Source organism: Haemophilus parainfluenzae (assembly GCF_003252795.1).
In the GTDB taxonomy this organism is placed as follows: Bacteria; Pseudomonadota; Gammaproteobacteria; order Enterobacterales; family Pasteurellaceae; genus Haemophilus_D; species Haemophilus_D parainfluenzae_K.
On record NZ_QEPQ01000005.1, the window covers coordinates 1 to 57,671 of the forward strand.

A 57,671-nucleotide genomic window follows, 5' to 3' on the forward strand; every position below is an offset into this window, starting at 1 on the left:
CTTTATGTTACCGTTCGACTTGCATGTGTTAAGCCTGCCGCCAGCGTTCAATCTGAGCCATGATCAAACTCTTCAATTCAAGTTCAATCGCTCAATACTGCTGACATAAAATGTCACTACTTAAAAAGTATATGAATTTCTAGTTAGCACCTATTAAGACTTCAAAATTAAAAAAATATTTTTAAAACAAGTCAATCAACAAGTGCCCACACAGATTGTCTGATATATTGTTAAAGAGCAAAAAAATAAATTGGTCGGCGAGATAGGATTTGAACCTACGACCCACTGGTCCCAAACCAGTTGCGCTACCAAGCTGCGCTACTCGCCGTCAGATTTCTCAATAATGAGAAGATGGGGTGGCTAATGGGATTCGAACCCACGACAACTGGAATCACAATCCAGGGCTCTACCAACTGAGCTATAGCCACCATTGATTAGTTGTTCATCGCATTGACTTTCTGGCGCGCTCGACAAGATTCGAACTTGCGACCTTTGGCTCCGGAGGCCAACGCTCTATCCAACTGAGCTACGAACGCGTTACTGCGTCGTTGCAGGGGCGTATATTAATGATTTCCCAATACCTTGTCTAGCACTTTTTTGAAAAAAAATATCAAAAGATAGATTTTTGTTCAATTTGTATAGAATTTATTATTTATTCGTCTATTTTTAGTGCTAAATAGTAAAAAAGGATAGCAAATTGCTATCCTCTTTATTTAGTTTATTGTTTATTACGGCGCGCTCGACGTTTCATTCTTCGTACCCATCGAGTAATTTTCCATGCTTTTGTAATTGAATAAGCATAAAGGAAGAATAGCACGATAAACGCAATGAACATTGCCCATTCATTAATATAGAAAATCTCACCTAAGATCCCAATTGCAGCACAAATTGCCGCAAATAAGGTAATTAATAAAAAGGCTTGGCGAGACGTTAATCCTGCACGAACCATTAAGTGATGTACGTGTAAGCGATCTGGTCTGAATGGACTTTTTCCTTTACGTAAGCGACGATAAATAATTGCCACCATATCAATTAAAGGAACAGCAATAATCCAAAGTGCGGTCACTGGATTCATTGGATGTCCTTTTCCTTGCGTACTTAAAAGCAAAATCCAAATAATAGTAAAGCCGATTAAAGTACTTCCTGCATCGCCCATAAACACTTTATATTTAGGTCCTAACGGAATACCTAAGTTTAATAATAGATAAGGCAAAATCGCGACAATTAAGGCAAAACTCCAATATGCCATATCCATCTGTCCATCACGGAACATTAAAATACCAATAGCAGCAAAGGAAACAATTGATAATCCACCCAATAATCCATCAATACCATCAATCATATTAAAGGCATTAATAATTGCTATTGTCGCAAATACGGTAATAATCAACCCAATAGAGCCAAGTGTTAATTGGAATGGTCCGAGAATTTGACCTAAATGATCTAAATAAACATTACCTAAGTCGATCATTAAAATCGCAAGCACGGCTTGAATCCCTGCACGCAAGAAGGGACTAATATCGAAGCGGTCATCTAAGATACCAATTGCCAGTAGAACAAAAATACTGAATATATAAAGATAAGGTAAACGAAGTTGATCCCACTCCATTAAATAATAGCAAAGGTTTCCCATAAAAAGAGAAACACCGCCAATGAGCGGAATCGCACCTTGGTGACGTTTACGATAATTTGGCTTATCAACCAAGCCAATTTTATTGGCAATTGGTCGCATGACAATTAAGGTCAAAAATGCCCCTAAAAAAGTGACGAGAAGACTTAGCATAGTTTTTATCCTAAAATTTTTTTGCAAAGGATAACATAAAGAAAAATCAGCACACAAAGATTTTTCTCAAATTCAGTTTTTTAGTACAATATGACCACTTTTAATATAAGGATTCAAATCATGACAAAATCAACCGCACTTTTCTCTCGTGCACAAGAAGTTATTCCTGGTGGCGTAAACTCTCCTGTTCGTGCCTTTAAAGGCGTAGGTGGTACACCTGTATTCATTCAAAAAGCCAAAGGCGCTTATATTTACGATACTGAAGGCAAACAATATATCGATTATGTAGGTTCTTGGGGTCCTATGATTTTAGGTCACAACCACCCTGCTATTTTAGATGCTGTATTAAAAGCAGCAGAGAATGGTTTGAGCTTTGGTGCGCCAACACCGTCTGAAATTGATTTAGCAGAATTAGTCTGTGAAATTGTGCCATCTATTGAAATGGTTCGTATGGTGAGTTCAGGTACTGAAGCAACCATGACAGCAATCCGTCTTGCGCGTGGTTATACCAATAGAAGCAAAATCTTAAAATTTGAAGGTTGTTACCACGGTCATTCTGATTCACTTTTAGTAAAAGCAGGATCGGGAGCGTTAACACTTGGTCAACCTAGCTCACCAGGTGTACCTGAAGATTTTGCAAAACACACTTTAACTGCTGAATATAACAATCTTGATTCTGTTAAAAAGTTATTTGAAGAATTCCCTAACGATATCGCTTGTGTGATTATTGAACCTGTCGCAGGCAACATGAACTGTATTCCACCAAAAGAAGGATTCTTACAAGGCATTCGTGAAATTTGTGATCAATATGGTGCACTTTTCATTATTGACGAAGTCATGACTGGTTTCCGTGTTTCACTTGCAGGCGCACAAGCTTATTATGGTGTAACACCGGATCTCACCACATTAGGTAAAGTCATTGGTGGCGGTATGCCAGTGGGTGCAGTGGGTGGTAAAAAAGTAATTATGCAACACCTTGCACCGACCGGTCCGGTTTACCAAGCGGGTACCCTTTCAGGCAACCCGATTGCAATGGCTGCAGGTTTAGCCTGTTTAACTGAATTGAAAAAAGCAGGTAACGAACAACACCTTGCAGAATTAACTACAAAACTTTGTGATGGCTTAAAAGCATTAGCTAAAAAACACAATGTGCCATTCGTGATTAATCATGTAGGCGGAATGTTTGGTCTTTTCTTCACTGACCAAAAACAAGTTACCTCTTATGCAGAAGTCATGAAATGTGATACCGAAAAATTCAAAGTGTTCTTCCACAAAATGCTCGATCAAGGTGTTTACCTTGCGCCTTCTGCTTTTGAAGCGGGCTTTATGTCTTTAGCTCATACAAATGAAGACATTGAAAAAACGCTTGCTGCCGCAGATATTGCATTTGCAGCAGTTGCTTAAAACATAAAAAGTGCGGTTAAATTTAACCGCACTTTTTTATTTCATATTATAAACGTTCATAGAGCACGTTTTCTAATAATCCCCTTTCCTCTTCGGTTAATGCAATTCCTTTTTCATTTGTCAAAATGAAGAAGTCTTCGGCTTTTTCCCCTACTGTCGTAATTTTTGCATTACAAAGATTGAGTTTTAACTCAGTAAAAATCTGGCTGATTTGAGCCAATAAACCTGGTTTATCTAAAGCCACCACTTCTAATTCGGTATGCTCTTTTTTGGTTTCTTTCAAAAAACGTACATCTGTTTTAACGGTGAAATGTTGCAACTGTCGATTATTAGCAAAAGACATGGATGGCAATTTTTCACCTAATAAAACAGAGGTTAATACCGTCTCTAATTCTCGGCGGCGTTCTGATCGAACCAATTCACCATTTAATTCTGTGATGATAAAGCTGTCGAATACATATCCATCATCCGATGTTAAAATTTGCGCATCATGAATACTGAATTTTTTCGTACCAATGGTTGAAACCACTTTATTAAATAAGTTGGCTTGATCAGGGCAATAAACGAAGATCTCAGTCCCACCGCTAGAAAAACGGTTACTAATTTTAACCAGTACTTCACCATCAAATTCAGCTAATAACTCTGTATGCCACGCAATTTGTTTTGGGCTATTTCGTAAAAAATAATCATCTGGACAGCGTTGCCAGAGTGCTAAGATTTTTTCTTTCGATAATTCTGGTTGATATTCGGATAAAATTGCCAGCGCCAATTGGCGGTTTTCAAGGATCTTTTCTTTATTATCTAATAATAAATTCATCCCTTGTCGGAATTGTTGCGACGTATAATCATAGAGTGAGGCAAATAAAGAACGTTTCCAGCTATTCCACAAGGTACCATTCGTTGCACAAATATCCGCGACCGTCAAACAAGTGAGATAATCTAAACGCACATGATTTTGTACACTTTCCGCAAAGCTCATCACGACTTCCGGATCATGAATATCTCGACGCTGTGCGGTAATTGACATGAGCAAATGCTCTTTTACCAACCAGATCATTGTTTCAATTTCTCGACGATCAAAACCATGCAAACGAGCAAAGTCAGCGATATCTTCAGCCCCTAACTCCGCATGATCACCCCCTCGTCCTTTCGCTATATCATGGAAAAGTGCGGCAACATAAAGCAAAGTGCGGTCAGAAATTTGGCTAAATATTTGATGGCAAATGGGATGGGATTCTGCTTCGTCTTCAGCTAAGAAACTCTCCAATTTCAACATCACTCGTAAGGTGTGCTCATCCACGGTGTAAATGTGGAAAAGATCGAATTGCATCAAACCTTCAATCCCCTGCCATTGTGGCAAATAAGCCGTTAACACACCATATTGGTGCATTGGAAGGAATGCTCGCTGAATGGCTTTCGGTTGATTAAATAACCGAATAAATTTCTCTCTTGCTTCAGGAATATCACATAATTTCTGCGTCAAGCTTTCCAACACAATCTGTAACTGGCGTAATGTTGAAGAATGAATTTCGGCTTGTTCATGCTGCGTTAGATAGAAAAAAAGATCCAAAATACGATCGGGATAACGTAAAAACAGATCATCTTTACGTAAACACAAACTTTGATTTACTAGCTCAAAATTATCATCCAAGGGATGAATAGAAACCTCGCCATCCGTTGATAAAAAATGTTCTTTATAATGCTTAATCAGGATATCGGTTAAACGAGAAATCGTGCGTAAAGCTTGGAAAAAACGTTTCATCATTTTTTCGACACCACGGTTTCCTTCACCTTCAAAACCAAGCATCTCGCTCACTTTGATTTGACGATCAAACAACAAGCGGTTGTCATAACGTTTTAAAATCAAGTGTAAAGCGAACCGCACTTTAAATAAAAATTCTTGGCTTTCTAATAATTGTTGGTGTTCTGATGGATAAATAAAGCCACTTTTCAAAATGCCATCAAGGGTCATTTCCCCAGTGTGTCGTAATGCGATCCAATATAAAAGATGAAGATCCCGCAAACCACCTGGGCTGTATTTTAAATCAGGTTCTAGATTATAGCTGGTGTTGTGATAGCGCTGATAACGTTCAATTTGCTCTTGTACTTTAGCGTCAAAGAATGGTTTTATCGCCCAAAAATCTGGCTTTTTCAATATTTCCCCTAAAGCATTAAAAAGGGATAAGTCACCCGATAAATAACGGGACTCAAGCAAATTGGTGGCAATAGTAATGTCCTGTTTACCTTCCTTTTCACATTCTTCTAAAGAACGAACACTATGCCCTACGTCAAATCCACAATCCCACAAGAACTGCACAAATTGAGCAATTTTTTCTTCCGTTTCAGACTCTCTTTCTTCTTTTGAAAGAATAAGAACATCGAGGTCAGATAAAGGAAAGATTTCTTGTCTGCCATAACCGCCTACTGCAATTAAGGTGAGATTAACTTTATCTAATTTAAATTGCTGCCAAAGCTGTTTTAACAAATCATCACAAAACTGTGTACGGTTAGCAATCAGCTCAAAAACGGAATAATCAGTAAAGTGCTGACGTTCAAATTCCTTCAAATTTTCACGCTGAATTTTGACCGCACTTGGCGTGAGTGGAGAGTCGAAATAATAAGGAAAAAGCATAGGTATTCCACAAACAAAACAATTATAAAAAAAGCCCACTATCGTAGGCTTTTAGCTGAACTTAAAGGTTATTCATTATACGTTGAATTCGACCTTCCGCAATTTCTTCATCACGAATGGTCATCACTTCACAACCGGTTTCTGTCACGACAATTTGATGTTCATATTGTGCAGAATGGCTACGGTCTTTGGTTTTTACTGTCCAACCATCGCCCATAATGCGCACTTCTTTTTTACCCGCATTAATCATTGGCTCAATAGTGAATACCATACCTGGTTTTAAAATCACACCGCCGTCATCCGCATAATAGTGTAAGACTTGAGGTTCACAGTGGAACTCAGTTCCCACTCCGTGGCCACAGTACTCACGCACAACACTAAATCCTTGGCTTTCAGTATATTTTTGTACCGCTTTGCCAATTTCGTTTAAACGAATACCCGGCTTAACCGTACGTAATCCCACATAAAGCGCTTCTTGTGCTGCTTCAACCAATTTTTGGCTACGAATATTGGTTTCTCCCACGACATACATCTTCGAATTATCACCGAAATAACCGTCTTTAATCACAGTCACATCAATATTGACAATATCACCACGTTTTAATTTTTTATCGTCGCTTGGAATACCATGGCAAACTACTTCATTTATAGAAATACAGGTTGCTTTAGGAAAACCATGATAATTTAAGCACGCAGGAATTACTTTTTGTACATTCACCATATAATCGTGACAAATGTGATCCAATTCACCTGTGGTCACCCCTTCTTTGACATAAGGTTCGATCATGACCAAGACATCTGACGCTAATTTACACGCTTCACGTAACTTAACAATTTCTTCTTCAGTTCTTAATGGAATGCCCATTATTTCTCCTTATTTAATTCTGATTTATTCGCGTATAATAGCACTAATTCCGTGAAAAATCTTGAATGAATTAACAGGTTATTAGATAATACAAGGATTATTTTTAGGAAAGTGGGGATAGAGATATGTCAGATTTAGATATGGCCGTACCGCTAACTTTTACTGATGCGGCAGCCAATAAAGTAAAAAGTTTAATTAGCGAAGAAGAAAACAACGAATTAAAATTACGCGTTTATATTACCGGTGGCGGTTGCAGTGGTTTCCAATACGGTTTCACCTTTGACGATAAAGTCAATGAAGGTGACCTAACCATTGAAAAAGCCGGTGTGCAATTAGTGATTGACCCAATGAGTTTACAATACTTAATTGGCGGCACCGTGGATTACACTGAAGGCTTAGAAGGTTCTCGTTTTGTGGTGAACAATCCAAATGCAACCAGTACCTGTGGTTGCGGTTCTTCATTCAGCATCTAACATGGATTTTCAATTTACCCATTATCTAGGCAATGTACATGCTAAATGTTCGATGGAACACATTGCCCTAGCCAATTGGTTTAATTCAGAAGTGCGGTCAAATCCTCAAGCGTTTTTGACCGCACTTTCTGCCTGTGAGCAGATTAAAAATAATGATGAAGTCACGTTGATTGGTTCCGAATACATGCTTTTTATCAATACCGATGAAGTGATGATTCGAGCTAATAATCTTGCAATTGAAACAGATGAAATTTTAGAAGACGACTTCCATTATTATGATGAAGAAAGTATCGCCTTCTGTGGTACAACAGACTTCATCCACTTTCTTAATGCCTATTTTGAATTTATTGCTTAACCTCATTCTCTGAAGCTAACTATTATGTCGGAAACGGAAAACACCTCATCAGAACAACAAGAAACACAAGCGCCAGATAAGCGCCGTTCTTGTAAAATCTTTTTAGCTAAAGCAGCCTTTACTTTAGGGACGCTCGCCGTATTTTATGGTGGCTATTTAGACTGGCAAATTCGCTCAAAAATGGATGGCCAGATTTGGCGTTTACCGGCTGAAGTGTATAGTCGCTTAGAAAGCGTAAAACTGTCTGATAACCTTTCTTTTGACGAAGTGATTCAAATCTTATTGGATAACGAATACCGTCAAACTACTATGATTGCAGCACCGGGCGATTTTAAGCTCGAAGACGATACCATCGTGTTACTTCGTCGTGCGTTCCCTTATCCTGATAAGCCTGAACCACAACGCGTGTTGCGTTTACGTTTTACCGATAACAAACTTTCTCGTATTGAAGATTTAGTCAACGTCAAAGCGGTTGATGAATTCCGTCTTGCGCCTAAATTAATTGCCATGTTGGAATCGGATAATGAAGATCGTTTAGCGATTCCATTACAGCAATACCCTCGCTTACTCATTGATGCCTTATTACTGACAGAGGATCGCCGTTTTTATGATCATAACGGGATTAATCCAGTGGGGATTGTGCGGGCAATGATAGCCAATATTAGAGCGGGTCAAACGGTTCAAGGCGGCAGTACACTGACTCAGCAATTAGTGAAAAACTTGTTCTTATCCAGTGAACGTTCTATTACGCGTAAAGTTAATGAAGCGTTGATGTCATTAGTATTAGATTGGCGATATGATAAAAACCGTATTTTAGAAACCTATCTTAACGAAATTTACCTTGGTCAAAATGGCGATATCCAAATTCACGGTTTCGCATTGGCAAGCCAATTCTATTTTGGTCGTTCTATCCGTGAAATTAGTCTGGACCAAATCGCCCTTTTAGTCGGCATGGTGAAAGGCCCATCCCTTTATAATCCATGGCGAAATCCACAATATGCCCTCGATCGCCGAAATGTGGTATTAAAACTGATGCTTGATCACAAGATGATCGGAGATGAGTTATATGAGATGTTGAGTAAACGTCCATTAGGCGTGCAAGCTAAAGGACAAATTTCACGCAAATACCCTGCTTTCATTCAAACATTACAAGCGGACCTTCGTCGTCAATTAGGGGAAAATAAAACTTCTGCACTACTTGGTGCACGCATTTTCTCCACCATGGATTTAAAACAACAGGAACAAGCTGAAAATGCCGTGGTGAATACAGTCAATCAATTGCAAGTACAAACTAAAAATCCACATTTAGAAGGCGCAATGATTGTCGCGGATTATCACTTGGGTGAAATACGTGCTGTTGTGGGTGGATTACAAACAGAATATGCGGGCTTTAACCGTGCATTAATGTCAAAACGTCAAATTGGTTCTTTGGTAAAACCATCCATTTATTTGACTGCACTGATGAATCCGGAACAGTTCCGTTTAAATACGCCGATTCAAAACCAGCCAATCACGATTTATGTTAAAGGTAGCCAACCTTGGCAACCTCGTAACTACGATCGTAAATATAGCGGTTCGGTTATGTTGATGGATGCTCTTGCCCGCTCATTGAATATTCCAACGGTAAACATTGGGATGAAAGTTGGTTTAAGTAAAGTGATTGATACGCAAAAAGCCATGGGTTGGGACAATGTGACAATTCCAAAAGTGCCGGCAACCTTGCTTGGTTCTTACAGTATTTCACCTTATGATGTGACAAAACTCTATCAAACCATTGCCAATCAAGGCGGAAAAATAGAGTTAAGCACCATTCAAAGCATTACCGATCGCCAAGGCAATATTATTTACGAACACAATACCGTGCCGGATCAAGTTGTGCCGAGAGAAGCGGCTTATCAAACCTTATATGCGATGCAACAAACCGTCGAACGTGGTACCGCACGTAGCTTACAAAATGATTATGCGGATCTTCGTCTTGCGGGTAAAACAGGGACAACCAATGATGCTCGTGATACGTGGTTTGTCGGTATTGATGGTAAAAATGTCAGTACCATTTGGTTAGGTCGTGATGATAACGGCGAAACCAAATTAACCGGAGCCTCAGGTGCATTACAAATCTATAAAGATTACTTAAACCGTGTTGTCATTGAAAAACTGAAACTTGGTCAACCTTCTACCATTAAATGGGTTGGCATCAATGCTTACGGTAGTTGGAGTTGTGGTAGCAGCCGAACAATCCCAGTTTGGGCAAATAAAGATCAAAATTTCTGCGCTTCAGCACAAACGACGAGTACTGCGACTGCTACCGCGGCGCAAACCACGCAATCGCCACAACCTGAACAACCTGAATCACCAAAACAAGAAAGTGTATGGGATGTGTTAGATAATAAAGTGCCTGTTGAAGAAGCCTCGCCGGCTCAATAAACTCGCTTATTTTTGACCGCACTTTATATCTCCATAAAGCGCCTAGCAAGGCGCTTTATTCTTTTTAGCATCAAATAACCGTCTCTAGATTTCCAACTCGTGTGAATTTTTTGATCTCCATCACAAAAATTAGAATTATTTATTGTCATTTCACTGATATCAAAGGATAATTATAAATAGAAATTAATTTCATTTGAGGTAATGAGGTAAATAGCAATGCTATTCCGTTCTATTCGATTTTTCTTTTTAATTTTTTCACTCGCCTTTTCTTCTTCACTCTTTGCACAAGATAACTATCAACAATGGGTTGATGATATTACGGCTCGCTTAGGTAAAACGTCTCAACTTATTCAACAAGGTAATACAGATGACGCCCGAACTGAAGTGCAAATGGCTTATTTTGAAGTCTTTGAAAATCTAGAAGGCCCAATTCGTATCAATTTCTCAGCACAAAAAAGCTACCAAATGGAAGCGACTTTTGGCGAGATCCGTAAAATGATCGGTGAAGGCAGTTCAAAACAAGAGATTCAGGCTAAAATCGATCAACTCAAAAAAGAATTAAAAGAAGTGTTGCCATCTCTGGTTGAAGGCCATCAACTCAATGCCGATGGACAACATGGCGTTTATGATAATCAAGCGATTGCCCCTTATTGGCAACAAAGTTTTAAAACCATTGATGACTTGATCGCTCAAGGGATCGATGCTTATCAAAATGGTGATCTTGCTAACGCGAAAAAATTGTTCCAACAAGCACAATATGATGGCTATAAAAACTCAGAAATGGAAATGTCCATTCGCCAAAATCGCTCTGCAGAAATTTCAGCTGCGATTAACCAACAGTTTTACAACATCATTCGTTTAAGTGAACAAACCGATCAAATCACAGAGATTGGTTACCAAAGCACGCAATTATTGCAAGATATTGAAGAAAACTTGCCTAACTTGCCAACCACGAGAGAAGAACAAAACGTTCAATCCAATACGGCACAGCAAGCAACTGATAACCAACAAGAGCAAGATTGGAATAAGATTAAACAAGAGATTAATCAACGTATTCAACAAGCTATTGCTCTCTATCAACAAGGTGAAAGCAAAAAAGCGATTCTTTCCGTACAAGACACCTATTTCGATGTGTTTGAAAGTACAGGAATGGAAAACAAAGTGGGTTCTCGTGATAGTAACTTTAAAGCTGAACTTGAAGGCTACTTTACTCGCCTCGTCAGTTTAATGAAAGCTGAACAAGGTGATAAGTTACAAGCTCAAGCCGATGGTCTAGACCAGAATTTAACTAAAGCGGTTGAAATGTTACAGGGCGAAGAACAAAGCGATTGGTCTATGTTCTTATATAGCCTTTTAATCATTCTTCGTGAAGGTTTAGAAGCGTTATTGATTGTTGCAGCTATCGTGACTTACTTAATTAAAAATAACCACCAAGATAAATTACCGGTTATCCGTCAGTCGGTTTATGTAGCATTAATTGCCAGTGTGGTTACCGCATTTATCTTCCAACTTATCTTTGAAAACTCCGGTCAAAACCGCGAATTACTCGAAGGCTTTACGATGATTTTTGCCGTCGTCATGCTCTTTATGATGAGTTACTGGTTATTGTCGAAAGTCGAAGCTCAAAACTGGAAACGTTATTTAGAAGGTAAACTCTCTACTGCCCTTACCACAGGCTCACTCATTGGCCTATGGCTTACCAGCTTCTTAGCGGTATATCGTGAAGGGGCTGAAACGGTATTGTTCTATTATGCCCTTGTAGGTGATGCGAAAAATGCGGTCAGTTTCATCTACCTTTTCGCAGGTATCATTGTCGGCGCAATTATTCTCACCATTTGCTACTTCGTGATGCGTTATACCGTGGTGAAATTACCGCTTAAACCATTCTTTATGTTTACGGGTTCATTTATGTACTTAATGGCCTTTGTATTCGCCGGTAAATCTGTTTTAGAACTCATTGAAGGCAAACTTTTCGAGCCTACGCTGATTAGCGGTGCGCCTGAAATTTCGTGGTTAGGTATTTATCCTTATATGGAAACCTTGATTCCACAAGCAATCTTACTCGTCGCAGCCGTATTTGCTCTGTTTATTATGAAATATCAAAGCAAAAAAGCCGCGTAATACCCAACAATCCTTTAGGAGAAAAACAATGAAAAAAGCACTTTTAGCAACAGCATTATTTGCGGGTATTTTTACCGCGTCTACTGCTAACGCATTCCAAGAATATCCAATCGGCGAAGCAGTAACCATGAATGAAATGGAAATTGCAGCGGTTTATCTCAAACCAATCGATATGGAGCCACGTGGCATGGGTTTACCTGCAGCGAAATCAGATATCCACTTAGAAGCGGACATTCACGCAGTAAAAGGTAATAAAAATGGCTTTGGTGATGGTGAATGGATGCCTTACTTAACCATCAACTATACTTTAGTAAATACTGATACGGGTGAAAAACAAGAAGGTACCTTCATGCCGATGGTAGCAGGTGATGGTCCTCACTACGGTGCTAACGTGAAAATGATGGGCGTGGGTAACTATAAATTAACTTATCACATCGATCCACCATCAAAAGCAGGTATGCACCGTCATACTGACTCTGAAACAGGTGTAGGCCGTTGGTGGAAACCATTTGATGTTAGCTATGAATTCAAATTCACTGGCATCAAATAATCTAAGGTAAATCTCGATTTTACCAACTTGCCTTCCCTTGTTTGTCAGGGGAAGGCAGTAGCATTTAATTTAACCTTAAAATATCGTCTGTTTTATCCCATAAAATGATCAAACTATGAATTATTTTTTTACTTTTTTCCTTCAAGCACTTTTACCCTTTTCATTATTGCTCGGTGTTTATCACAGCAAACAATCCACTGTGAGTGCAAAAAAAATAATTTGGCTTAGCTTATTTGGCTTTATTGCCGGTATCGTACTACGTCTTAGTTTACCTACGGGACAAATGACCAATTTAGTGCTCAATGGCGTAATATTGGCACTATTGTTTATCTTTGCCTTATGTTTAATTTTCGGTAAAGGTCGCTTACCTGCTTTTTGGCAAATGGTATTAATGCTCATCGCAGGCAGTTTCTGGGCAAAAGATCCTAACATTACCGCACTTGTCTCTACAGATGTCATCAATACAGACTCTATCCTGCACATAAGTGCAGTCATTTTTGCCTTTGTTTTTTGTTTATGTTTACAAGGGTGGATCGATTTACTTTTAAAACAAGCGAGAAAAACACAACAAAAATCGACCGCACTTTTAAAAGGTGTGATGAGCCTTCTCTTAATTTGCTTACTTGTTCCACTTATTGGTGAACTCTTATTAATTTTAATGAAGCTTCAAGTGCTTGAACTCACCAAACTACGTTTAAGCTTTGTTGCGAAATCGGGCGAAATCACTCGCTGGTTAAATTATATCTGTGCAGCTTTACTCTTCGTTGTACTTGCCATCTTTTACGGCAAAATTCATTTATCCCGCAAGCAACAAGTTACTGCGACACAAGAACCCATTGAAAAACGCCAAAAATTAGCCGCATTGCGTACCTCCTCTCGCTTACTTGGTTGGGGCTATTTGGCATTAGCAATTATTTTTGCTACACAGCTTTATTGGGAGCAAATTGCTTCTCGTCCACCACAACTTTCAGAAGCGATTCCGTTGACCTTAGATGAAAAGCAACAAGTCCATATTCCAATTGAGCAAGTAAAAGATGGAAAATTACATCGTTTTGTTTGGATTGCTGATGACGGTAAAGCCGTGCGTTTCTTTGTCATTAATCGTCAACCGGATAAATTAAGTCTAGCCGCGGTATTTGATGCTTGCTTGCTTTGTGGTGACCAAGGCTATGTAATGGAAGGCAATCAGGTGGTTTGTGTGGGCTGCGGCGTTCATATGTTTATTCCATCTATTGGTAAACCGGGTGGCTGTAATCCTGTGCCGATTGAAGATTGGCAACAAAACGAAACTGAAATTCTCATTAATCGAACTAGCTTAGAAGAAGGGTTAAATTTATTTAGCACGATTGTTGAAATCGATGTAAAAGATCCGATTAGTGGCACCCAAATGAAAAACACTAAAACGGAGCACAAATATAATTACGAAGGTAAAACTTACTTCTTTGAAAGTGAGAAAAACCTTGATTTATTCCGTGATAACCCTGAAAAGTATTTAGGTAAGGGGGAATAATGCTAGCAAGAATGTTATTTCAATCTTGGCGTTTTAGCATTAAACGTAAACTGTTGGCCGTAATTACTATTTTCTTAGCGGCGGGCTTAGTCTCTGCACTCTTGGCGGTATCTATTGATATTGGCGATAAAATGGCAAAAGAGCTCAAGTCTTACGGAGCCAATATTTTAGTTGAACCTGCAAGTAATGCGGCCCTGCCTGATGAACTCAGCAATAACGCAGATTTAAGCAGCCAAGATTTTCTCGATGAAAAAGAACTGCCGAATATTAAAGATATTTTCTGGCGAAATAATATCGTAGGTTTTGCACCGTTATTAAGTGCAGATGTAAAAGCTGAAACGCTTTCCGAAAAAACTCACGATAAATCAACCGCACTTGGACAAATTAATGTGCTGGGTACGTTTTTCGATCATAACATCCCTGTACCAGATGAAGATGATTACCATACAGGACAAAAAATTATTAGTCCTTATTGGCATGTGCAAGGGGAATGGGTCAACGATCTTGAAACACCTGAGGGAGAATTTATCCCTGCATTGATTGGTGAGCAATTGGCTCAACGAACTGGCTTAAAACAAGGTGATAAAATCCAGCTTCGCTATCAAACTAATGAGCTAGATAATCAAAGTGCGGTTGAAATTACCGGTATTTTATCTACGGGTGGAGCTGAAGATAATCAATTAGTCATGCCCCTCAATGCTGTACAAAAATTACTGGGTTTAGAAGGGAAAATTCAATCAGTTAAAGTCTCTGCACTTACCGTACCAGAAAATGATCTTTCTCGTAAAGCGCGTGCTAATACCGATGCATTGGATGCGGAAGAGTACGATCGTTGGTATTGTACGGCTTATGTCTCTTCTATTTCCCACCAATTAGAAGAAGCTATCTCAGGCGCTATTGTTCGCCCAATTTGGCAGGTCGCAGCATCAGAAGGTGTCGTCATTGGTAAAATCCAATTATTACTTGCTGTCGTTACGCTTGCTGCCTTAATCGCAGCTGCCATGGGAATTGCCTCCTTAATGAGTACAGGGATCATTGAGCGTTCAAAAGAGATTGGTTTGATGAAAGCCTTAGGCGCCTATCAATGGCAAATCGCGTTATTATTTTATTGTGAAGCCATTATCAGTGCTTTAATTGGTGGCTCGCTTGGTTGTATTGCAGGTTGGGGCTTAGCAAGATTTATTGGTTCTGCACTATTTGGCGTGCCACTGAGTTTTGCTTGGATTGTAATCCCTTGCGTATTGATGCTGTCTATTTTAATTGCTGTAGTGGGTACTTGGTTCCCTGCTCATCGTATTGCCAAACTTTACCCTGTGGAGGTGCTCTATGGCCGCCAATAAAAGTATGTTTTGGCGTTTAATCTTCCAAGCATTACGCCTACGTTTACAACGGGTATTTATTATCTTCTCTGCGTTGACTGTTGGTGCGTCCATTGTGACGGCAATGGCAGCGGTCTATTTCGATATTAATACTAAAATGAGCCAAGAGCTCCGTACTTTCGGGGCAAACTTTTACATCGGCGCAGCCAATGGTGGATTGATGAAAGAACGCCAATTAAAGCAAATTCTGCACAATTCACCGGATAATTTTATCACCGCTGCCAGCCCTTATTTGTATGGTGTTGCGCGAAGTGATTTAGAAAAAATCGTGATTATGGGCGTGTGGTTTGAAGATATGCGAGTGCTTGCGCCTTATTGGCAAATTACCGGCTCAGCTATTAATGTGAATTTTGACGATCGCAATGCCATGATTGGGAAAACCTTAGCAGAACGCCTTAATTTAGGTGTTGGAAGTAAATTAACTCTGTCTAAAAATGCGGTCGAAAAACATGAATTCACGATAAAAGGTATTGTTGAGGCAGGTGATGCCACAGACAACATGCTAATCGTGAATTTAGAGTTTGCCCAAAATTGGTTGGATAAAGAGGGATTAGCTAATAATGCCTTGCTCAATGTCAAAAATGAACAAGGTAACGTTGCACAATTTGCCCAAGACATTATGCAACATCAACCCGATCTGACTGCTCGACCAATTCGAAAAGTCTCTGCTTCTGAAGGACAGATTTTAGATAAAATCAAAGGCTTAATGGGCTTAATCTCATTGGTCATTTTGATACTCGCCACCCTTTGTGTGAACACCACGTTGATTGCAATTGTTGGTGAGCGAGCAAAAGAATTTGCGCTACAAAAAGCCTTAGGTGCTAAACAAAGTGACATCATTAAACAGATTAGTACCGAGATTCTGATCATTGCACTTTGTGCAATTGTAGCAGGACTGATTCTCGGCTACATCTTGGCTCAATTACTTGGATTAACCGTATTTAAATCTTACATTGATATGCGTCTACCGGTTATTCCAATTACTATCGTCTTATCGTTATTGGTTGCCTTTATTGCGGTGATTGTACCAACCAAACGCGCTTTAAATATCCAAACCGCAAATGTGTTAAAAGGGGAATAAAATGAGTGAATTTGTAATTGAAACGCAACATTTATATAAACGATTCGGGCAAGTCACCGCTTTAGAAGATATTAATATTCAAATTCGCCAAGGTGAATTTATTGCGATAATGGGGGCATCAGGTTCCGGTAAAACAACGCTGATGAATATTCTGACTGGCTTAGATACAGCTAGTGAAGGTAAAGTCATTTTAGATGGTGTCGATGCGGCACAACTGGATGAAATCGGTCGTCAGCGTTTCCGTGCAGAAAAAATTGGTTTAGTCTTCCAACAATTCCATTTAATTCCTTATTTGACCGCACTTGAAAATGTAATGCTAGCTCAGCACTATCATAGTGTGATTGATGAAGCTGCGGCTAAAGCGGTACTCGAACAAGTGGGATTAGGTCATCGTATGGATCACCGTCCAAGCCAACTTTCTGGGGGCGAACAACAACGGGTATGTATTGCTCGCGCATTGGTGAACCAACCTCCAGTCATTTTTGCCGATGAACCAACAGGTAACCTCGACGAAAGAAATGAAGCCCTTGTACTGGATTTACTACAAGAATTAAATCGCCAAGGGAGAACTATTGTGATGGTGACACACAATCCAGAATTGGGTGAGTTAACCGATCGTGTTATTTATCTCCATCACGGAAAATTTGTAAAAGAGGAAATCCATGAAAAATAAATTTGTCAAACTACTTGCCATAAGTGCGGTCATTTTTGGCAGCGTTTCTTGTAAAGATGAAGTCGCTGCAATTGGTCAAAAAGCACCAGACATCGCTGCTTATGATTTACAAGGTAAAGAAGTGAAACTTGATGATTGGAAAGGCACTCGCTTACTGACATTCTGGTCTGAAACCTGTGGACGATGTGTCGCAGAATTAAAAGAGTTCGAAAAATTGGCCGAAGCTAATCCAGATAAAGTTCAGCTTATCGCCATTAATGTAGATGGAGATAAAGTGGATACTAGAGCTGTGGTCGCCAAACGTCAGCTTACGTTGCCCGTTATCAAAGACCAATTAAAAATTACTGCTGAACGCTATCAGCTTATCGGCACGCCAACAAGTTTTGTGATTACGCCTGAAGGTAATATTCAGGCTAAATATGAAGGCGCGATTCCCGCAGAGGATTTAGATAAATTATTTAAAGGCTAGCCAAAATGAAAAAACGAATTTACTTACTCTCTACACTTTTACCCGTTTTAGGCTTTTTATTTGCGATTCCAGCCCTTTCTGCCGAAGCTGACTTAGTGAAAGCAGAAAAGGTATATAAACGCTCTTGTGCAACTTGTCATGGGAAACAAGGCGAAAAACCAGCAATGGGTGAATCAAAAATTATTAATCAACTTAAACCGGAAGAAATTTCAACCGCACTTTCAGAACGAAAAGCAGGAAATATTCCTAGTGCAGGAAGCCCTGCAAAACAACGTTTAAGTGAACAAGATATTCATAATTTAAGTGAATATATTCAAACACTAAAATAGTTTTTGAATTTTTTTTAAACTAATTCTAAAATGTACGGTCTTAGAAGGGGCTTAGTTTTACAAGCTAAGAAATTTTTATTATATCAATAAAGGATTTTTTATGAACAAATTCACTAAAATCAGCGCAACTGCATTATTTGCATTATTCTTAACTGCTTGTGATAAACCAGCAGATAAACCGGCTCCAGCAAAACCTGAAACCACTCAGCCTGCACCGGAAGCTAAACAAGAAGCAGCTCAACCTGCTGAAGCAGCAAAACCAGCTGAAGCTACACCAGCGCAAGAACAAGCTGACTACAACAAATTACTTGAATGGAACGCAAGCCAAGCTCAAGCTCAAATGGCTGCTCAGCAAAAACTTCAATCTGATTTAACTGCTGCTGTTCAAGCAAAAGATGATAAAAAAATTGAAGAAGCTATCAAAACGTTCAACAAAACTGTTGAAGATACAATTGCAAGCTTAGATAAATTAGATATTACAGCACCTTCAGTGAAAAGCATTAAAGATCAAAATAAAGAAGTGCTTTCATTATCAAGCGAATTATTAGTTGATCAATTAAACTTAGCAACTAAAGCGCCAACTGAAGAACAAACTAAAGCTTACCAAGCTAAAGTTGAAAAACTACAAGCTGCAGTAGCTAAATTACAAAAAGACGGTGCTGATTTAGCACAAAAATTTGCACCTGCAGCACCAGCTGCTCCAGCCGCTCCAGCTGCAAAATAATTAATCGTTAAGATGAAAAAAACCTTACTGTAGAAAGTAAGGTTTTTTTATGCGCTTATTTTAGTATTTTGCTTTTTAACACATCCACAAATCGCTCTGTTGCTCCTTCCCAACGATCTAAATATAACGCAGGCTCAATCAATTCTAATTCATTCAATAGAAATTGATTGTTAATAATCGTTCCATCTACTCGTGCATAGACAGGCATTTCTGGCAATTTATGTAAAACATGACGAGCGGTTTCAATAATATGACGATCAACCTCAACAGGGATAATTTCAACTTTATATTGTGAATTCGCTCGCCATTCATTTTGAGGTGGCTGTCGGCGAATAGCATGACTAAATACACCGTTGAAAAAGATCAAACTGGTTTCACCATTTATTGCGGCCTCGGGAATAAACGGCTGCAACACAACTTGCTCACCATATGCAGAAAGATTGGGTAATACATCACCTTGTTTTAGTTTTGTCACCAAATTACCACTCTGCCCTACAGCAGGTTTAATAACAAATTCAGGCCAATCTTGGCGTTCAAGTGCGGTCAAAATTTCAGATGTTTTTGTTGAGCAAATAATAGTGGGAACGACATTGATACCCCAATTCTGTAAATCACATAAATAGCCTTTATGGCTATTCCATAGCATTAATTCTGCGGGATTAATGAGCGCATTCTTATGCAGTTTAATCCATTGAGTAAATTCATCATAGAAATTTGCATAATCCCACGCCGCTAAAGGCAGAATAAACTGACTCTGTAATGTTTCTTGCCAAGGCAAAAATTGAGTAGGGATACCCTGATTAGAAAGTTGTGTTTGAACAGGAATAAGATTTTGAGGAACTGAAGGATACGTTTTGCAAGTCGTGATTGTAAGCATAGTAAATGATAATGGATTTAAACATAAAGAAGATGCGCCAATCATCAAACTGGCGCATCGATTTCAGCGACTATTTTACTTGAGCAAAATATTTTTCAAGACGACCTTTGTTCGTCATTGATTTCTTCTCAAGATCTTTCACCACTTTCTCAGCTTGTTCTTTGTTAGGTAGATTATCACCCACTTGAATCACACCATTCATATTCATTGAACGATGTACAGGACAGGTATAAACATAAACCCCCTCTTTATCTAAAGTGATCGTGAGTTCCTGATCTTCTTCAGATTGGAATTTTTGTGCACCTTCAGGAATCGCTTTGCTGTGTACAAAGTGGCTTTTATTTTCTGCACGAAATGTCACGGTATCACCCGGTTGAACTTTTAAATAACCCGGTTCAAAAACCATTGAGCCTTCACTGTTTGAATTCAACATTTTGATGTCATAATGTGCGGCTTGAGCAGCAAAACTTAATCCTAATAATGCTGCAAGTGCGATTTTTTTCATTTTCATTTCCTTCTTAAGAATGTGCTGATTTACGCTGTGGACGAACCACCGGCAAACCTGCACTACATTGTAATAATTCAACGTTTACACGATATAAACGATCAATGGTTTCCACTTGTAAAACATGATGCGCATCGCCTACACCTTGCACTTTACCTTCGCCGAGTAAAATCAACTCATCTGAAAATTGAGCAGCAAGACTTAAATCATGTAATACCATTATAGTAATCAGATTTTTCTGTTTCGTATAGGTGTAAACTTCTTCTAAGAGATTAAGCTGATGATGCATATCTAACGCACTCACTGGCTCATCCAACATTAAAATCTGTGGCTCACGTAATAAAACCTGAGCAAACATCACCATTTGACGCTGTCCACCACTGAGATTCAGAATATCACGATGAGCTAAATGACCAATACCTAATTGTGTCATAATACTTGCCGCTTCAGTGAGAAGCTCATCGCTGACTCGCATCGTTAGACTATCCATTCGTCCTAAAAGGACGACTTCAAGTGCGGTCAAGCTTGCGTCTACTCGGCTATCTTGAGGCATATAGCCAATTGGTTTACGCCAATCTGCTAACTTCGTCCGTTCTAGCTGTTTACCTTGATAGGTAATCATTCCTTCATGTGGCAATTCACCAAAAATAGTTTTCAGCATGGAGGATTTCCCTGTGCCGTTTGGCCCAAGCACCGTGTAAACTTTACCTTCTTCAAAACGGACATTAATGTGATCCGCAACGGTGAGATCACCTCGTTTTACCGTAAGATTCTTTAATTCTAACATTATTGTCCCCTCTTGTTATTTAAAATAATCCAAAAGAAGAAAGGCACCCCAATAAACGAGGTAACAATCCCCACTGGGAACAATGCGCCAGGGATAATAACTTTAGACAATACAGAAGAAAGGGATAAGAATGCTGCACCGACTAACATTGCGCCTGGTAAGAAGAAACGTTGATCTTCACCAAGCAACATTCGAGCAACATGTGGCGCAACTAAGCCGATAAAGCCAATCACGCCCACGAAACTAATTGCTGTCGCCGTCATCATTGCGACAAGAACTAATACCTTGATACGTAATACTTGTAAATTGATACCAAGACTCGCTGCACGATCTTCGCCTAAACGAAGTGCGGTCAATTTCCAAAGCTCTTTTGAAAGTAATGCGACACAAATTGTGGTGACGACAATAATGATGATTAAGCTTTGCCACGTCGCTTTATTTAAACTACCAAATAGCCAGAACAGGATTTGTTGCGAGACTTCCGGCGCTGAAATAAATTGTACTAATGAAAGCAAAGATTGGAAAATAAAGAGTAATGCAATCCCCACCAACACGAGCATTTCGGAGCTAAAACGACGTTTAGACGCAAACAAGAAAAGAATCCCCGAGGCAAGCATAGTCATGACAAACGCGCCAATTGGCACGGCAACTTGTACCGGTAAACCAAAACTTCCGAAAGCAATCACAATAGAAGCACCAAAACCAGCCGCTGCAGCCAATCCTAAAGTATAAGGACTCGCCATCGGGTTATTTAATAAGGTTTGGATCTCTGCCCCGCCAACAGCCAATGTTGCCCCCACTACAAGCGCCATCAATGCTATGGGTAAACGTAAATTATACACAATATTGTCTGTCATTTTATCGACTTCACCGATACCGAATAACGCATTCACAACTTCCGATACCGATAGCATTGCAGGGCCTGTCATCACATCAAGGATAAGACTGACCACGCCAATAGCAAGAAAAGATAAAATAACAAACCAGCGTTTGCGTTCAAGCTTACGCTGGTTAGCCACAATATCTGCTACAACAGAATTGTTTTTCATTAATTAACGTTTCCCTTATTTAGTTTCAGGGAAAAGATAAATCGTACCTTCCGGGGTAACCGGTAAGTAGTTTTTATAGAAGTTTAAGTAAGTTTGTTGCGGATCTAAATCTTTAAATAGATCAGGATAAGCGGCTTTAGCCACAAACTGAACTGAAGCACTGTCAGATAACGTACGAGAGTTCGCATGATAGGCTGCGTAAACACGGTTGTTTTTCACTGCCGGTAATTCAGCCCAACCCGCACGATGTTTGAATGCGTTTAAACGACGTTCTGCTTCTGCTTTTTCAATACCAAAGCCCATTACCATACCGTCTTGATTTTTCTTCAATTCAGTTTCACGGCCTGTAATAATAATTGCATCCGGTTTCGCGGCTAACACCTTCTCTGCAGCCAACGTACCCCATTTGCCAATTTCTGCAGGCGCCACGTTTTCTGCACCAACAAGGCTAATCATAGAGCCCCACATGCTAGAGAAGAAAGTCATACCTTGTTCAGCTGGGCCACCACGACCAAACTCTACATACACTTTTGGTTGTTTTGCTAATTTTGCATTTTTAACCGTAGTCTGGATATGTTCAACAATGTCTTTGTATTCTTTCGCAATTTTTGCTGCGCGATCTTTCTGACCTGTTAATTCGCCAATAATTTCAGTAGATTTAATGTGCTTATCTAAGGTTTGAGCATTGTAATCTAATACCACAATTGGAATGCCCGCTTCATTAATGGCATCTAAATCAGAACCTAACATTTCGTACTGCCAATCAGCTAAGACTAAAAGATCAGGTTTTAATGAAAGCACTTTTTCCACAGAGAATGTGCCTTCTTCCACTTCACCCACATCATCTAATTGATTCAATTTTGGCACCGCTTTGCTGAATAACTCCCAGCTTGCTGGTGCCCAAGAAGACCATACTTTCTTAGAAAAACCGACAACGTTATCTAACGCTTTGTCACCACCAACTGCCATATAATCTTGATAATAGAAACCAAGTACCACGCGTTTTGCCGGTAAATCAACAGTGACTTCACGCTCAAGTATATCTTTTACTTTCACGGGGTCAGCATTGGCAAAACCTGCACTTAAACCAAGAATAGTAGCAATCGCTAAAGTTGAAAAACGTTTTTTCATAAGAAAAATCTCCTGAGTAAAATTAAGAAAGTAAATGATAATAATTATCGATGCGAATAATACCGAAAACGATTGCTAAATTCAACTCAGGCGATTAATTATTCTTCGTAAGCTTCGTCAGTTAATGTTTTTAAGAATGCTTCTAATGCGTTAATCTCTTCATCTGTAAACGGTTTTGCTTTTAAAACATCAGGATTGATGGTTTGAGCATATTCGGCTTTCTCCCACGCTTTTCCTGTTTCAGGATTGATTTTACGATTAGGATTATTAAAACTGTCTTTAAATAACAAAACAGTTTTTAAATCACGGAAAACGCCGTTATGCATATAAGGTGCAGTGACACTGATGTTACGCAAAGTTGGCACTTTAAATTTGCCTTTTTGCTTTTTATCGCCTTTCACCATCGGATTATCCAATAGCCCATTATCCACAAAATCGGCAGCTAATTTGTTGTGCTTAATTAATTCTTGGTTACTTGGCACACCGATGTTGAAATAGCGGTAATTCGTAAAGGTTTCTTTTGCTGAATTCGCTTCACTTGATTGATGGCAGTTACTACAATTTGTGCGTGTTTTATCGAAAAATAATGCCTTACCTTCTGCCTCAAGTGCGGTCAATTCTGCTTCACCTTTTAAAGCACGATCATATTTTGAAGAGAATGGCGCAAATAATTCCTGTTTTTCGAACTCGCCAATGGCTTTTTCCATGATGGCATAAATCTTGTCGGTATCCGCCCAAATGCCTTCGCCATAAAGATCCGTAATTGGTTTGTAATAGGTCGGATCTGCTTTTAATCTCTCAACAATGGCTTTCTTATCTGGCATGCCCATTTCTACTGGATTTACTGGTGGTCCACCTGCTTGCTCGGCTAAATCTTTCGCACGACCATCCCAGAACTGTCCGCCTACATAATCTTGAATTTTTTTATCAAAATGAAAATCCGGTGAGAACATCGCATAAAGCGCAGTATTAGCATTGCGATTACCATGAAGATGAGGATTATCCCCTTCTGAAACCATTTGATTTGCAGAGTTCTTACGTTGATCCACAAAGGCTGTATCCGGGTTGTGACAAGTTGAACAGCTTTGTGTTTTATTAAAAGAAATCGATTTATCAAAAAACAACACTTCACCGAGTGCTTTATAATCCAATTCTTTTTTCGTAACTTGATCAGCCAATGCATAGCTACTCTGCATCAAAGGTGCAAACAATAAAATAGAAAGCCATTTTTTTTGCATCGTGTTCTCCAAATATTCAAATTATAGATAAAAAATAATCCAACAAAGCTTTGTTGGATTATAAAAGGAAAATAATTTTCTACAAGCCGGTGGCCATCTTAATGCGATCAGCAAACATACCGATGCTCACGCCGAAGTAATTTGATTTGTTCCAATCTAAAATCGTGCGGTAGTTATTGGAAACCAAGAATGCGCGACCGACTTCTTTATCAGGGCGAACGAGCCAAAGATCAGCTTGAGAAAGCGCAGCAAGTTTATCTTGTTCTTGTTGGCTAAAGCTCGCTAAAGTGACGCCTTTAGACTGCCAGTCACTGAGTGAACGAGCTTTGTTCTTCTCAATACCTGAAAGCGATAAATCTAATGGTTGATTTAATGTGACTTCAACGCCCCAAGGCAATTTGTTATCCCAACCCACTGTATGGAGATAATTTGCAATTGAAGCAAACACATCAAATTGGTTTGTCCAAATATCCTTCACGCCATCATTATTACCATCTGCGGCATAATTTAAGAATGCGCTTGGCATAAATTGGGTTTGTCCCATTGCGCCCGCCCAAGAGCCTAACATTCTGTTGCGTTGAATATGATCACGTTCTAACATCTTCATCGCATTCACAAATTCTTTGCTAAATAAGGCTTCACGTCTGCCATCAAAAGCTAAGGTGGCTAAAGCTGAAAGCACATCATAGCTACCTTGATAATAGCCAAAGCTACTTTCCATACCCCATAAAGCAAGGATATATTCTTGTTGAACACCATAGCGTTGGCTTGCTTGTTGTAATGGCGCTTGGACTTCCCAATAACGCTCTTCGGCAATATCGACTTTGTTTTGGGTTAATACTTTATTCAGATAATTGGTTGTACCGTTTGGATTCGGTAACTGTGGTTGATCCGCATTACGCTGACTTCTACCCGCTTGAGCACGGTCCAAATCTACAGCCTTTTGCATATATTGAATATTATTTTGTGCATTCAATACTGACAACGATACCCCTTCAGCAGCCGCTTTGCCTTTTAAGAACTGTACATAATCATTAAAGTTATCTAAAGTTCTTGGTTTGCTATAAACAGCATTACTACTTACTGACGGAATACTTTTGGTGGATGACGTTGTCGTTGTTGTCGTATTACTTGAACAACCCGCCAATAAAAGTGCGGTCGATAATGCCGTCATTTTTAACGTTGAGATTAAATTCATTTCTTTTCCTTGTTTTATGATCAAAATATCGCATTATTTGCGTAAAAATTTGTTATAAACAGCTTTCAATAATGAGGTTGGTAATAAGCGAGAACCTGAACGCAAGGCAAAGGTGAATAGGCCTGAAAATAAGCCTTGAATACCTAAGCGATGTTTCAATTTAAATAAACGCCATTCTGCTTTCGCTTGGTTTAAACCACGACGACGCCCTACCATGCCATTACCCACGCGGGCATAAACTAAAATATCTGGCAAGTTTGCCACTTTTTGTCCTTGAGCCACAAGCTTAATCCACAGGTAATAATCTTCCTGTAAATCCTCATATCCACCACAATTAATGACCGCACTTTTTTGATATGCCACCGTCATGTGATTGAACGGACAACGTTTTTGGGTAAATTTAACGATATCTTGTGCTTCAGTCGGTACATTACGATATGCCACGATGTCTTGAATATTTTCGCCAAACTCAGCAATCTGCCCACCGAAAATAATCGTATCTGGATGTTGCTCAATAAACGCCACTTGTTTCGCAAAACGCTCAGGCACACAAATATCATCGGTATCCATACGGAAGACCCAATCGTGAGAACAATGTTTTAATCCTTCATTGAGCGCTTTACCTAAGCCTAAATTCTTTGGCAACTTCACTAAGTTTAAGGGTAATTTTGTTTCGAATTCAGCAACCACGGCTTCCAATTCTGGTGTGACTGCACCATCAAACACCAATACGATCTCATCTGCAGGATGGGTTTGAGCCACTAAACTATCAAAACATTCTCTTAAATATTGTGGATTTTCCTTTATATATAAGGACATTAAAACTGAAAATTTCATACTTCTCTATCTAATAAGTTATTTACATAAACCGTTTCAAATTAATTGCCAATTTAGGTGAAATTAGAACCACAAAGGCAATCACTAGCTGCTTAATACTTTTCGTTAATTTAAAAATCTCAAAATAGTAAAAAGCGGCTTTACGGGATAAATTCATAATATGTGGGTAAGCCAGCATATATTGTGCGTTGATGGCAAAATTCTTTTCTTGCTCTGCCGTTTTCACATAATTTTCACGGATATAATCAATCGCTTTTTGCGTATTAGTGGTATCTGTTGATACGCTAGAACGCTTGGTATGGAAGGTACAATAAGTTAATGGTTCTGCCACTTTGTACGCTTTAAACGTTGGATCTTGTACAAGCTTCAGCAAGAAATCATAGTCTTCTAAAGAACGAAGTGCGGTCGATAATCCGCCGATTTTTAAAAACAGATCTTTTTTCACCCCAATCATCGGCATACCACCGATTTTATTCGCCAGTAAAATTCGCTCTACGCTAATCTCTTGTGGCTCAATGGGGTTAGTCACATAGCTAAAACCTTCATTCACCATTTCACATTTAGCTGGATGGTAAACAAAGTTAACATCAGCATGTTCGGCAATCACATCGGCTAATTTCTGACATTTATCATTTGCAAAACGATCATCGTCATCAAGAAATAACAGCCATTCATTATCCGCATTTCTTGCCCCGATATTACGGCTTTCTGCCGCACCTTGGTTGGTTTCGTTACGAATAACGTTAACTGCAAATGGATACGATTGTGTCACTTCAACGGGTTCTTTCGAGCAATCATCCACAATCACCACATCAAAATTATAGGTGGTTTGCTTAGTTAAACTTTCCAATAAGGCAGGAATTTCTTCTTTCCGATTATAAGAAGGCACGATGATACTAAACATCTTTCGGCTCCTGTTGTTTAAATAAAATAAGTTGTTTACCGTGAGTGCCAAAAAGCGATAAGAACATCAGCATGACAAACATAATGCCCGGGAAAGCAAAGGTGTCTGCTTTGATATTACAGAACGCTAAAATCACAAAGGCAGAAAGGATAAATTTCCAGCTGCCATCAAACCAGTTTAAGGCAACTTTGCGTACAAAATAGAATGTCACGGCAAAACACACTAAAGCATAAGACACGCCGCCATAAAGAATTTGGCGTAAGAAACCAGAGTCCGTATGCCCATAATAACGGCCAACTTCTAACTCACCTGTCATATACATACCATCGCCATAAATGAACTGCTTGAGCGTTGGCATAAAGAGATGGTTTTTCATCAATGTATCGGTTGACGAACTGACAAATCCTGCACCATGTAATAAATTGATCACGGGCTCTAAAGCATGTGCCACATAAGGATTTTCAGGTAAGAAATAGGCCAGTAATAATACCAAAACAGCAAACGCAATGAGTGATGGAACATAACGCCATTTGAAATACACTAAAATGCTCACAACCGATAGCAGAAGGAATGTACGCCCTGAAATTAATCCGATACATAACATTAAAAATACCAGAATACTTGGAAGCGTATTATGTTTAGCATTGTAAGCCAGTAAGAAATGCAACAGCATCAAATAGAATAAACTCAGTTGGAAAAAGGCGGTTGCGGTGATGTTATATAAGCGATACTCCTGCTCTGAACCATAAAAACGTGCAGGCAACACCGCATTGGTTGAAAGCAAGAAATCAATCATAAATGATGCACCAAGTAAGCCAATCACGCCCACAACAAACTGCACCATCACACCAAGTTGTAAATCACGCACCACCTTCAGTTGACCATTTACATTGGCATAGAAGGCATTATAAAGTCCCACGCCGAAGATAAATAAAATCAGCTCTTTCACATACATGGTGATGACAGAAAAATCTCGCGTACCATTGACTAAAAGCGGAATCACGCTAAATGCAATCAGCCCAATGATGACGGCTAAACTATCCACTGGCACAGTAATACCTTGTGGTTTCTGCTTTTTAAGATACTGATAAACCAATACAACCAATGCCGCTAAACCTGCGACGAATGACATTCGTACAACATGAAACAGCCAAGGATCGTAAAGATAAAAAAGGTTAAAAAGTGCGGTCATTTTTACATTATTTTCCTAAATTCTTTTTCACTGCTAAGATTTTTTTGAGTGGATATTTAATTAATTTCTTCACTAAATTATTAGATTTTGAACCACGAATCGCTTCCAAATTACTTACTAATTGTGGATTTTCAATGGCCATAAGCGGACGAACCACATTGTTATTAATCTGGAATTGAGTTTCAAATAATAAGAAATCATCAGCAAGCCAAAACGGTTTTTCTTGTTCGAGTTGTTTCAAAAATGCACGTGCCGCTGATTTTTTGATTAAGTATGCCACCGTACCGGCAAAATAACTTTTATATGGATAAGCCACGGTGACATCACCAATAGTTTGGCGCAAGAATGAAAAAGTGGTTGGATAATTGATCTCTAATTCCACATCATTAAATTCAGCAATTTTTGACTGCCCGATTAATACAATATCCGCATCACATTTTTCGGTTAAGAGTGCGATTGTTTTTGGTGATAAATTTGAATTGAATAAAGCGTCATCTTCACACACCAATGCATAGTCATTTTCCGTCACATTTTGATCTTCTACGATCTGACGATACACTGCTAAATGACTTAATGTACAACCAATTTCGCCTTTTGTGACGTTGCGTCCATAATGCTGTTCAAATTTTGTTGGATTGAATACTTCTGCCAATTCATCCCATTCTTTTTTCATGGTATTAATGGCTGAAAATACAACGAAATCTGCCGTATCTGGTTGAGCAAAAAACAGCTCACGACGCTGAACATCTTTATCTAGTGAAATCAAATATTTATTCATAATTATCTCAAATTTGGTTTTGCAGTATTTTGATTACAACAAACGGAAATAGTTGCAAATTATACTAAAGAAATAGTCCAATGGCATGGCTTTTAGCACAACTTTAAAAAGCCTTAAAAAAATAACCGCACTTTAAATGCTTAAAGTGCGGTCTATTTTAAATGGATTAATGTGTTATTTCTTTCAATTAGAAAATTGCAGTTGCTAAACCGACTACAACACTTAAAGAAAGCACTACAGCTAACATTGCGTAACCAAAATCACTCATTTTAATTTCCCACTTGTTTAGTTAAAGATAACCCATTCTAACAATAAAGCACGTTTTTTCAAAAATTTTTTATAATTTACTTAACCTATTTGGTGACAGTCTTTATAATAGGAAAAATTCTCTAGAGGCAAAATTATGGCAACAATTAAAGATGTCGCAAAAATGGCTGGTGTTTCCACCACCACTGTTTCACACGTAATTAATAAAACCCGTTTTGTAGCAAAAGAAACCGAAGAGGCGGTGATGCAAGCCATTAAAAGCTTGAAATACTCACCAAGTGCTGTTGCTCGGAGTTTGAAAGTCAACACGACAAAATCCATAGGGATGATTGTTACCACCAGTGAATCCCCTTATTTTGCTGAAATCATTCATGCCGTTGAAGATCATTGTTATCGTCAAGGCTATTCACTTTTTTTGTGTAATACACAAAATGATCCTGAAAAAATTAAAAACCACGTCGAAATGCTTGCCAAAAAACGCGTAGATGGTTTATTGGTCATGTGTTCTGAATACACACAACATTCACTTGATGTGCTTTCTAGTTTCTCGTCTGTGCCGATGGTGGTAATGGATTGGGGGCCAAATACAGATACCGATATCATTGAAGATAACAGCTTTATGGGCGGTTACCTTGCTACTAAGCATTTAATTGATTGTGGTCATAAAGAAATTGGTCTTATTGCGGGTGAATTAGATAAAACGACTGCAAGAACCCGTTACGAGGGCTTTGTAAAAGCCATGAATGAAGCCAATCTACCAATCCATGAAAATTGGATTATGGAAGGTTTCTTCGAACCAGAAGACGGTTACGAGTGTATGAATAAAATTCTTGCACAAGACAGCCTACCTACTGCCGTATTCTGTTGTAATGATGTGATGGCATTAGGTGCAATTTCTGCGATTACGGAAAAAGGCTTGCGTGTGCCTGATGATATCTCGATTATTGGCTATGATAATATTCACTCATCGCGTTTCTATGCACCACCACTCACAACGATTCACCAATCGAAGTCTCGTTTAGGTGCACAAGCGGTTAATCTTTTATTTGAGCGTATTGCCAATAAAGATAACGATAATCACGAAAAACACCGCATTGCGATCCATCCTGAACTCGTCATTCGAAAATCAGTTCGCAACCTTAAATAAACATTAAACTTTTTGACCGCATTTTGAATTTTATCTAAAAAAGTGCGGTCATTTTTTTACTTATTTTAGCCTTTTTTGATTTAATGCAAGTTTTTGATGTATAGCATTTGATCCCGATACATATTTTTGATTATATCTCCCCTAGTTTTATTTTTTTCTTTATCGGAGTTCATATGACTGATGAGTATCGCACTCTCCGCCATAACATTAATATGTTAGGGCGTTTTCTTGGAGAAACCATTAATGATGCACAAGGCGAAGACATTCTCACCTTAATTGAAAATGTTCGCCAATTGTCCAAACAATCTCGAGCGGGCGATAGCCAAGCACGTAAAACATTGTTGGATACCCTTTCAACCATTTCAAATGAAAATATTATTCCTGTTGCACGAGCATTCAGCCATTTTCTTAATTTAACGAATATTGCTGAACAATACCAAACCGTCTCTCGCCAGCACAAAGATTTACAATCTTCTAATCGTTCATTAAGTGCTTTATTCCAACGCTTAAAAGCATTAAATGTTTCAAAAGAAGAAGTTTACAAAACCGTTGAAAACTTGCTCATTGAGCTAGTATTAACCGCACACCCGACCGAAACCACACGACGTTCGTTAATCCACAAACACGTTGAGATCAATAAATGCTTAAGCAAATTAGAGCACGATGATTTGACGCCTAAAGAACGCGGCATTATTGAACGCTTGCTACTTCGTTTAATTGCTGAAGCATGGCATACCAATGAAATCCGTACTGTTCGCCCTACGCCATTCGATGAAGCAAAATGGGGCTATGCCATGATTGAAAACAGCCTATGGCAAGGCGTGCCGGAATTCTTACGTCAATTAAATGAACATGCTCGTGAATTTTTGGGGTACGATTTACCAGTGGGCTTACGTCCTGTCCGAATTTCTTCTTGGATGGGTGGTGACCGTGATGGCAACCCATTTGTTACTTCAAAAATTACTCAACAAGTACTCTATTTTGCTCGTTGGAAAGCGGCAGATTTATTCTTAAATGACATTAAATCCCTTGCCGATGAATTATCTATGGTGAAATGCACACCAGAATTTACCGAAAAATATGGTGAACATTTAGAGCCTTATCGTTTTGTAGTCAAAGCACTTCGTGCAAAACTTATCGCCACTCTTGATTACTTTGATGATTGCCTGGCAAATCGTCCGCCACGCGTAAGCCAAGCTGATATCATCATGGAAGATAATCAACTTTGGGAACCACTCTATGACTGCTATCAATCGTTGATGGCATGCGGTATGCGGATTATCGCTAATGGTTCCTTACTGGATATTTTGCACCGCATTCGCTGTTTTGGGGTTACCCTTTCACAAATGGATATCCGTCAAGAAAGTACCCGTCATACCGATGCTATTGCTGAAATCACCCGTTATCTTGGCATTGGCGATTATGCACAATGGAGCGAAGCAGAAAAACAATCTTTCTTAGTACGCGAGTTAAATTCTCGTCGCCCATTAATTCCAACCCATTGGGAGCCATCTGCTGAAACCCAAGAAATTTTAGAGACGTGCAAAGTCATTGCACAACAAAAACAAGGCGTAATTGCTTGCTATATTATTTCTATGGCGAGAAGTGCCTCTGATGTGCTTGCTGTGCATTTATTATTAAAAGAAGCAGGCGTGCCTTATCACATTCCTGTCGTGCCACTCTTTGAAACCTTAGATGACTTAGATGCTTCTGAAGGGGTCATGCGTCAATTGTTTAATATTGGTTGGTATCGTGGCGTAATTAACAATCATCAAATGGTGATGATTGGTTATTCTGACTCTGCTAAAGATGCAGGTATGATGGCGGCTTCGTGGGCACAATATCGTGCACAAGAAGCGTTAGTCAATTTAACCGAAGAACTGGGTATTGAACTCACCTTATTCCATGGACGTGGTGGTACGATTGGTCGAGGTGGTGCACCCGCACATGCGGCATTACTTTCTCAACCTCCACGCTCACTCAAAAATGGTTTACGTGTGACAGAACAAGGGGAAATGATCCGCTTTAAACTTGGTTTACCCGAAGTTGCGGTTGAAACCTTTGATCTTTATGCCAGTGCAATTTTAGAAGCAAACTTACTTCCACCGCCAGAACCTAAAGCAGAATGGCGTACCGTCATGGATGAGCTTTCCGCTACTTCATGTGACATTTACCGTAGTGTTGTTCGTGGTGATAAAGACTTCGTGCCTTATTTCCGCAGCGCCACACCGGAACAAGAACTGTCTAAACTACCACTCGGCTCTCGCCCTGCAAAACGTAATCCAAATGGTGGTGTGGAAAGCTTGCGTGCTATTCCATGGATTTTTGCTTGGATGCAAAACCGCTTAATGCTACCAGCATGGCTTGGTGCGGGTGCGGCAATTCAAAAAATTGTAGATGAAGGCAAAGGCCATATTATTGAAGAAATGTGTAAAGCTTGGCCATTCTTCTCTACTCGAGTGGGGATGTTAGAAATGGTGTTCAGTAAAACCGATACTTGGCTTTCTGAGCAATATGACCATAACTTGGTGAAAAAAGAGCTTTGGTACTTAGGTGAAAATCTGCGTAATCAACTCAATGCAGATATTAAAACTGTGCTTTCGCTTTCTCACAAAGATGAATTAATGGCGGACTTGCCATGGATCGCCGATTCTATTGCGTTACGTAATGTTTATACAGATCCGCTCAATCTCCTTCAAGTGGAATTGCTCCGTCGTTTCCGTGAATCGCCTGAAAACCCAAGCCCTGATGTCGAACAAGCCTTGATGATCACCATCACAGGTATCGCTGCAGGTATGCGAAATACGGGCTAGTTACAGCAAATATAAATAAGTGCGGTCAAAAACAACGATGAATTTGACCGCGCTTTTTATTTATTCATTACATCTCGACAGATTTGGGAAAATTCAGACATTAATGCAAAAAGTTGAGAAGATTTCTGCTTTCCAAATACATTAAATGCGTTCTCAAACATTTCTGTCGTCGCTCTATAGATCGGTTCTGCTTGCAATTTACCTGCATTTGTTAATTGCATAATCCTTTCACGTTTATCTGTTGAACTCGGATAAAATTCAATCCAGCCTTTTTCTCGAAATTCTTTGCAAATATTAAACACCGTTTGTTTTGGCATATACCATTCATCACAAATTTGCTTTTGTGTGCATTGTCCATTTTCAGCACTAGCTAAACAATAGAGCACAGCAAAATAATTGTAATTAAGTGCAAACTTAAGATCGATCCATGTATCCAGCACCTCATCAATTTCTGAAATGTGCTTACCAAGCAACTCAAAATTATTCATTTCTATCCCTCAACTTTCTCTGTTTGTCTTATTCTATCATTTCAATTATAAAAATATAGTCTTAAAATTTACTTTGTTTTAGTAAATTTTAAGACTATAATTTGTAGAGTTTAGCAATTATTAGACTATATTTTTATGACTAAAATGACTTCAAATGCGATAGAAAATATTAAATCAATCGCCAAAAACAACAAAAAACGTCTTTTCTTTACTTTCAGCTTGGTCACATTAGAGAACATTCTCTTTATTACTTATCCCGTTTTTGGGGGCTTTGCTGTTAATGCAATAATGAATGGAGATGTGTTGCTTTCACTTAGCTATTCCCTTTTAGTGCTTATCATTTGGGGAATTGGTGCAGCTCGCCGTGCAGTAGACACTCGTAGTTTTGCTCGTATTTACGCAGAGCTTGCCGTGCCGGTTATCATTACCCAACGAGAGAAAGGATTAAACATCTCAGCAATTACTGCTCGTGTAGCATTATCACGTCAATTTGTGGACTTTTTTGAACAACATCTACCAATATTAATTATGTCGAGTTTTTCCATCGTTGGTGCGGCTATAATGTTATTGTGGCTAGAATTTTGGTCAGGCATAACGGCTTGTCTAATATTGGTATTTTTTGGTCTTTTATTACCTAAATACTCAAAAACAAATGATTTGCTTTATTTAAAGCTTAACGATCGGTTAGAAAAAGAAGTCAACGTAATTGAACAAAAAAGCAATTATCACTTAAATAAACATTATGACTGGCTCGCCTATTTACGTATCCGTTTATCTAATCGTGAAGCAACGGGTTATTTATGGATTGGCATTGCATCAGCTATTTTATTTGGTGTCACTGTCGTCAATTTAGCCACAACTAAAGGTGTGCAAGCTGGGCATATTTATGCAGTAATTACTTATCTTTGGACATTTGCGATTAGTCTTGATGATGCACCTCGATTACTCGAACAATTTTCTAATTTGAAAGATATAGGAAAACGAGTTGAGGTTTAACTACTATAAGCAAAATATAGATGAATTTGACCGCACTTTTTGTTTTCTGTTTCTTGCGGTATCATACGCGCAATTGACTTGATGAAGGAAAACCCAATGACAACTGATATTCAAAAACTCGATCCCGATGCAGCGATTGATCTTGCTTATGATATTTTCTTAGAGATGGCAGGCGAAAATCTCGATCCCGCTGATATTATGCTATTCAATCTGCAATTTGAAGATCGTGGTGCAGTCGAGTTTGTCGAAACTGCCGATGATTGGGAACAAGAAATTGGAGTGTTAATCGATCCTGAGGCTTTTGCTGAAGTTTGGGTCGGATTAGTAAATGAGAAAGATGAAATGGATGATGTGTTTGCGAAATTCTTAATTTCACACCGAGAAGAAGATCGTGAATTCCACGTTATTTGGAAAAAATAGCACTCTTCTCACACATATCAATTTACAAACTAAAACCGGTTTAATTTAACATTAAACCGGTTTTTGCTTAACAAATGCGTGGTAAAGGTTCGTTGCGTGGTAAGTCTAATAAACGACTTTGACCGAAAAGCCCAACCGCTCTAACTTTGCCATCAGTGGTCACCTCACCAATGACAGCCGCATTTTCACCTAATGGATGGCGACGAAGTGCGGTCAGAATTTCAGCTGTTTTTTCTTTGTCCGCCACAATCACCAATTTGCCTTCATTAGCAAAATTTAATGCATCCAAACCGAGTAATTCGCAAATACCACGTACTTCCTGACGAATTGGTAATATCGTTTCATCAATTTGAATCCCTACTTTTTGTGCCTGTGCAAATTCGTGAAGTACCGCATTCACACCACCACGGGTCGCATCGCGTACGGCTTTCACCCCTTCAATCGGACGAATACAATCAATGAGCGGTGCAAGCACAGCGCAATCACTGCGTAAGTCCGTTTGAATACCAAGATTTTCGCGTAAATTCAAAATGGTTGCACCATGATCACCTAAAGTACCACTCACAATAATCTGATCACCTGGCTGAATGCGATGCACACCCCAGTCGAGTCCGTTTGGAATCACACCAATACCGGCTGTATTGATAAACACTTTATCTATCGCGCCTTTTTGTACTACTTTGGTATCACCTGTTACCACTTGAATACCGGCTGACTGACAGGCTTTTGCCATAGACTGGATCAATTTTTTTAAGGTTTCTAGTGGTAAGCCTTCTTCTAAAATAAATCCACAAGACAAATATTTTGGTACGGCACCGCATACGGCAACATCGTTAGCTGTGCCACAAACGGCGAGTTTACCAATATCTCCACCAGGAAAAAAAATCGGATCAATCACAAAACTATCGGTAGAAAATGACAATGTTCCACCTAAAGCATTTAACTCTTGTAAAGCAATACGAGCCTGATCTTCGCCTTGTGAAAGTATTGGATTATCAAATGCTTCAACAAAATAATCGCGGATCAACTCTTGCATGGTAGCACCACCATTTCCGTGTGCCATTGTAATAAAATCAGTCATTGTTTTATTCCCGTCTATATTGATAATAGGCCGCACATGCCCCTTCGGAAGATACCATCAATGCACCATAGGCATTGTCAGGATTACATTTTTTAGCAAATAATGGGCAATCAGCAGGCTTACATTTGCCGATTAATACATCTCCGCAACGAGAATCCGGATCATCAGCAACTTGATGTGGCTGGCAAGCAAAATACGCTTCTGCATCAAAGCATTGATAATCATCTGTCAGTTCTACGCCAGATTCTGCAATTTCGCCTAATCCACGCCATTCGCTACTGGCTTTCAAGCGGAATACTTCACTGATTGCCTGTTGTGCTAACTCATTGCCATGTTGGTGTACGATACGTTTATACTGATTTTCCACTTCACAGCGTTTTTCAACAATCTGTGTCACCAACATTAAAATTGCTTGTAGGATATCTAAAGGCTCAAAACCAGTGATCACAAAAGGCTTATGGTAGGTATCACACAATTCCTGATAAGGTTCAGAACCAATCACCATGCTTACATGACCTGGTGCAAGAAAGCCGTCAATTTTGACTTGTCCTTGTGACAATAAGCTGTGTAATGTTGGGATGATAGTGATATTTTGACATACCACAAAAAAGTTTTTTACCTGCTGTTTTTTTGCTTGTTGTAAGGTAATTGCGGCACTTGGCATGGTTGTTTCAAAACCAAGTGAAAAGAATACCACTTTTTTATCAGGATTATTTGATGCGATATTCAATGCATCGAGCGGTGAATAAACGATTCGAACATCAGCCCCCTGTGCTTTGGCTTCTAATAATGAACCTAAACGTCCTCGTACTCGCATGGCATCACCGAAAGTACAGAAAATTACTTCTGGACGACGAGCAATCTCAATACATACATCAATTCGCCCCATCGGTAATACACACACCGGGCAGCCTGGACCGTGAATAAATTCAATACTTTTGGGTAATAAACGATCCAGCCCAAATTTAAAAATGGTATGAGTATGTCCGCCACAGACCTCCATCAAATATAACGGATTTTCTGGTGTAAAGTGCGGTTGGTTTTCTATTATTTTTTGTAGTCGCTGTAACAGACTTTTAGCCAGTTCAGGATCACGAAATTCATCAACAAACTGCATTTGATGCTCCTATCTTTCTTGCGCTTTTAACCAGTCTAGCCATTGCTGTAATCCTTCTCCACTTAGAGAAGACAACTGGATAACCTCAATTGTTGGATTCACTTGTTTCGCATAAGCAATACATTTTTCCACATCGAAATTTAAGTACGGCAGTAAATCGACTTTGTTTAAAATCATTAACTTCGAGGCCGCAAACATATGTGGATATTTGAGTGGTTTATCTTCGCCTTCTGTCACAGATAAGATCACCACTTTGGCGTGTTCGCCTAAATCAAACTCTGATGGGCAGACTAGGTTTCCGACATTTTCAATAAACATCAGACTATTTTCCTGAGGCTGCAATTTCACCAATGCATTACCAATCATTTGTGCATCTAAGTGACAACCTTTGCCCGTATTAACTTGAATCGCTGGCACACCCGTTTGACGAATACGATCTGCATCATTTTCTGTTTGTTGATCCCCTTCGATCACATAACAAGGATAGTCATTTTTTAATGCATTTAATGTGGTCGTTAACAAAGTTGTTTTACCTGAACCAGGACTTGAAACAAGATTAAGCGCCAAAATATGCTGATTCGCGAAAAAGCGACGATTCATATCGGCTAATTGATTGTTTGCGCCGAGAATATCTTGTTCTACTTTCAGTAATCGTTGCTGAGTTTCATCTTGTTGTGGAGAGTCTGGCATGCGGAAGGCGGAGTGAGAAAAATTAGGTAGTTTTGTTGCATGTTGCGCATTGGAATCATTATGAACATGCGGTAATTCTCCGATTCTGACTTGGTCTGGATGGCCACAGCCACAGGTTGTACACATAAGTCACCTCAATAATGTTTCGTTTATTCTGTAAATACTTAGAATCTATGGTAATTCACATGCGTTAGAATACCATATTCTCTATCTTAAATATATTCTTTGAAGAGAGATAAATACATACTATCAAGTAGTTAGCGTATTTTATATTCAAAAGATCAGGTTAAATTTGCCAATTTAGACGTCTTGCTATTTTACGGCAATTTCTTTCACTCTAAATTCGGTGCCACTTCGACGTTGTAAACATGCACTGTGACAATGTGGACAGCAATCTTGATAGGCTTCAATCTCAACTTCCTTTTGACATTGCCAGCACCATGCAATCGCAGGTAAATGAATAAAATGTAACTGACAGTTTTCAGCAACGGTATCTTTGCGCATAATTTCAAAGCAAAATTCTACCGCACTTTGCTCGACACAAGACAGTGCCCCAATTTCTAGCCAAATATCTGTCACTTCATGGATTTCATGCTTTTTCTGTTGTTGATCAATAATTTCCATAATATTCTGACAGAGAGACATCTCATGCATGATTTTCTCCTTAAAATAAAAAAGCAGTCTGTTCCAATTTTACTCTTTTTTGATGTTTATTTTCAGCATTTCTGTGTTTCGTTGTTCGATATTTAAACGTTGTTTGAAAAATTTTACTGGTACTCGTACAAGAAATCATTTTAGTGGCACAAAATTAATGCCGCTATGTTGCAATAAAGTATTCATAAAATCATTATTTTGTTCAAACTGGCTACATTTGCCTTTGAGCTGAATTAAGCGAATTCTCAAGTGAGCCAATTCATGGATCCGTTTTGATACTTCTCGAATATGTCGATCTAGCAACTCATTAATTTCCCTTTCCTGCTCTTGAGTGGCACATTGAGGATTGAGCAACATTTTGATTTCTTTCAGTGAAATATCCAAACTGCGGCAATAGCAAATAAAAGAAAGTTGTTTCAAATGCTCTTCCGTATAAACGCGAAAATTACCACTTGTTCGCTTGGCTGGTTCGATCAATCCTTGTTTTTCATAGAAACGTACAGCTTCCACCGTACAGCCAACAATGTTGGCTAGCTGACCAATTTTCATTTTTTAAAAATTACACTTGACTCTGAAGTTACTTCATATTTTATACTTTATCACAGTATTCACATGTTAGAAAAGGAGAACTTCCATGAAAAAAACAGCATTACTTATCACTGCACTATTCGGTGCTTCACTCGCTAATGCACATAATGTTTGGTTGGAGCCCGTTAAGGATGTAAAAGGGCAATATGTGGTTAAATTTGGTCATGAGGAGACTGAAACCTATCCTCAAAGCAAATTAAAAGCGGTACGCCTACTTGATGCTAAAGGCCAATTGCAAAATGCCACAGTAAACTTTAAAGAAGGCGAAGCACACTTTGCTGCCCCTGATGCAGCCATCGCATTTATTCGCTTTGATAATGGCGTTTGGTCAAAATTGCCAAGCGGTAAATATGTCAAAAAAACCAAACAGCAGGCCCCAGATGCTGTGCTTAGTGTTAATCCAGTCAAATTTGGCAAAGCGATTTTACACTGGGATGCGCAAGCAAATAAATCACACAACATGGATTATGAATTGATCCCACAAAGTGAACCGAAAGCGGGACAACCACTCGATATTCTCGTGTTAGTAAAAGGTAAACCAGTGCAAGGCATCAAAGTGGGTTTAGGCGAAGATCACCCATTCAACTTAACCAATGAAAAAGGTATTGCACAATTCACCCCTAAAGTGGGCTATAACAAAGTCTGGGCTGAATTTGATGAACCGGTTAAAGACAATCCTGACTATAACAAACGTAGTGTTGAATATATGCTAACTTTTGACGCGAAATAATGAAAAGAGTTGTATTTTTAACCGCACTTTTCACCTGGCTGTGCGCACCATCAGCATTGGCTCATAGTTTGCATGTATTTGCACAATATGATGGACGCACAGTTTCTGGCAAAGCCTATTATTCCGATATGACCCCAGCAGCAGAAACCTATATGGAGATTTTGCAAGCTGGCCAGGACTCCCCTCTATTGGAAGGTAAAACGGATCGCAATGGGCAATTTGCCTATCCGATCAATACCACTACCGAAGGTGCCATTAAAGTAGTGATAGAAGGTGAAGAAGGACATCGAGCCTCAATTGTTGCCAACAGAGTATCTGCGCAAACCACTAATAATAGTGACAATGCATTGATGTTGGTCCGCGAAGATATTTCTAAATTAAAAGACAAAATTTACCTGCACGATATTATTGGCGGTATCGGCTATATTGTTGGTATTTTTGGCTTATGGGCATTGATTAGAGCCTCAAAGATGACGCGTGCGTCGCAATCTAAGGCTAAGGAAAGATAATATGCATTTATCGGAAGGTGTGTTGCATACACCCGTATTGCTTGGTGGTGCAGCTGTCGCATTAGTCTGCGTAATGATTGGTCTTAAACGACTCAATTCGCAGCAATTGCCGCTAACAGCATTGTTTGCTGCTGCTTTTTTTGTTGCAGGTACCATTCATGTACCGGTAGGCATTGGTAGTGTGCATCTCATCTTAAACGGCATGGCCGGCCTGTTTCTCGGCTGGGCTGTTTTCCCTGCATTTTTAATCGCATTGGTATTACAAGCCCTACTCTTTTCCTTCGGGGGATTTGCTGTATTAGGTGTCAATTTATGCGTAATGGCATTACCTGCCCTTCTCGTACATTGGCTATTTGCAAAAAGACTTGAAAATGACAATTCCCGTCGCACTCAAATTACTGCAGGAATTGGAGCTGGTGTGATCGGCGTTGGCGGTTCAGCCTTGCTCGCTTCTTTAGTCTTGGCTCTAGATGGCGGTAAAGCCTACAGCGATCTAATTATGCTTCTGGTGATATCACATATTCCCGTGTTTATTATCGACAGTATCGTCAGCGTCGGGGTGGTCTTATTGTTAAACAAAATGTATCCAACAGCGCTCAGTGTAGTGAAATGAATTTTCTTACTATTTTTCAACCGCACTTGCGATTAATTTATGTGTTTTTGTGTGGACTTATCGTCAGCACAATGGCACATATTTCAACGCTTATTATCCTTAATCTGCTCGTATTCAGCGGATTACTTATTGCGCTAATTCGCTATCAAAAATCCCTTGCCGGTTATTTCAAATATTGGCTGAAACTAAATCTATTTACACTACTCGTTTGGTTAACCTTAAGCTGGAAAATCACCGAGCAAGGTTTAGTATTAAATCCAATGGGCATTCAGCTCGCGCTACTCATCACGCTACGTTTCAATTTAATTTTAAGTTTAACTCGCCTCTTATTAATTGATATGAACGAGAGCCTTTTATTGCAAGCATTGTGTCGTTTGCCATTACCTGAAAAACTACTTCATCTCTTTGTTCTCACTGTTCGCTATATTTCCGTGTTCAGTGAAGTACATAAAAAGATGGATATGGCAATGCGAGCACGTGGCTACCAGCCAAAACTGAATAGCCGAACCTTATTTATCGCGGCGCAGCGTGTCGCCCTATTATTAATTCATGCACTCGTTAAAGCAGAAAAAACAGAAATGGCGCTAAAAGCTCGTGGCTTTCAGCTGCATGATGTGAAAAAAACACAGGATAAATCTTGATGAACATCCTCGAAGTCAAACAATTACAGATCATGCGTGACCAACGCGTGATTATTGATAACCTTTCTTTTGAACTCCCTGAAGGTCATCGTCTTTTTTTACAAGGTGATATTGGTTGTGGAAAATCGACGCTATTACATTGCCTATTAGGTTTTATACCTTACCAACAAGGCGAGATTCGCTGGTTCGATCGAACATGCCATCAAGAAAAGGATTTTGTACCGCTACGTGGAAAGGTAGGGATCTGTTTCCAACATGCAGGCGATCAACTGTTTGGTCCAACCGTACTTGATGATGTAGCCTTTGGTCCACTTAATCAAGGATTAAACAGAGATGAAGCCTATCAAATTGCATTACAGCAGTTGGAACGTCTGAATATTGTTGGATTAAAAGATCGCTCTGTGAATACCTTATCTGGTGGAGAACAGAACTTTACAGCACTGGCTGGCGTGCTAGCGATGCAACCAAAAGTATTATTACTTGATGAACCAACCAATGGACTGGATGTAAAAAATATTGCCAAACTGACCGCACTTTTACGCGAATTACAGTTGCCGATGCTTATTGCCTCGCATGATTTACGCTTTAGTGAAACACTTGCGGATTCCTGTTTATCTTTAGCTACGGATAACGATGGCTAAATGCGTTCATAATGGGTAAGGAAATAATTCAATAAAAAACGGGCGAACCATTTAAGTTCGCCCGTCATTCATTTATAACGCTAATCAAGCCACAAGTGCGGTTTCTTTTAAGCGATTTTTTAATTTCGCATATTCAGTGACCACATAGCGTTCAGCCCAGGCTTGGTCTTCGATTTTTTCGATACGAACCGCGCTGTATTTGTATTCCGGCGTTCTAGAACCCGGGTTCAAATGTTCAGCGGTTAATTCGTTACATTTACCGATCCACCATTGATAGGTCATATAACAAGCACCTTTGTTTGTACGAGTGCTGACATCCGCGCGAGAAATCACTTTACCGCGTGATGATGCAATCCAAACCAAGTCGTTGTTTTTAATGCCCAACTCTTTGGCATCTTGATCGTTCATTTGTACGAATCCCGGTTCATCCGCAAGTGCAGCAAGAGCTCGGCAGTTACCTGTCATTGAACGACAAGAATAGTGACCCACTTCACGTACTGTGGAAAGTATCAATGGGAATTCTTCAGAAAGATCTTCCATTGGTGGTTCCCAGTCGCAAGCGAAGAACTCAGCTTTGCCATTCGGACGGTCGAAGATTTGGCCTTTATACAAGTATGTTGTACCTTGATCTTCAGGGCCTTCGTCAGTACATGGCCATTGGATATAACCCATGCCTTCCATTTTTTCGTAGGTTGCCCCTTTGTAAATTGGGCAAAGTGAACGAAGTTCATCCCAAATTTCTTTGGTATTGTTATAGTGCATTGGGTAGCCCATTGCTGTAGCTAGTTCGCTAATGATCACCCAGTCATCCTTGACGTCGCCAGTTGGTTCAACGGCTTTATAGAAACGTTGGAAACCACGGTCAGCGGCACTATACACACCTTCATGCTCAGCACAAGAAGTAGCAGGCAATAAAATATCTGCTTCTGCGGCTGTTTGAGTCATGAAGATATCTTGAACGATGAGAAGTTCAACTTTCTCGAAGGCTTTTTTAACCGCATTAATATCAGGCTCAGTTTGTAATGTATCTTCACCCATGATATAGAATGCTTTAATTTTATCTTCCATGATAGCTTCAGGCACTTCACTCAACGGCACACCTGGTTTGGTTGGAATAGATGGCACGCCCCAAGCTTTCGCAAATTTTGCGTTAGTTTCTGGGTCAGCAAAACTTTGATAGCCTGGTAATGTGTTGAATAACGCACCCATATCGCATGCGCCCTGTACGTTGTTTTGACCACGTACTGGGTTCACCCCAACATTTGGTTTACCTAAGTTACCGGTAAGCATTGCCAAGCTTGCTAATGCACGTACGGTTTCTACACCTTGACGGAATTGGCAAACGCCCATACCCCATAAGATAGTAGCGGTTTCCGCTTTTGCATAAGTGCGGGCAATTTCACGCAACATTTCAGGTTCAATACCGGTGATATGTTGTGTGGATTCCGGTGTATAAGCTTTCACGGTTTCATAGAACGCATCGAAGTTTTCGGTGTGTTCATCAATAAATTTTTGATCTTGTAACCCTTCTTCTAAAATCACATTCATCATCGCATTCAAGAATGCGACGTTAGACCCGTTAGCAAGCGGCGCATAAATATCCGCAATACGGGCTGTTTCGATTTTACGAGGGTCACAAACAATAACTTTCGCCCCTTTTGCTTTGGCGTGGTTAATCCGACGCGCCACAATAGGGTGTGAAGTGGAGGCATTATAGCCAAAAATGAATACGCATTTGGTATCTTCAATCTCAACAATTGAGTTGGACATTGCGCCGTTACCGACCGATTTGAGCAGACCTGTTACAGAAGGGCCGTGTCACACGCGCGCACAACAGTCAATGTTGTTATTTCCTAATACCGCACGGGCGAATTTTTGCATAACGAAGTTCACTTCGTTACCTGGTCCACGGGAAGAGCCCGTTACCATAATCGATTCGTTACCGTACTTTTCTTTGATTTCACTGAGACGTCTTGCTGTGTAAGAAATCGCTTCTTCCCAGCTCACTGGTGTGAATGGTTCGCCACGTTTGTAGCGGATCATCGGTTGAGTTAGGCGAGGAGTCAGGATTTTTGTGTCATGCACAAAATCCCAGCCATAATATCCTTTTAGGCATAACTCCCCTTCGTTTGTTTTTCCGTTTGCACCTTCAGCACCCACAATTTTGTTGTTTTCCACCAAAAGATGGATTTTACAACCTGAGGCACAATACGGACATACGGTAATTACTTTTTTAATAGCCATAGTAACGTCCTTATTTTAATACAACACGAGGTTAGAGATAGAATTAGAATAATTAATTCTGGGTATATATTACACCCAAAATCAGTTCATAGTCTTACAAAAAACATGGATTTATTGATATAAAACAGGTTTTCGTAATATTTTTAAAATATGTTTAGAAAATCCCCCTCACTTTTTCTACAAAACAGGAATCTCTTCAAGCGATCTTCCCTCTTTTAAAAAATCATACATAAATTGCACAGACTCTTTTACGCCGTCTGTCATCGGAAAGCCAAAAGAAACCAGATCGGGTTGGAGCCCAACAAAAACAATTTGTTTAATATCTTGTTCCAGTTGTTCAATGAGGTAATTGAGCGGCATATTATGTGTACTCATGAAAAACATTTCCGCAATGCTCTCTTTTTCAATGATTCGGATTTTACCTGGCGCTAATTCCATATCAGCCGCATCGAAAATTAAAAGCAGATCGGGTTTCATGTCTCGCACAATATGTGCAACATTTTCGGGGGCTGAGCCGCCGTCAAGTGCGGTCCAATTTGGCAATGGATTTTCACTTAATAACTGATAGAGATAAGGACCCGCACCGTCATCCCCCATCATGCTGTTGCCAACAGTTAAGATCACATTATTCATCACGACGTTTCACCATAATATACATCACAGGCTCACGCTGAATCGACGCTAACGTATCCATTAGTATTTCGACCCACTCTTGATGTTCTGGGGTAAAATTGGCTTTATTTTCATCCATTGCTTTCGCCAATAAATTGACATGACTGGAATCAATCACAATTTCACCAAATCGCATTAAGCCGGCAAATTTACGTTTAGCATCCCCTTCTGGAAAGCTATCTACAAAACGTTGATAAGCATCGTAGTCACAAACCAGTAATTTTTTAAAACAATCAATTACGCCAACATGATGACCAATCGCCAAAGAGTAATACATCACCTGTTTTGCTTGCTCTGGCACTTGTTCATCGTTTTCGACGAAACGTTCGTTTAATAAATAGAAAAAGACTTTCGTTGTCATAACATTCCCATTTTTATAGGGGCAATCACTTGCCCCATTATTAATTATCCCGAAAACGGCATACTAATCGCATGCAAACGATTGACGATTTCGCTTAAACGCGGATCGGCTTCTCGTTCTAGGTATTCACCTAAACGTACACCAAATGGCACTTTGTCATTTTCTGTCATCATTGCCATAAATTGGTTAGCGATGTTACCGCCTTGACGATAACCGGCAAGACGACGCGCTTCACGTTCAAGACTAATACGCAAATCCAACGGAATAGTTGGGAAACGTAATTTAGCTTCTGCGTTAGGATCAGCTTTTTCTTGTTTACCTTTAAGCTTTTGATCAAGCAAACCAAGTGCTACCGCGAATCCATAAATGGTCGCAGCAGGGGTTGGAGGACAGCCAGGGATATACACATCAATTGGTACAATTTGATCACTACCGCCCCAAACACAATAGAGATCGTGGAAAATACCACCGCCACAACCGCAAGCACCGTAAGAAATACAGATTTTTGGATCTGGTGCAGCTTGGTAAGCACGCATTGCTGGCGTACGCATCGCACGGGTAACCGCACCAGTGAACAATAAAATGTCCGCATGACGAGGTGAAGCTACTACTTTAATACCAAAACGTTCCGCATCGAATGTTGGCGTAATGGTACTGAATATTTCGATTTCACACCCATTACAACCGCCGCAGTCCACACGATAAACGTAAGCTGAACGTTGAATATCTTTCAGCAACGTTTGTTTCATTTTGGCAATATTTTCATCAATACTAAACGGTGTTGATATGCCATTGACCGGCATTGGAATTTGTGTGTTCATCGTCTTTCGCCTCCTGCTAAAACGTTAGGTAAATCAACCGCACTTTGTTCTCGTTGCTCGAGCGCTTTTTTGAAATTCAAGCGAACCGGCTCTTTAAAGTCGATTAATTTCATCCGCATATTGGATTCCATATTCGCGGTTTTTTCTAAGCTGTGCTGACGTTTACAAACCGGACAAGTATGCAACTCCGCCAATTTTTGTTTCACTAATTCAGGTTTATCCAAAGTTTGTTTGAATAAATCAATGGTGTAATTCAATTCTTTATAAGAAATAAACGGTTTACCACATTCCTGACAAGTTACTGTTGCAAAGGTGGTTTCTTGGAAAAGATCCTGTTTATTGGTCACTGATAATTCAAAATCTTGTGACAAGCAAATGGCTTTGGTTGGACAAACCTCTTCACAACGACCACAGAAAATACAACGACCAAGAAATAATGACCATGTACGGTCGCCTGTCACCGGATCTGTTCTCATGGTCAACGCATTAGCTGGACAAGCAATGGTACAAGCCGCACAGACAATACATTGATCAGAATTAAGTTCCGGTTTACCTCTAAAATCCTCATCGACTTCATAAGGTTTGAACGGATATTTGGTGGTGACATCACCTGCTTTAAATACCGTTTTTAGTAATTTAAACATTTTCCGCCTCCCCTATTTCAATGGTGAATTTTTACGTTCGATACCGTAGCGTTCAATCTCTTTATAATCCACGGTTTTCGCTTTGCGTTTACGCACATCCACCACGGTGACACGGTCGGTACAAGAATAGCAAGGGTCAAGGCTACCAATAATAAGTGGTGCATCAGACACTGTATTGCCACGCAACATATAGCGTAATGTTGGCCAGTTAGCATAAGTAGCAGCACGACAACGCCAACGGAAAAGTTTTTGGTTGTCGCCTAGCATTGACCAGTGAATATCTTCGCCACGTGGCGCTTCCGTAATCCCTAAAGCAAAACGTCCAGGCGTATAATTGAAACCTTCTTTTAAGATTTCACCACTTGGCAAATTGTCCACCATGTAATCGATGATATTCATGGATTCAAACACTTCATTAATCCGCACTTTCACACGAGATAACACGTCACCATTGGCTTCAGTGAAGAGATTGAAAGGAACATCGCCATAACCGGAGAACGGATGTACTTTACGCACATCACGAGCAAAGCCAGAACCACGAATCATTGGACCAACCGGACTAAAGTCACGAGCGATATCTTTTGCCAATACACCGACACCTACCGTACGTTGTTCCATATTCGGTGTATTTAATAAAATATCAGTCAAGGTTTTGAGTTCTTCACGCATTTCGCCGATAAGTTTGATACATTGCTCACGTTGATGTTTCAACATATCACGACGCACACCACCGATAAGGTTAATACCATAGGTTTTACGTGCACCGGTTAGCACTTCTGCCAAGGTCATAGATTTTTCACGAACGCGGAAGAATTGCATAAAGCCAGTATCAAAGCCGGTAAAGTGACTAGATAGGCCTAAGTTTAATAAGTGACTGTGTAAACGTTCTACTTCTAATAAAATCGCACGAATCCATTCAGCGCGTTTTGGAATTTGAATCCCCAAAGCACTTTCGACGGAATTAGCATAGGCCACACTATGTGTGAAACCACAAATCCCACATACACGGTCAGCCAGGAAGTTAACTTGGTCGTAATCCATACGGGTTTCTGCCAATTTTTCCATACCACGGTGCACATAGAACAAACGATAGTCCGCATCAATGATATCTTCCCCATCCACGAACAAACGGAAGTGTCCAGGTTCATCGGAAGTGATATGTAACGGGCCAAGAGGAACGATACGTGCTTCCCCTTTTTCGTTAATAAATTCGTATGTTTCTGTCGCGGTTGTCGGATCGGGACGTAAACGATAATCCATTGAGTCTTTACGTAATGGATAAAGATCATCCGGCCAATCATCTGGCAACACTAAGCGGCGTTGGTCTGGTAAACCGACGGCTTTCAAACCATACATGTCAAATAATTCACGTTCGCCCCAAACAGCCGCTTTGACTTTTGGTGTCACAGACGGAAATTCTAAGCTCACAGGATCAACTAAGGCTTTAATAGTGATAAAGGTTTTGACTTCCCCTTCCATGGAAAGTACGTAGTACACTGCATAGTTGCCATGAATTGAACGCTCATCATTCCCGAATACCAACGGTAACCAACCTTCATGTTGATAATAAAGGTATTCAACAACATCAGGTAACATATTGGTTTTAATGGTAAGTGTAACCTGATTTGGTGTTGACCACTCCTCATCCAAAATAGTATTTGGAAATTTTGCATTGACTGCTTCAATGTAATTTTTGCCAATCATTTTGGCTGGATCGACTGATGTATTTTTAGTTAATTCCATATATTTATCCCTCCTGTCGATCATTGCGCTAAACTTTGCCAAGGTAAAACTAACATTTCACCAAAAGACACTTGTTCAGATCCGAGTACAATTCCGACCGCACTTTTTAATAACTGCAAAATTGGTTCGGCAATATGAATACCCATAATAAACATGAATAACAATAAAATTGCCATCGCCACGAGTGAAACTTTGTTCACATCTCCCACTTCAACATTATCCGGTTGTTTGCCTAATACAGTTTTTAATACCATTAAAGACAATCCAGCTAACACGATAGTGAGTAAAATTAAACAGAACACCATTAACCAAGTTTTACCTGCGTAAATACCGGCAACAGCAATACTGAATTCACTGACGAACACGTTAAATGGTGGGATACCACCTAGTGCTAATGCACCACCGGCAAATAACACCGCCGTCATTGGTGCGACACGCCATAAACCACGTACTTGGTTCATATCACGGGTTTTATATTTTAATAATATGTTACCTGAAGCACAGAATAACAAGGTTTTCGCTAAACTATGGTTGATGGTATGTAATAAACCCGCAAATACACCGATTGGGCCACCTAAACCAAAGGCAAAGCTAATTAACCCCATGTTTTCAATACTGGAATATGCCAATAAACGTTTGATATCGAATTGGACGATAATAAACAACGCCGCCACTAATACAGAGAGTAAACCAAATACCAACAATAAGGTTTGCGGGTATGTAGAACCGACTGCTTTAGAAACTAAGATGTAATAACGCAATACCACCAACATGGCACAATTCAATAATACAGCTGATAGAATCGCACTCACTGGACTTGGTGCCTCACTGTGTGCATCAGACAACCAAGTATGCATTGGAAATAGACCGCATTTAGTACCAAACCCAACCAAAATAAAGGCAAAAGCAAGATACATGAGCATTGGATTCAAACCCGCTGCCTGTTGATTGATTTCTGTCCAGAAAATAGCTTGGCTTGGATCAGCTAAAAGATTTGTTCCATTAGAGAACGTTAAAATTGTGCCATACAATCCAAACGCCACCCCAACTGAACAAATAATGATGTATTTCCATGCGGCTTCAAGAGAAGTTTTTTGTTTATATGTGCCAACCAAGAACGCAGAACTTAATGTAGTTGCCTCAATGGCTGCCCACATCAAAATCACATTATTGGTGATCACAGAAATAATCATGGTGAAGAAAAACAAATGCAAAAAGCCGTAATAATTGCAGTATGTTTTTAAATCAAGATGCCCTTCACGATATTCCGTACCAATGTAGCCGATAGAATAAATACTGGCTAATGTTCCGACAATAGCGATGAGACCTAAGAAAATAGCAGATAGACTGTCGATGTAAACCCAGTTATTTAATGCACTGATTTCCCCCTGAGTTAGCACGCCATTAATAATTTGTAAGGCAAATGCTAACATCAAAATCAAACCTGTAACATGAAGTGCGGTACAAATTGTCCGTGCTTTTGTCACGCCACAAGCGAAACTGGCAAGTGATATTGCTAAAGGTGCGATTAATAACGCGATTATCCATTGTTCATACATAGCGTTACCCCTTCAAACTCATAAGTTGTTTTGCATCTAATGAATGGAATGTACGGTAAATTTTGTTTACCAACACCACCATTATGATGACGGCAAAGATAGCATCTGTGGCAATTCCGATTTCCACTAACTCAGGTGCTTTATTTGCCAATAAGGCTAATGTGAGATGAGAACCGTTTTCCATCAAACAATAACCGAATACTTGTTTTACGATATTGCGTTGGCTAACAATGCACACTAAACCTAATAAGAAGTGGCTTAATGACACTGATAGTGCCGGTTTAAGATGGGCAACCAACGGTAAATCGATTGGGACAACGACAAAGTAGCACAATGTCACTATCACTGCTGTGATCGGGATCAACCAAGCGACATTTATTCCAGCTGGAGTTTGACTTTCATCAACTTTTTTCATCGCATAGATTAAAATCGCGGGTACCAAAACCACTTTGGTAATAAATGCGCTGATTGACCACATATAAAGTTCATGAGCTTGCATTTCATTGGCAAGATAGACAAAGAGTAATACCAACACCAACGATTGCAAACCGTAAAACAATGCAGCTTTTTTGGCGGTTCTAACCATAATTACGCAAAGAGAGGTAATAATGAGTAAACACGCAAGTCCATTTATCATTAACATAGAGTCCTCCTTAACCTAACCCGCCAAACCTAGCCAATATGCTGCAATGAAGCTAGAGCATACAGACATCACCATGAGAATCACTAATACGATACTCATTGAAAATGTAATTGGTTGTGCTTCAGCCACTGCTTCTGACGGTTTACCGATGACGCATTGTCCGAATTTATACAACAACCATACGAATGTTGCAGTAGATTCAACTAAAGCAAGTACCATTAACCAAGTAATCCAGCCATATTCATGGCCTAATTCAAATCCGGCCGCAAATAATGGATATTTACTGAAGAATCCGTTAAACGGTGGTACCCCGGCAATCGCTAATGCTGCTACACCAAATCCAGCCCCTACCACTGGCATTGTACGCATAATGCCTTGTAGTAATGGCATAGAACGAGTTCCTGTCGCATAACTTAATGAACCCGCAACCAAGAAGAATAAGCTTTTCGCGAAAGCATGGTTGAAGATGTAGCTAATCGCTGCCACAAAAGCCAATTTAGAACCTAATGCAGCAAGAGAAATCCCAATGAAAATATAAGACAGTTGGGTAATGGTTGAATACGCCAATAAACGTTTTAAGTCAGTTTGTGGCAAGTACATCAAGAAGCCATAAATTAAGGTAATCATCGCCATGATGATGCCGACTTCACCCACAATATGTGGAATCTCACCAGCAGACATAACAGAACGAGCGAAGATATACACCCCAACTTTAACCATTGATGCAGCGTGCAAATACGCACTCACCGGTGTAGGTGCTTCCATTGCATTCGGCAACCAAATTTGCATTGGTAATTGCGCTGATTTACCCCACGCAGCAAACATCACACCGAATAGCACGATGGTTTTCGCACCCGGATCTAAATGTTCTAACGCTGTGATAGAGAAAGTACCTGATTGGCTGAACAAATACGCTGCGGCAATATATAACCCGATTGCTCCCACGTGGGTGATAATCAAGGCTTTCATTGCTGCTGCTTGAGCTTTTGGTGTTTGATAATAACTGATCAATGCCCAAGAACATCCCCCGGTAATTTCGAAGAACAATAATTGTCCTGCTAAAGTTGAGGAATACACCAAGCCCGCCATGGCACCGATAAAAATGAGCAAGAAGGCATAAAAACGTGGTAACCCATTATGTGGGTGTTCACGATTTTTATCGGTTAAGTAACCGCAAGAATATAGGCAGATTAAGAAACCTAAGGCCACAACGGCGAAGGCAATTAGTGTACTAACTGCATCAAGAGTTACACCAAAGATCGCGGTTTTATCAAACGCGACAATGTCATAAGTGACACTTTGATGTCCATCAGCAAACCATTGTCTGGCGACTAACATGGTGCCTAACGTAGCAAGCGCTGCAAATACAGTGGCAATTTGAGCAAAGTGTTTTTTGTTCAAACCAACAATAAACGCCCCGACGAAAGGTAAAATGATTGTAATCAGAGCTAAACGTTCCATATTTGTCCTCCTTACAACCCTGTGAAGTAAAATACAAACGCCAACACAGAAATGCCGAAGCCGACCACGGTTAAACGTCCTGTTAACATAAAGCGGGTACGAGAGAGTGTGTTTTCAAAGACACAAGCCAACACGAACACCACGAATAATTTCACGAAGAATAAAACACCGCCTAAAATGACCGCACTTAAGCTCATCTCTGTCGGGATACCAAACGGAAGCAACACGCTCACAAAGATAGATGCTACAACCATGGATTTTAAGCTTAAGCCGACTTTTAATAAGGCGAGTGCTGGACCAGAGTATTCTGTCAATGGACCTTCTTGTAATTCTTGTTCCGCTTCCGCCAAATCGAATGGAATTTTACCCATCTCAATAAATACGGCGAAGAATGCCGCAGCGATAGCAATCACTGTCGCAATTGGATATTGCCAAGTGTTTTCGGAAAGCGCATTACCGATAACCGCAAAATTGGTTGAACCGGCAATTAAAGCAATCACAAGGAATGCCAACATGAGAATTGGTTCTACCAAGACACCTAATGTGACTTCACGACTTGCCCCTAAACTTGAGAATGTGCTGTTTGAATCCAAACCCGCAATTGAAAAGAAGAAACGGAACAAGGCGAATAAGTAAATCACGGTGATTAAATCACTGCCTGCGCCAAACGGTGCAACACGAGTAAATAAAGGTAAGCTCATGGCAACTACCATCACGGTGCTAATTAGCACATAAGGCATCACTTTAGAAACCCAACCCGCATTGTCAGGCCAAATATTTTGACGTTTCATTAATTTCGCAATGTCGCGATAATCTTGTAACACGCCTGGACCGCGACGAGATTGAATGCGAGCACGGATCATACGTGAAATACCGGAAAATAACGGTGCAAGGGCAAGTAAAATCAAGGCTTGCACAATGGCAAAAACAAACATTCCGGCAGATGTTGCAATTTCCGAAGGTAACGTAATCATCTTCAACCTCCTACATCAACGCAATGGAAAGTAGTATTGCCACCAAGGCAATCACGAAGTACACGCAGTACACACGGAAGTCACCTTGTTGCAACCATTGAATTTTAGTTCCTAACCAAGGAATAAAACGAGCGATCGGCATTGTCACTTTTTCTTCCCAGAAAGGTTCTGTTTTTGTTGCGCCTTTAATTACCGCTTGGATGCCTTTATCACCTAAAGGTGCGGGATCCAACACTTCGCGCAAGGTATAAAGCGGTTTGAAAATCGTACGTAATGGACGAGTAAAACTACCCGCAGAAGCCGCCATATCTTGTTCATAAGCATAACCACAAGCCCATGGATTGCCTTTTGCACGATCGGATAAACGTTGATTTTTGGTGAAGGCGTAAAAACTAAATGGCAAGAAGAAGAATGCCAATAGCATGATAGTCACCATCGGTGTTGAAAGCACGGTATGCGGTTCAGCTTGTGCGACCACCACGCCATTTTGAGCCAACATTAGCGGCTCGCTATGAGCAAGTGCGGTCGAAATTTTCGCAATTATTGGGGTCACCACAGATGCGCCCACACCTAATAACACACAACATAACGCCAACACAGCCATCGCAATGACCATTGGTTTTGGCACTTCACGTGCATTGGCTGCTTTTTCGCTACGCGGTGCACCACCAAAGCTGATACCGTACACTTTCACGAAACAAAGTGCTGCTAACGCACCCGTCAATGCCAACATAATGATGGCAATTGGACCGGCAAGTTTTAATACTAAATCATCACTTTGACTTAAGGTGAATAAGGATTGATAAGTAAACCATTCACTGACAAAACCATTAAACGGTGGCAATGCAGAAATCGCCATGGTACCGATTAAGAAACAGAATGCAGTGTAAGGCATAAGTTTGCCTAAGCCGCCCATTAAGTCCATGTCTTTAGTGTGCAAGCGATACATTACTGAACCGGCACCTAAGAATAACAAGCCTTTGAACACGGCATGGTTAAGTAAGTGATATAACCCACCAAGTAAGCCTACGGTAGCCAATACGGGATGATGTGTCGCGATACCAATCATACCGACGCCCACACCCATCATAATGATGCCGATATTTTCTACTGTGTGATAAGCCAAGAGTTTTTTGATGTCATGTTCTGCCAAGGCATAAAGTACGCCGAGTACGGAAGATACCGCACCAAAACCAAGCACAATAACGCCATACCAAACATTGGTAGAACCGAGAAGATCAACACCCACTTTAATGATCCCGAAAATACCAATTTTTACCATCACACCAGACATCATTGCAGATGCATGAGAAGGTGCAGCCGGGTGAGCTTTCGGTAACCAGCTGTGTAATGGAATCATACCTGCTTTGGCACCAAAACCTAAAAATGCCAAAATAAAGGCGGTAAAGGCAAGCGGTGCCGGTAAAGTGGTTTGACGGAATGCGCTAAATTCAAAACTACCGGCATAGCAGTAGAAAATGAAGAAGGCGATCATAATTAATACCGAACCAGCATGCGCAATAAAGAAATAAAGCAAGCCTGCATTGACGGCATTGTCATCTTGTTCGGTAAGCACTAAGAAATAAGATGCCAATGACATCATTTCAAAGAATACAAGGAAGTAGAATGCATTATCGCTAGTGACTAACGCAACCATGGAAGCGATAAATAAATTCATAAAGAAGCCCATAGAACCTGCGCCTTTACCTTTGTATTCTTTTACATAAGAGAAAGAATAAAGTGCGGTCACAATCACTAATAAAGAAATGACGCACACCATAAACGCCGCCAATCCGTCAATACGGATGGAGAACGAGGCAAATTCAAATGGGGTTTTGAAAACATCAACGACTGTGTCGCTGCTGATCAGAACGGGGATGCAGGCAGCAATACCTAACACTCCAGCAAGTACACCGGTCACGCCGGATATATTGATTGAAAGTTGTTCGTTTCGTCTCACTGCGAGCGAAATAAACGCACCTACGACATAAATCAACAGGGTCGTGATGAGTAAATTGATTGGTAAACTCATAATATCACTCCATTGATTACAAGTTAAACACACTAATTATCTTGGGATAGCAGGCGAAGAAACCATTGCCATTTCACGTTTTCTTTCGTTAGCCTGCTTGATACTCTCATCACTAATAATAAATAATGTTTTGGTCGGACAGGTTTGTACACAAGCCGGACCATCTTCACGGAAATAGCAAAGATCGCATTTCACCGCAATGGCTTTCACGCCAGGTTGCCATGCCAGCATATTGTGTAAATCTGTATTATCTGGTGCTGTACGAATATCTCGTTTTACCGCATCGGTGAAGGAGAACCCTTCGTAATAAGTAGGTGCGTCAATCGGTGCTGAACCATGTTGGGTAATTGCACCGAATGGGCAAGCAATACCACAAAGTTTACAACCGATACAGAGACTTTCGTTAAGTTGAATGGTGTCATTAATATGTGTGATTGCGTGCACCGGACACACGGTAGCACATGGTGAATCATCACAATGACGACAGAGAATTGGCACGGTTACATCATCATTACGCATGACTTGTAAGCGTGGAAAAGATTGTAATCCGAAAGCTTTATGCACTTCGCTACAAGCGGCCATACAGGTGTTGCATCCAATGCAATCCTTCGGATCACCGATTACAAAACGATTCATACATTCCCCTCCTTGTATGTAAATAACGTTTTAACAATAACCACTCTAGTTATAAGGATACTCCTGTCGAAAAGTAAAGCTCAAGAAGTAATTCAAAGATTTGTGATTAAGATCAAAAGATTTTGATTGTTTTTCTACTGCTGTGATGCGCCTGTTAAATAACCGTGAAACATAATAATTTTATGTTAAAAATGTGAACAAATTTTCAACAAATGGACATCACCCTATTTGAAATATCACTATACAAATTTAGATGGTTACGTGATAAAATTTCTCTTTCACAGTATGTTTATTGCCTCACAATAAACAATTCATCTCATAAACATTCTAACTAAGGACAGATTATGTGTTTAGGTATTCCGGGACAGATCATTCAAGTAGCTGACAGCGCATTACAGCTTGCTGTAGTCGATGTCTGCGGAGTAAAAAGAGAAGTTAATATTTCATTAATTTGTCAGGATGACCCAAAACCGCTGGTTGGCAAATGGGTTCTCGTACATGTGGGTTTTGCCATGACGATTATTGATGAAGAAGAAGCAAAACAGACTCAAGAAGCCTTAATTGCCATGAGCCAGCTAGAACACGAAGTCGGCGATTTTCTTGGTCTCAATCAAAAATAAACAGGATTGCGTTATGCAAGGGATCGAATTACGCATAAAAGGAAAAGTTCAGGGCGTGGGATTTCGCCCTTTTGTCTGGCTTCTGGCAAATCAATATGGATTAAATGGAGATGTCAATAATGATGGACAAGGCGTATTAATTCGTTTTGTCTCTCCACCATCCGACGCTCTTGAACAATTTTTATCCGATCTACAAAATAAGCTTCCGCCACTGGCTCAAATTACGGACATTACTCGGCGCGCCATAGATTGGCCAGAAGCAACTGCAATAACAGGCTTTACTATCCGGGAAAGCGAAAACAATCAAATGGATACGCAAATTATTCCCGATGCAGCAACCTGTCCACATTGTTTAGCTGACTTATTCGATCCCAACAATCGACGTTATCACTACCCCTTTACCAATTGTACCCATTGTGGCCCACGTTTCACCATCATCAAGGCTATTCCTTACGACCGAAAAAACACGGCGATGTCTGTTTTTCCGCTTTGTCCACAATGTGAAAAAGAATATAAAGATCCCGCTGATCGTCGTTTTCATGCTCAACCTAATGCTTGTTCAGTCTGTGGACCCCATATCTGGTTGCAGGATCGAGAA

General features: G+C 39.9%; 56 protein-coding genes, 3 tRNA genes and 1 rRNA gene (1 of these 60 running past the window's edge). 24 read left to right on the top strand and 36 right to left on the bottom strand.

All coding sequences use genetic code 11. The features are described from left to right. The 5 genes from DPV81_RS08155 to wecA form a co-directional block, all read right to left on the bottom strand. Positions 1-79: ribosomal RNA gene (locus DPV81_RS08155) — 16S ribosomal RNA — on the bottom strand; the annotation flags it as partial. Positions 80-251: 172 nt separating this feature from the next. Next, positions 252-328: transfer RNA gene (locus DPV81_RS08160), tRNA-Pro, on the bottom strand. Positions 329-352: 24 nt separating this feature from the next. Beyond that, a tRNA-His gene (locus DPV81_RS08165) sits at positions 353-428 on the bottom strand. Positions 429-459: 31 nt separating this feature from the next. Beyond that, positions 460-536, bottom strand: a tRNA-Arg gene (locus DPV81_RS08170). Positions 537-718: 182 nt separating this feature from the next. Then, entirely contained in the window at positions 719-1,783 is a 1,065-nt protein-coding gene (gene wecA, locus DPV81_RS08175) for a UDP-N-acetylglucosamine--undecaprenyl-phosphate N-acetylglucosaminephosphotransferase (protein ID WP_005697607.1), read from the bottom strand. 120 nt (positions 1,784-1,903) lie between these two features. Here wecA and hemL point away from each other — a divergent pair, with 120 nt between their 5' ends. Next, positions 1,904-3,187, top strand: a complete 1,284-nt coding sequence (gene hemL / locus DPV81_RS08180) for a glutamate-1-semialdehyde 2,1-aminomutase (RefSeq protein WP_111387797.1) — start codon at positions 1,904-1,906, stop codon at positions 3,185-3,187. Positions 3,188-3,233: 46 nt separating this feature from the next. On the opposite strand, the gene glnD is transcribed toward hemL, so the two are convergent. Beyond that, complete coding sequence (gene glnD / locus DPV81_RS08185; RefSeq protein ID WP_111387799.1) at positions 3,234-5,819, bottom strand: bifunctional uridylyltransferase/uridylyl-removing protein GlnD; 2,586 nt, start codon at positions 5,817-5,819, stop codon at positions 3,234-3,236. A 61-nt stretch (positions 5,820-5,880) separates the two neighbouring features. Then, a complete protein-coding gene (map, locus tag DPV81_RS08190; RefSeq protein ID WP_111387801.1) occupies positions 5,881-6,684 on the bottom strand; it encodes a type I methionyl aminopeptidase in 804 nt (267 codons plus the stop codon). Between the two features lie 125 nt (positions 6,685-6,809). On the opposite strand from map, the gene erpA reads away from it, so the two are divergent. The 12 genes from erpA to DPV81_RS08250 all read left to right on the top strand — a co-directional run bounded on the left by erpA (position 6,810) and on the right by DPV81_RS08250 (position 18,772). Next, positions 6,810-7,157: an iron-sulfur cluster insertion protein ErpA gene (gene erpA, locus DPV81_RS08195; protein WP_005696219.1), complete on the top strand. Its 348-nt coding sequence runs from the start codon at positions 6,810-6,812 to the stop codon at positions 7,155-7,157. A 1-nt stretch (position 7,158) separates the two neighbouring features. Beyond that, positions 7,159-7,512, top strand: coding sequence for a YacL family protein (locus tag DPV81_RS08200; protein ID WP_165818976.1), 354 nt, complete (start codon positions 7,159-7,161; stop codon positions 7,510-7,512). A 24-nt stretch (positions 7,513-7,536) separates the two neighbouring features. Continuing rightward, complete coding sequence (gene mrcB, locus DPV81_RS08205; protein ID WP_111387805.1) at positions 7,537-9,936, top strand: penicillin-binding protein 1B; 2,400 nt, start codon at positions 7,537-7,539, stop codon at positions 9,934-9,936. A 216-nt stretch (positions 9,937-10,152) separates the two neighbouring features. After that, positions 10,153-12,057 carry an FTR1 family iron permease gene (locus tag DPV81_RS08210; protein WP_111387807.1) on the top strand — a complete coding sequence of 635 codons (1,905 nt, stop codon included), beginning with the start codon at positions 10,153-10,155 and terminating at the stop codon, positions 12,055-12,057. A gap of 28 nt (positions 12,058-12,085) precedes the next feature. Then, entirely contained in the window at positions 12,086-12,607 is a 522-nt protein-coding gene (locus DPV81_RS08215) for an iron transporter (RefSeq protein WP_005696223.1), read from the top strand. A 115-nt stretch (positions 12,608-12,722) separates the two neighbouring features. Beyond that, a complete protein-coding gene (locus tag DPV81_RS08220) occupies positions 12,723-14,117 on the top strand; it encodes a Fe-S-containing protein (protein WP_111387809.1) in 1,395 nt (464 codons plus the stop codon). Then, the gene (locus DPV81_RS08225) at positions 14,117-15,457 is read left to right on the top strand and encodes an ABC transporter permease (protein WP_111387811.1); all 1,341 of its coding nucleotides are present in this window, start codon (positions 14,117-14,119) and stop codon (positions 15,455-15,457) included. Before DPV81_RS08220 ends, DPV81_RS08225 begins: the two co-directional genes overlap by 1 nt. Beyond that, positions 15,444-16,577: an ABC transporter permease gene (locus tag DPV81_RS08230; RefSeq protein ID WP_111387813.1), complete on the top strand. Its 1,134-nt coding sequence runs from the start codon at positions 15,444-15,446 to the stop codon at positions 16,575-16,577. Before DPV81_RS08225 ends, DPV81_RS08230 begins: the two co-directional genes overlap by 14 nt. Position 16,578: 1 nt before the next feature. Continuing rightward, positions 16,579-17,250, top strand: coding sequence for an ABC transporter ATP-binding protein (locus DPV81_RS08235; protein ID WP_111387815.1), 672 nt, complete (start codon positions 16,579-16,581; stop codon positions 17,248-17,250). Continuing rightward, positions 17,240-17,719, top strand: coding sequence for a TlpA family protein disulfide reductase (locus DPV81_RS08240; protein ID WP_070775328.1), 480 nt, complete (start codon positions 17,240-17,242; stop codon positions 17,717-17,719). Before DPV81_RS08235 ends, DPV81_RS08240 begins: the two co-directional genes overlap by 11 nt. 5 nt (positions 17,720-17,724) lie before the next feature. Beyond that, the gene (locus DPV81_RS08245) at positions 17,725-18,048 is read left to right on the top strand and encodes a c-type cytochrome (RefSeq protein ID WP_111387817.1); all 324 of its coding nucleotides are present in this window, start codon (positions 17,725-17,727) and stop codon (positions 18,046-18,048) included. 100 nt (positions 18,049-18,148) lie between these two features. Beyond that, positions 18,149-18,772 carry a PM1805 family lipoprotein gene (locus DPV81_RS08250; RefSeq protein WP_111387819.1) on the top strand — a complete coding sequence of 208 codons (624 nt, stop codon included), beginning with the start codon at positions 18,149-18,151 and terminating at the stop codon, positions 18,770-18,772. 55 nt (positions 18,773-18,827) lie between these two features. Here the strand turns inward: DPV81_RS08250 and DPV81_RS08255 are convergent, their stop codons facing one another. The 11 genes from DPV81_RS08255 to DPV81_RS08305 form a co-directional block, all read right to left on the bottom strand. Further along, complete coding sequence (locus DPV81_RS08255) at positions 18,828-19,649, bottom strand: ATP-grasp domain-containing protein (RefSeq protein ID WP_111387939.1); 822 nt, start codon at positions 19,647-19,649, stop codon at positions 18,828-18,830. Positions 19,650-19,719: 70 nt separating this feature from the next. Further along, on the bottom strand, positions 19,720-20,154 hold the full coding sequence (locus DPV81_RS08260) for a pseudoazurin (protein WP_049373308.1): 435 nt from the start codon (positions 20,152-20,154) through the stop codon (positions 19,720-19,722). A gap of 13 nt (positions 20,155-20,167) precedes the next feature. Then, on the bottom strand, positions 20,168-20,941 hold the full coding sequence (locus DPV81_RS08265; protein WP_111387821.1) for an ABC transporter ATP-binding protein: 774 nt from the start codon (positions 20,939-20,941) through the stop codon (positions 20,168-20,170). Continuing rightward, the gene (locus DPV81_RS08270; RefSeq protein WP_111387823.1) at positions 20,941-21,990 is read right to left on the bottom strand and encodes a FecCD family ABC transporter permease; all 1,050 of its coding nucleotides are present in this window, start codon (positions 21,988-21,990) and stop codon (positions 20,941-20,943) included. Before DPV81_RS08270 ends, DPV81_RS08265 begins: the two co-directional genes overlap by 1 nt. Before the next feature lie 15 nt (positions 21,991-22,005). Continuing rightward, positions 22,006-23,121 carry an ABC transporter substrate-binding protein gene (locus DPV81_RS08275; RefSeq protein ID WP_111387825.1) on the bottom strand — a complete coding sequence of 372 codons (1,116 nt, stop codon included), beginning with the start codon at positions 23,119-23,121 and terminating at the stop codon, positions 22,006-22,008. Between the two features lie 98 nt (positions 23,122-23,219). Beyond that, positions 23,220-24,359 (bottom strand): cytochrome-c peroxidase, encoded by a 1,140-nt coding sequence (locus DPV81_RS08280; protein WP_111387827.1) that lies wholly within the window; start codon positions 24,357-24,359, stop codon positions 23,220-23,222. A 79-nt stretch (positions 24,360-24,438) separates the two neighbouring features. Then, positions 24,439-25,557, bottom strand: coding sequence for a lytic murein transglycosylase (locus DPV81_RS08285; protein WP_070867808.1), 1,119 nt, complete (start codon positions 25,555-25,557; stop codon positions 24,439-24,441). Positions 25,558-25,590: 33 nt separating this feature from the next. Further along, positions 25,591-26,394: a glycosyltransferase family 2 protein gene (locus DPV81_RS08290; RefSeq protein WP_165818974.1), complete on the bottom strand. Its 804-nt coding sequence runs from the start codon at positions 26,392-26,394 to the stop codon at positions 25,591-25,593. Between the two features lie 22 nt (positions 26,395-26,416). Further along, positions 26,417-27,298: a glycosyltransferase family 2 protein gene (locus DPV81_RS08295; RefSeq protein WP_111387828.1), complete on the bottom strand. Its 882-nt coding sequence runs from the start codon at positions 27,296-27,298 to the stop codon at positions 26,417-26,419. Continuing rightward, positions 27,291-28,490 carry a hypothetical protein gene (locus tag DPV81_RS08300; protein ID WP_111387829.1) on the bottom strand — a complete coding sequence of 400 codons (1,200 nt, stop codon included), beginning with the start codon at positions 28,488-28,490 and terminating at the stop codon, positions 27,291-27,293. The genes DPV81_RS08295 and DPV81_RS08300 overlap by 8 nt, the downstream gene beginning before the upstream one ends. A 7-nt stretch (positions 28,491-28,497) precedes the next feature. Then, positions 28,498-29,268 carry a glycosyltransferase family 25 protein gene (locus DPV81_RS08305; protein ID WP_111387831.1) on the bottom strand — a complete coding sequence of 257 codons (771 nt, stop codon included), beginning with the start codon at positions 29,266-29,268 and terminating at the stop codon, positions 28,498-28,500. A 403-nt stretch (positions 29,269-29,671) separates the two neighbouring features. Between DPV81_RS08305 and purR the strand changes: the two genes are divergently transcribed. Beyond that, positions 29,672-30,682 carry an HTH-type transcriptional repressor PurR gene (gene purR, locus DPV81_RS08310; RefSeq protein ID WP_111387833.1) on the top strand — a complete coding sequence of 337 codons (1,011 nt, stop codon included), beginning with the start codon at positions 29,672-29,674 and terminating at the stop codon, positions 30,680-30,682. Positions 30,683-30,855: 173 nt separating this feature from the next. Continuing rightward, on the top strand, positions 30,856-33,495 hold the full coding sequence (ppc, locus tag DPV81_RS08315) for a phosphoenolpyruvate carboxylase (protein WP_111387835.1): 2,640 nt from the start codon (positions 30,856-30,858) through the stop codon (positions 33,493-33,495). A 56-nt stretch (positions 33,496-33,551) separates the two neighbouring features. On the opposite strand, the gene DPV81_RS08320 is transcribed toward ppc, so the two are convergent. Next, complete coding sequence (locus DPV81_RS08320) at positions 33,552-33,983, bottom strand: MarR family winged helix-turn-helix transcriptional regulator (protein WP_111387837.1); 432 nt, start codon at positions 33,981-33,983, stop codon at positions 33,552-33,554. 135 nt (positions 33,984-34,118) lie between these two features. Here DPV81_RS08320 and DPV81_RS08325 point away from each other — a divergent pair, with 135 nt between their 5' ends. Both DPV81_RS08325 and DPV81_RS08330 read left to right on the top strand, forming a co-directional pair. Then, positions 34,119-34,979 (top strand): ABC transporter six-transmembrane domain-containing protein, encoded by an 861-nt coding sequence (locus DPV81_RS08325; protein WP_111387839.1) that lies wholly within the window; start codon positions 34,119-34,121, stop codon positions 34,977-34,979. Between the two features lie 96 nt (positions 34,980-35,075). Then, complete coding sequence (locus DPV81_RS08330; RefSeq protein WP_005697650.1) at positions 35,076-35,399, top strand: HI1450 family dsDNA-mimic protein; 324 nt, start codon at positions 35,076-35,078, stop codon at positions 35,397-35,399. A 67-nt stretch (positions 35,400-35,466) separates the two neighbouring features. Here the strand turns inward: DPV81_RS08330 and hypE are convergent, their stop codons facing one another. The 5 genes from hypE to DPV81_RS08355 form a co-directional block, all read right to left on the bottom strand. Next, positions 35,467-36,480 carry a hydrogenase expression/formation protein HypE gene (gene hypE, locus DPV81_RS08335; RefSeq protein WP_111387840.1) on the bottom strand — a complete coding sequence of 338 codons (1,014 nt, stop codon included), beginning with the start codon at positions 36,478-36,480 and terminating at the stop codon, positions 35,467-35,469. Between the two features lie 4 nt (positions 36,481-36,484). Further along, a complete protein-coding gene (gene hypD, locus DPV81_RS08340; RefSeq protein WP_111387842.1) occupies positions 36,485-37,597 on the bottom strand; it encodes a hydrogenase formation protein HypD in 1,113 nt (370 codons plus the stop codon). 9 nt (positions 37,598-37,606) lie between these two features. Continuing rightward, positions 37,607-38,413: a hydrogenase nickel incorporation protein HypB gene (gene hypB / locus DPV81_RS08345; protein ID WP_111387844.1), complete on the bottom strand. Its 807-nt coding sequence runs from the start codon at positions 38,411-38,413 to the stop codon at positions 37,607-37,609. Between the two features lie 186 nt (positions 38,414-38,599). Beyond that, entirely contained in the window at positions 38,600-38,941 is a 342-nt protein-coding gene (gene hypA, locus DPV81_RS08350; protein ID WP_049367967.1) for a hydrogenase maturation nickel metallochaperone HypA, read from the bottom strand. Positions 38,942-39,076: 135 nt separating this feature from the next. Further along, on the bottom strand, positions 39,077-39,490 hold the full coding sequence (locus DPV81_RS08355; RefSeq protein ID WP_111327634.1) for a MerR family transcriptional regulator: 414 nt from the start codon (positions 39,488-39,490) through the stop codon (positions 39,077-39,079). An 85-nt stretch (positions 39,491-39,575) separates the two neighbouring features. Between DPV81_RS08355 and DPV81_RS08360 the strand changes: the two genes are divergently transcribed. Genes DPV81_RS08360 through DPV81_RS08380 form a run of 5 tightly spaced genes read left to right on the top strand, consistent with a single transcriptional unit; the run spans position 39,576 to position 42,663 of the window. Further along, a complete protein-coding gene (locus DPV81_RS08360; protein ID WP_111387846.1) occupies positions 39,576-40,259 on the top strand; it encodes a DUF4198 domain-containing protein in 684 nt (227 codons plus the stop codon). Beyond that, positions 40,259-40,768, top strand: coding sequence for an HI_1622 family ECF transport-associated protein (locus DPV81_RS08365; RefSeq protein ID WP_111327632.1), 510 nt, complete (start codon positions 40,259-40,261; stop codon positions 40,766-40,768). Before DPV81_RS08360 ends, DPV81_RS08365 begins: the two co-directional genes overlap by 1 nt. Before the next feature lies 1 nt (position 40,769). Further along, positions 40,770-41,381 (top strand): cobalt transporter CbiM, encoded by a 612-nt coding sequence (cbiM, locus tag DPV81_RS08370; RefSeq protein ID WP_049385149.1) that lies wholly within the window; start codon positions 40,770-40,772, stop codon positions 41,379-41,381. Continuing rightward, positions 41,378-42,022 carry an energy-coupling factor transporter transmembrane component T family protein gene (locus tag DPV81_RS08375; RefSeq protein WP_111387848.1) on the top strand — a complete coding sequence of 215 codons (645 nt, stop codon included), beginning with the start codon at positions 41,378-41,380 and terminating at the stop codon, positions 42,020-42,022. The genes cbiM and DPV81_RS08375 overlap by 4 nt, the downstream gene beginning before the upstream one ends. Then, on the top strand, positions 42,022-42,663 hold the full coding sequence (locus tag DPV81_RS08380; protein WP_111387849.1) for an energy-coupling factor ABC transporter ATP-binding protein: 642 nt from the start codon (positions 42,022-42,024) through the stop codon (positions 42,661-42,663). Before DPV81_RS08375 ends, DPV81_RS08380 begins: the two co-directional genes overlap by 1 nt. A gap of 84 nt (positions 42,664-42,747) precedes the next feature. Here the strand turns inward: DPV81_RS08380 and fdhF are convergent, their stop codons facing one another. The 12 genes from fdhF to DPV81_RS08440 all read right to left on the bottom strand — a co-directional run bounded on the left by fdhF (position 42,748) and on the right by DPV81_RS08440 (position 56,453). Further along, the gene (fdhF, locus tag DPV81_RS08385; RefSeq protein WP_243583398.1) at positions 42,748-44,907 is read right to left on the bottom strand and encodes a formate dehydrogenase subunit alpha; all 2,160 of its coding nucleotides are present in this window, start codon (positions 44,905-44,907) and stop codon (positions 42,748-42,750) included. A 177-nt stretch (positions 44,908-45,084) separates the two neighbouring features. Continuing rightward, positions 45,085-45,540 (bottom strand): hydrogenase maturation peptidase HycI, encoded by a 456-nt coding sequence (gene hycI, locus DPV81_RS08390; protein ID WP_111387851.1) that lies wholly within the window; start codon positions 45,538-45,540, stop codon positions 45,085-45,087. After that, entirely contained in the window at positions 45,533-45,940 is a 408-nt protein-coding gene (hycH, locus tag DPV81_RS08395) for a formate hydrogenlyase maturation HycH family protein (RefSeq protein ID WP_005696265.1), read from the bottom strand. The genes hycI and hycH overlap by 8 nt, the downstream gene beginning before the upstream one ends. 44 nt (positions 45,941-45,984) lie before the next feature. Next, the gene (locus DPV81_RS08400; protein WP_070590791.1) at positions 45,985-46,761 is read right to left on the bottom strand and encodes an NADH-quinone oxidoreductase subunit B family protein; all 777 of its coding nucleotides are present in this window, start codon (positions 46,759-46,761) and stop codon (positions 45,985-45,987) included. Beyond that, positions 46,758-47,405: a formate hydrogenlyase complex iron-sulfur subunit gene (locus tag DPV81_RS08405; protein WP_111387852.1), complete on the bottom strand. Its 648-nt coding sequence runs from the start codon at positions 47,403-47,405 to the stop codon at positions 46,758-46,760. Before DPV81_RS08405 ends, DPV81_RS08400 begins: the two co-directional genes overlap by 4 nt. A 12-nt stretch (positions 47,406-47,417) precedes the next feature. Next, positions 47,418-49,148, bottom strand: a complete 1,731-nt coding sequence (locus DPV81_RS08410) for a hydrogenase large subunit (protein WP_111387854.1) — start codon at positions 49,146-49,148, stop codon at positions 47,418-47,420. Between the two features lie 20 nt (positions 49,149-49,168). Continuing rightward, positions 49,169-50,707, bottom strand: coding sequence for a hydrogenase 4 subunit F (locus tag DPV81_RS08415; protein ID WP_111387856.1), 1,539 nt, complete (start codon positions 50,705-50,707; stop codon positions 49,169-49,171). A 4-nt stretch (positions 50,708-50,711) separates the two neighbouring features. Then, positions 50,712-51,350 (bottom strand): hydrogenase 4 membrane subunit, encoded by a 639-nt coding sequence (gene hyfE, locus DPV81_RS08420; RefSeq protein ID WP_054418869.1) that lies wholly within the window; start codon positions 51,348-51,350, stop codon positions 50,712-50,714. Between the two features lie 15 nt (positions 51,351-51,365). Beyond that, the gene (locus DPV81_RS08425; RefSeq protein ID WP_111387858.1) at positions 51,366-52,811 is read right to left on the bottom strand and encodes a hydrogenase 4 subunit D; all 1,446 of its coding nucleotides are present in this window, start codon (positions 52,809-52,811) and stop codon (positions 51,366-51,368) included. An 11-nt stretch (positions 52,812-52,822) separates the two neighbouring features. After that, positions 52,823-53,785 (bottom strand): respiratory chain complex I subunit 1 family protein, encoded by a 963-nt coding sequence (locus tag DPV81_RS08430; protein WP_065243547.1) that lies wholly within the window; start codon positions 53,783-53,785, stop codon positions 52,823-52,825. Between the two features lie 10 nt (positions 53,786-53,795). Next, positions 53,796-55,817, bottom strand: a complete 2,022-nt coding sequence (gene hyfB, locus DPV81_RS08435) for a hydrogenase 4 subunit B (RefSeq protein WP_111387859.1) — start codon at positions 55,815-55,817, stop codon at positions 53,796-53,798. A gap of 36 nt (positions 55,818-55,853) precedes the next feature. Then, positions 55,854-56,453, bottom strand: a complete 600-nt coding sequence (locus tag DPV81_RS08440) for a 4Fe-4S dicluster domain-containing protein (RefSeq protein ID WP_014065505.1) — start codon at positions 56,451-56,453, stop codon at positions 55,854-55,856. 344 nt (positions 56,454-56,797) lie between these two features. Between DPV81_RS08440 and hybG the strand changes: the two genes are divergently transcribed. Together hybG and hypF are read left to right on the top strand one after the other, a co-directional pair. Beyond that, positions 56,798-57,073 carry a hydrogenase maturation factor HybG gene (hybG, locus tag DPV81_RS08445; protein ID WP_005696275.1) on the top strand — a complete coding sequence of 92 codons (276 nt, stop codon included), beginning with the start codon at positions 56,798-56,800 and terminating at the stop codon, positions 57,071-57,073. Positions 57,074-57,086: 13 nt separating this feature from the next. Further along, positions 57,087-57,671 carry the beginning of a carbamoyltransferase HypF gene (gene hypF / locus DPV81_RS08450; RefSeq protein WP_111387861.1) on the top strand. 1,683 nt of this gene lie beyond the right edge of the window, so only the first 585 of its 2,268 coding nucleotides appear in the window; the start codon lies at positions 57,087-57,089; its stop codon lies beyond the right edge, outside the window.

What these genes read in the sequence shown, in the direction of transcription:
- wecA (WP_005697607.1), bottom strand. Translation starts at nt 1,783, where the DNA reads ATGCTAAGTCTTCTCGTCACTTTTTTAGGGGCATTTTTGACCTTAATT.
- hemL (WP_111387797.1), top strand. Translation starts at nt 1,904, where the DNA reads ATGACAAAATCAACCGCACTTTTCTCTCGTGCACAAGAAGTTATTCCT.
- glnD (WP_111387799.1), bottom strand. Translation starts at nt 5,819, where the DNA reads ATGCTTTTTCCTTATTATTTCGACTCTCCACTCACGCCAAGTGCGGTC.
- map (WP_111387801.1), bottom strand. Translation starts at nt 6,684, where the DNA reads ATGGGCATTCCATTAAGAACTGAAGAAGAAATTGTTAAGTTACGTGAA.
- erpA (WP_005696219.1), top strand. Translation starts at nt 6,810, where the DNA reads ATGTCAGATTTAGATATGGCCGTACCGCTAACTTTTACTGATGCGGCA.
- DPV81_RS08200 (WP_165818976.1), top strand. Translation starts at nt 7,159, where the DNA reads ATGGATTTTCAATTTACCCATTATCTAGGCAATGTACATGCTAAATGT.
- mrcB (WP_111387805.1), top strand. Translation starts at nt 7,537, where the DNA reads ATGTCGGAAACGGAAAACACCTCATCAGAACAACAAGAAACACAAGCG.
- DPV81_RS08210 (WP_111387807.1), top strand. Translation starts at nt 10,153, where the DNA reads ATGCTATTCCGTTCTATTCGATTTTTCTTTTTAATTTTTTCACTCGCC.
- DPV81_RS08215 (WP_005696223.1), top strand. Translation starts at nt 12,086, where the DNA reads ATGAAAAAAGCACTTTTAGCAACAGCATTATTTGCGGGTATTTTTACC.
- DPV81_RS08220 (WP_111387809.1), top strand. Translation starts at nt 12,723, where the DNA reads ATGAATTATTTTTTTACTTTTTTCCTTCAAGCACTTTTACCCTTTTCA.
- DPV81_RS08225 (WP_111387811.1), top strand. Translation starts at nt 14,117, where the DNA reads ATGCTAGCAAGAATGTTATTTCAATCTTGGCGTTTTAGCATTAAACGT.
- DPV81_RS08230 (WP_111387813.1), top strand. Translation starts at nt 15,444, where the DNA reads ATGGCCGCCAATAAAAGTATGTTTTGGCGTTTAATCTTCCAAGCATTA.
- DPV81_RS08235 (WP_111387815.1), top strand. Translation starts at nt 16,579, where the DNA reads ATGAGTGAATTTGTAATTGAAACGCAACATTTATATAAACGATTCGGG.
- DPV81_RS08240 (WP_070775328.1), top strand. Translation starts at nt 17,240, where the DNA reads ATGAAAAATAAATTTGTCAAACTACTTGCCATAAGTGCGGTCATTTTT.
- DPV81_RS08245 (WP_111387817.1), top strand. Translation starts at nt 17,725, where the DNA reads ATGAAAAAACGAATTTACTTACTCTCTACACTTTTACCCGTTTTAGGC.
- DPV81_RS08250 (WP_111387819.1), top strand. Translation starts at nt 18,149, where the DNA reads ATGAACAAATTCACTAAAATCAGCGCAACTGCATTATTTGCATTATTC.
- DPV81_RS08255 (WP_111387939.1), bottom strand. Translation starts at nt 19,649, where the DNA reads ATGCTTACAATCACGACTTGCAAAACGTATCCTTCAGTTCCTCAAAAT.
- DPV81_RS08260 (WP_049373308.1), bottom strand. Translation starts at nt 20,154, where the DNA reads ATGAAAAAAATCGCACTTGCAGCATTATTAGGATTAAGTTTTGCTGCT.
- DPV81_RS08265 (WP_111387821.1), bottom strand. Translation starts at nt 20,941, where the DNA reads ATGTTAGAATTAAAGAATCTTACGGTAAAACGAGGTGATCTCACCGTT.
- DPV81_RS08270 (WP_111387823.1), bottom strand. Translation starts at nt 21,990, where the DNA reads ATGAAAAACAATTCTGTTGTAGCAGATATTGTGGCTAACCAGCGTAAG.
- DPV81_RS08275 (WP_111387825.1), bottom strand. Translation starts at nt 23,121, where the DNA reads ATGAAAAAACGTTTTTCAACTTTAGCGATTGCTACTATTCTTGGTTTA.
- DPV81_RS08280 (WP_111387827.1), bottom strand. Translation starts at nt 24,359, where the DNA reads ATGCAAAAAAAATGGCTTTCTATTTTATTGTTTGCACCTTTGATGCAG.
- DPV81_RS08285 (WP_070867808.1), bottom strand. Translation starts at nt 25,557, where the DNA reads ATGAATTTAATCTCAACGTTAAAAATGACGGCATTATCGACCGCACTT.
- DPV81_RS08290 (WP_165818974.1), bottom strand. Translation starts at nt 26,394, where the DNA reads ATGAAATTTTCAGTTTTAATGTCCTTATATATAAAGGAAAATCCACAA.
- DPV81_RS08295 (WP_111387828.1), bottom strand. Translation starts at nt 27,298, where the DNA reads ATGTTTAGTATCATCGTGCCTTCTTATAATCGGAAAGAAGAAATTCCT.
- DPV81_RS08300 (WP_111387829.1), bottom strand. Translation starts at nt 28,490, where the DNA reads ATGACCGCACTTTTTAACCTTTTTTATCTTTACGATCCTTGGCTGTTT.
- DPV81_RS08305 (WP_111387831.1), bottom strand. Translation starts at nt 29,268, where the DNA reads ATGAATAAATATTTGATTTCACTAGATAAAGATGTTCAGCGTCGTGAG.
- purR (WP_111387833.1), top strand. Translation starts at nt 29,672, where the DNA reads ATGGCAACAATTAAAGATGTCGCAAAAATGGCTGGTGTTTCCACCACC.
- ppc (WP_111387835.1), top strand. Translation starts at nt 30,856, where the DNA reads ATGACTGATGAGTATCGCACTCTCCGCCATAACATTAATATGTTAGGG.
- DPV81_RS08320 (WP_111387837.1), bottom strand. Translation starts at nt 33,983, where the DNA reads ATGAATAATTTTGAGTTGCTTGGTAAGCACATTTCAGAAATTGATGAG.
- DPV81_RS08325 (WP_111387839.1), top strand. Translation starts at nt 34,119, where the DNA reads ATGACTAAAATGACTTCAAATGCGATAGAAAATATTAAATCAATCGCC.
- DPV81_RS08330 (WP_005697650.1), top strand. Translation starts at nt 35,076, where the DNA reads ATGACAACTGATATTCAAAAACTCGATCCCGATGCAGCGATTGATCTT.
- hypE (WP_111387840.1), bottom strand. Translation starts at nt 36,480, where the DNA reads ATGACTGATTTTATTACAATGGCACACGGAAATGGTGGTGCTACCATG.
- hypD (WP_111387842.1), bottom strand. Translation starts at nt 37,597, where the DNA reads ATGCAGTTTGTTGATGAATTTCGTGATCCTGAACTGGCTAAAAGTCTG.
- hypB (WP_111387844.1), bottom strand. Translation starts at nt 38,413, where the DNA reads ATGTGTACAACCTGTGGCTGTGGCCATCCAGACCAAGTCAGAATCGGA.
- hypA (WP_049367967.1), bottom strand. Translation starts at nt 38,941, where the DNA reads ATGCATGAGATGTCTCTCTGTCAGAATATTATGGAAATTATTGATCAA.
- DPV81_RS08355 (WP_111327634.1), bottom strand. Translation starts at nt 39,490, where the DNA reads ATGAAAATTGGTCAGCTAGCCAACATTGTTGGCTGTACGGTGGAAGCT.
- DPV81_RS08360 (WP_111387846.1), top strand. Translation starts at nt 39,576, where the DNA reads ATGAAAAAAACAGCATTACTTATCACTGCACTATTCGGTGCTTCACTC.
- DPV81_RS08365 (WP_111327632.1), top strand. Translation starts at nt 40,259, where the DNA reads ATGAAAAGAGTTGTATTTTTAACCGCACTTTTCACCTGGCTGTGCGCA.
- cbiM (WP_049385149.1), top strand. Translation starts at nt 40,770, where the DNA reads ATGCATTTATCGGAAGGTGTGTTGCATACACCCGTATTGCTTGGTGGT.
- DPV81_RS08375 (WP_111387848.1), top strand. Translation starts at nt 41,378, where the DNA reads ATGAATTTTCTTACTATTTTTCAACCGCACTTGCGATTAATTTATGTG.
- DPV81_RS08380 (WP_111387849.1), top strand. Translation starts at nt 42,022, where the DNA reads ATGAACATCCTCGAAGTCAAACAATTACAGATCATGCGTGACCAACGC.
- hycI (WP_111387851.1), bottom strand. Translation starts at nt 45,540, where the DNA reads ATGAATAATGTGATCTTAACTGTTGGCAACAGCATGATGGGGGATGAC.
- hycH (WP_005696265.1), bottom strand. Translation starts at nt 45,940, where the DNA reads ATGACAACGAAAGTCTTTTTCTATTTATTAAACGAACGTTTCGTCGAA.
- DPV81_RS08400 (WP_070590791.1), bottom strand. Translation starts at nt 46,761, where the DNA reads ATGAACACACAAATTCCAATGCCGGTCAATGGCATATCAACACCGTTT.
- DPV81_RS08405 (WP_111387852.1), bottom strand. Translation starts at nt 47,405, where the DNA reads ATGTTTAAATTACTAAAAACGGTATTTAAAGCAGGTGATGTCACCACC.
- DPV81_RS08410 (WP_111387854.1), bottom strand. Translation starts at nt 49,148, where the DNA reads ATGGAATTAACTAAAAATACATCAGTCGATCCAGCCAAAATGATTGGC.
- DPV81_RS08415 (WP_111387856.1), bottom strand. Translation starts at nt 50,707, where the DNA reads ATGTATGAACAATGGATAATCGCGTTATTAATCGCACCTTTAGCAATA.
- hyfE (WP_054418869.1), bottom strand. Translation starts at nt 51,350, where the DNA reads ATGTTAATGATAAATGGACTTGCGTGTTTACTCATTATTACCTCTCTT.
- DPV81_RS08425 (WP_111387858.1), bottom strand. Translation starts at nt 52,811, where the DNA reads ATGGAACGTTTAGCTCTGATTACAATCATTTTACCTTTCGTCGGGGCG.
- DPV81_RS08430 (WP_065243547.1), bottom strand. Translation starts at nt 53,785, where the DNA reads ATGATTACGTTACCTTCGGAAATTGCAACATCTGCCGGAATGTTTGTT.
- hyfB (WP_111387859.1), bottom strand. Translation starts at nt 55,817, where the DNA reads ATGAGTTTACCAATCAATTTACTCATCACGACCCTGTTGATTTATGTC.
- DPV81_RS08440 (WP_014065505.1), bottom strand. Translation starts at nt 56,453, where the DNA reads ATGAATCGTTTTGTAATCGGTGATCCGAAGGATTGCATTGGATGCAAC.
- hybG (WP_005696275.1), top strand. Translation starts at nt 56,798, where the DNA reads ATGTGTTTAGGTATTCCGGGACAGATCATTCAAGTAGCTGACAGCGCA.